General features: G+C 37.7%; 57 protein-coding genes (1 of these 57 running past the window's edge). 22 read left to right on the top strand and 35 right to left on the bottom strand.

All coding sequences use genetic code 11. From position 1 onward, the window contains the following. A protein-coding gene (locus OOZ15_RS15510; protein ID WP_265957349.1) for an ABC-F family ATP-binding cassette domain-containing protein crosses the window boundary here: on the bottom strand, positions 1-423 show its 5' end (the start). The gene continues 1,197 nt to the left of window position 1, outside the view; 423 of the gene's 1,620 nt are visible here — the first part of the coding sequence; the start codon lies at positions 421-423; its stop codon lies off the left edge, out of view. Positions 424-695: 272 nt separating this feature from the next. Between OOZ15_RS15510 and OOZ15_RS15505 the strand changes: the two genes are divergently transcribed. After that, complete coding sequence (locus OOZ15_RS15505; RefSeq protein WP_265957348.1) at positions 696-2,108, top strand: hypothetical protein; 1,413 nt, start codon at positions 696-698, stop codon at positions 2,106-2,108. Positions 2,109-2,169: 61 nt separating this feature from the next. Here the strand turns inward: OOZ15_RS15505 and fsa are convergent, their stop codons facing one another. Next, positions 2,170-2,826, bottom strand: a complete 657-nt coding sequence (gene fsa / locus OOZ15_RS15500) for a fructose-6-phosphate aldolase (RefSeq protein ID WP_265957347.1) — start codon at positions 2,824-2,826, stop codon at positions 2,170-2,172. A gap of 523 nt (positions 2,827-3,349) precedes the next feature. Between fsa and OOZ15_RS15495 the strand changes: the two genes are divergently transcribed. Then, a complete protein-coding gene (locus OOZ15_RS15495; protein WP_265957346.1) occupies positions 3,350-5,611 on the top strand; it encodes a penicillin-binding protein 1A in 2,262 nt (753 codons plus the stop codon). A gap of 160 nt (positions 5,612-5,771) precedes the next feature. After that, positions 5,772-7,058: a mechanosensitive ion channel family protein gene (locus OOZ15_RS15490; protein ID WP_265957345.1), complete on the top strand. Its 1,287-nt coding sequence runs from the start codon at positions 5,772-5,774 to the stop codon at positions 7,056-7,058. 84 nt (positions 7,059-7,142) lie between these two features. Here the strand turns inward: OOZ15_RS15490 and prmC are convergent, their stop codons facing one another. Together prmC and OOZ15_RS15480 are read right to left on the bottom strand one after the other, a co-directional pair. Continuing rightward, the gene (gene prmC / locus OOZ15_RS15485; protein WP_265957344.1) at positions 7,143-8,009 is read right to left on the bottom strand and encodes a peptide chain release factor N(5)-glutamine methyltransferase; all 867 of its coding nucleotides are present in this window, start codon (positions 8,007-8,009) and stop codon (positions 7,143-7,145) included. A 1-nt stretch (position 8,010) separates the two neighbouring features. Further along, positions 8,011-8,496, bottom strand: a complete 486-nt coding sequence (locus tag OOZ15_RS15480; RefSeq protein WP_265957343.1) for a GNAT family N-acetyltransferase — start codon at positions 8,494-8,496, stop codon at positions 8,011-8,013. Positions 8,497-8,524: 28 nt separating this feature from the next. On the opposite strand from OOZ15_RS15480, the gene ribD reads away from it, so the two are divergent. The 3 genes from ribD (at position 8,525) to OOZ15_RS15465 (ending at position 10,874) form a co-directional block, all read left to right on the top strand. Next, positions 8,525-9,583, top strand: coding sequence for a bifunctional diaminohydroxyphosphoribosylaminopyrimidine deaminase/5-amino-6-(5-phosphoribosylamino)uracil reductase RibD (gene ribD / locus OOZ15_RS15475; RefSeq protein ID WP_265957342.1), 1,059 nt, complete (start codon positions 8,525-8,527; stop codon positions 9,581-9,583). Continuing rightward, positions 9,576-10,190: an HAD family hydrolase gene (locus OOZ15_RS15470; protein ID WP_265957341.1), complete on the top strand. Its 615-nt coding sequence runs from the start codon at positions 9,576-9,578 to the stop codon at positions 10,188-10,190. Before ribD ends, OOZ15_RS15470 begins: the two co-directional genes overlap by 8 nt. Before the next feature lie 78 nt (positions 10,191-10,268). Further along, a complete protein-coding gene (locus OOZ15_RS15465; protein ID WP_265957340.1) occupies positions 10,269-10,874 on the top strand; it encodes an IMPACT family protein in 606 nt (201 codons plus the stop codon). 100 nt (positions 10,875-10,974) lie between these two features. On the opposite strand, the gene OOZ15_RS15460 is transcribed toward OOZ15_RS15465, so the two are convergent. After that, the gene (locus tag OOZ15_RS15460) at positions 10,975-11,370 is read right to left on the bottom strand and encodes an acyl-CoA thioesterase (protein WP_265957339.1); all 396 of its coding nucleotides are present in this window, start codon (positions 11,368-11,370) and stop codon (positions 10,975-10,977) included. Between the two features lie 201 nt (positions 11,371-11,571). On the opposite strand from OOZ15_RS15460, the gene dnaA reads away from it, so the two are divergent. Genes dnaA through OOZ15_RS15445 form a run of 3 tightly spaced genes read left to right on the top strand, consistent with a single transcriptional unit; the run spans position 11,572 to position 14,220 of the window. Further along, positions 11,572-12,999 (top strand): chromosomal replication initiator protein DnaA, encoded by a 1,428-nt coding sequence (gene dnaA, locus OOZ15_RS15455; RefSeq protein ID WP_265957338.1) that lies wholly within the window; start codon positions 11,572-11,574, stop codon positions 12,997-12,999. Next, entirely contained in the window at positions 12,999-13,460 is a 462-nt protein-coding gene (locus OOZ15_RS15450) for a low molecular weight protein-tyrosine-phosphatase (protein WP_265957337.1), read from the top strand. The genes dnaA and OOZ15_RS15450 overlap by 1 nt, the downstream gene beginning before the upstream one ends. 31 nt (positions 13,461-13,491) lie before the next feature. Continuing rightward, positions 13,492-14,220 (top strand): SAM-dependent methyltransferase, encoded by a 729-nt coding sequence (locus OOZ15_RS15445; protein WP_265957336.1) that lies wholly within the window; start codon positions 13,492-13,494, stop codon positions 14,218-14,220. 10 nt (positions 14,221-14,230) lie between these two features. Here OOZ15_RS15445 and OOZ15_RS15440 read toward each other — a convergent pair whose 3' ends face one another. The 5 genes from OOZ15_RS15440 to dapF all read right to left on the bottom strand — a co-directional run bounded on the left by OOZ15_RS15440 (position 14,231) and on the right by dapF (position 18,380). After that, positions 14,231-14,857, bottom strand: coding sequence for an MBL fold metallo-hydrolase (locus tag OOZ15_RS15440; protein ID WP_265957335.1), 627 nt, complete (start codon positions 14,855-14,857; stop codon positions 14,231-14,233). Positions 14,858-15,271: 414 nt separating this feature from the next. Next, positions 15,272-15,913, bottom strand: coding sequence for a peptidoglycan-binding protein LysM (locus OOZ15_RS15435; protein ID WP_265957334.1), 642 nt, complete (start codon positions 15,911-15,913; stop codon positions 15,272-15,274). Positions 15,914-16,036: 123 nt separating this feature from the next. Continuing rightward, positions 16,037-17,080 carry an endolytic transglycosylase MltG gene (mltG, locus tag OOZ15_RS15430; RefSeq protein WP_265957333.1) on the bottom strand — a complete coding sequence of 348 codons (1,044 nt, stop codon included), beginning with the start codon at positions 17,078-17,080 and terminating at the stop codon, positions 16,037-16,039. After that, positions 17,080-17,604 (bottom strand): GNAT family N-acetyltransferase, encoded by a 525-nt coding sequence (locus OOZ15_RS15425; RefSeq protein ID WP_265957332.1) that lies wholly within the window; start codon positions 17,602-17,604, stop codon positions 17,080-17,082. The genes mltG and OOZ15_RS15425 overlap by 1 nt, the downstream gene beginning before the upstream one ends. Beyond that, complete coding sequence (gene dapF, locus OOZ15_RS15420; RefSeq protein ID WP_265957331.1) at positions 17,604-18,380, bottom strand: diaminopimelate epimerase; 777 nt, start codon at positions 18,378-18,380, stop codon at positions 17,604-17,606. The genes OOZ15_RS15425 and dapF overlap by 1 nt, the downstream gene beginning before the upstream one ends. A gap of 356 nt (positions 18,381-18,736) precedes the next feature. On the opposite strand from dapF, the gene OOZ15_RS15415 reads away from it, so the two are divergent. The 5 genes from OOZ15_RS15415 (at position 18,737) to OOZ15_RS15395 (ending at position 24,789) form a co-directional block, all read left to right on the top strand. Then, positions 18,737-20,143 (top strand): S1C family serine protease, encoded by a 1,407-nt coding sequence (locus tag OOZ15_RS15415; RefSeq protein WP_265957330.1) that lies wholly within the window; start codon positions 18,737-18,739, stop codon positions 20,141-20,143. 170 nt (positions 20,144-20,313) lie between these two features. Next, the gene (locus tag OOZ15_RS15410) at positions 20,314-20,928 is read left to right on the top strand and encodes a tRNA (guanine-N1)-methyltransferase (protein ID WP_265957329.1); all 615 of its coding nucleotides are present in this window, start codon (positions 20,314-20,316) and stop codon (positions 20,926-20,928) included. A gap of 268 nt (positions 20,929-21,196) precedes the next feature. Continuing rightward, positions 21,197-21,874, top strand: a complete 678-nt coding sequence (gene trmD, locus OOZ15_RS15405; RefSeq protein WP_265957328.1) for a tRNA (guanosine(37)-N1)-methyltransferase TrmD — start codon at positions 21,197-21,199, stop codon at positions 21,872-21,874. Positions 21,875-22,065: 191 nt separating this feature from the next. After that, positions 22,066-23,805: a DEAD/DEAH box helicase gene (locus OOZ15_RS15400; protein ID WP_265957327.1), complete on the top strand. Its 1,740-nt coding sequence runs from the start codon at positions 22,066-22,068 to the stop codon at positions 23,803-23,805. Positions 23,806-24,030: 225 nt separating this feature from the next. Beyond that, positions 24,031-24,789, top strand: coding sequence for a carboxypeptidase-like regulatory domain-containing protein (locus tag OOZ15_RS15395; RefSeq protein WP_265957326.1), 759 nt, complete (start codon positions 24,031-24,033; stop codon positions 24,787-24,789). 28 nt (positions 24,790-24,817) lie between these two features. Here the strand turns inward: OOZ15_RS15395 and OOZ15_RS15390 are convergent, their stop codons facing one another. The 3 genes from OOZ15_RS15390 to OOZ15_RS15380 form a co-directional block, all read right to left on the bottom strand. Continuing rightward, entirely contained in the window at positions 24,818-25,573 is a 756-nt protein-coding gene (locus tag OOZ15_RS15390; RefSeq protein WP_265957325.1) for a hypothetical protein, read from the bottom strand. A 4-nt stretch (positions 25,574-25,577) separates the two neighbouring features. Continuing rightward, positions 25,578-25,988 (bottom strand): hypothetical protein, encoded by a 411-nt coding sequence (locus tag OOZ15_RS15385; protein WP_265957324.1) that lies wholly within the window; start codon positions 25,986-25,988, stop codon positions 25,578-25,580. Positions 25,989-26,319: 331 nt separating this feature from the next. Further along, positions 26,320-26,850 (bottom strand): NADPH-dependent FMN reductase, encoded by a 531-nt coding sequence (locus OOZ15_RS15380; protein ID WP_265957323.1) that lies wholly within the window; start codon positions 26,848-26,850, stop codon positions 26,320-26,322. Positions 26,851-27,087: 237 nt separating this feature from the next. Here OOZ15_RS15380 and OOZ15_RS15375 point away from each other — a divergent pair, with 237 nt between their 5' ends. Further along, positions 27,088-28,026 (top strand): serine hydrolase, encoded by a 939-nt coding sequence (locus OOZ15_RS15375; protein WP_265957322.1) that lies wholly within the window; start codon positions 27,088-27,090, stop codon positions 28,024-28,026. On the opposite strand, the gene OOZ15_RS15370 is transcribed toward OOZ15_RS15375, so the two are convergent. The 6 genes from OOZ15_RS15370 to lon form a co-directional block, all read right to left on the bottom strand. After that, positions 28,020-28,622, bottom strand: coding sequence for a hypothetical protein (locus OOZ15_RS15370; RefSeq protein WP_265957321.1), 603 nt, complete (start codon positions 28,620-28,622; stop codon positions 28,020-28,022). The genes OOZ15_RS15375 and OOZ15_RS15370 overlap by 7 nt on opposite strands. A 124-nt stretch (positions 28,623-28,746) precedes the next feature. Then, on the bottom strand, positions 28,747-29,241 hold the full coding sequence (locus OOZ15_RS15365) for an RNA polymerase sigma factor (RefSeq protein WP_265957320.1): 495 nt from the start codon (positions 29,239-29,241) through the stop codon (positions 28,747-28,749). A 270-nt stretch (positions 29,242-29,511) separates the two neighbouring features. After that, the gene (locus OOZ15_RS15360) at positions 29,512-30,009 is read right to left on the bottom strand and encodes a GNAT family N-acetyltransferase (protein WP_265957319.1); all 498 of its coding nucleotides are present in this window, start codon (positions 30,007-30,009) and stop codon (positions 29,512-29,514) included. Positions 30,010-30,775: 766 nt separating this feature from the next. Next, positions 30,776-31,429 carry a TrmH family RNA methyltransferase gene (locus tag OOZ15_RS15355; RefSeq protein WP_265957318.1) on the bottom strand — a complete coding sequence of 218 codons (654 nt, stop codon included), beginning with the start codon at positions 31,427-31,429 and terminating at the stop codon, positions 30,776-30,778. 526 nt (positions 31,430-31,955) lie between these two features. Then, positions 31,956-32,654 (bottom strand): (d)CMP kinase, encoded by a 699-nt coding sequence (cmk, locus tag OOZ15_RS15350; RefSeq protein ID WP_265957317.1) that lies wholly within the window; start codon positions 32,652-32,654, stop codon positions 31,956-31,958. Positions 32,655-32,780: 126 nt separating this feature from the next. Then, on the bottom strand, positions 32,781-35,231 hold the full coding sequence (gene lon, locus OOZ15_RS15345; RefSeq protein ID WP_265957316.1) for an endopeptidase La: 2,451 nt from the start codon (positions 35,229-35,231) through the stop codon (positions 32,781-32,783). A gap of 275 nt (positions 35,232-35,506) precedes the next feature. Between lon and OOZ15_RS15340 the strand changes: the two genes are divergently transcribed. Beyond that, positions 35,507-35,983: a DinB family protein gene (locus tag OOZ15_RS15340; RefSeq protein WP_265957315.1), complete on the top strand. Its 477-nt coding sequence runs from the start codon at positions 35,507-35,509 to the stop codon at positions 35,981-35,983. Positions 35,984-36,239: 256 nt separating this feature from the next. Next, entirely contained in the window at positions 36,240-38,135 is a 1,896-nt protein-coding gene (locus OOZ15_RS15335) for a beta-N-acetylhexosaminidase (protein WP_265957314.1), read from the top strand. A gap of 217 nt (positions 38,136-38,352) precedes the next feature. On the opposite strand, the gene OOZ15_RS15330 is transcribed toward OOZ15_RS15335, so the two are convergent. The 8 genes from OOZ15_RS15330 to OOZ15_RS15295 all read right to left on the bottom strand — a co-directional run bounded on the left by OOZ15_RS15330 (position 38,353) and on the right by OOZ15_RS15295 (position 43,633). Then, a complete protein-coding gene (locus OOZ15_RS15330; protein ID WP_265957313.1) occupies positions 38,353-39,648 on the bottom strand; it encodes a tetratricopeptide repeat protein in 1,296 nt (431 codons plus the stop codon). Between the two features lie 299 nt (positions 39,649-39,947). Next, the gene (locus tag OOZ15_RS15325; protein WP_265957312.1) at positions 39,948-40,295 is read right to left on the bottom strand and encodes a TfoX/Sxy family protein; all 348 of its coding nucleotides are present in this window, start codon (positions 40,293-40,295) and stop codon (positions 39,948-39,950) included. A gap of 12 nt (positions 40,296-40,307) precedes the next feature. After that, the gene (locus tag OOZ15_RS15320; RefSeq protein WP_265957311.1) at positions 40,308-40,676 is read right to left on the bottom strand and encodes a VOC family protein; all 369 of its coding nucleotides are present in this window, start codon (positions 40,674-40,676) and stop codon (positions 40,308-40,310) included. A 144-nt stretch (positions 40,677-40,820) separates the two neighbouring features. Beyond that, positions 40,821-41,492, bottom strand: coding sequence for a DUF2461 domain-containing protein (locus OOZ15_RS15315; protein WP_265957310.1), 672 nt, complete (start codon positions 41,490-41,492; stop codon positions 40,821-40,823). A gap of 49 nt (positions 41,493-41,541) precedes the next feature. After that, positions 41,542-41,907 carry a nuclear transport factor 2 family protein gene (locus OOZ15_RS15310; protein ID WP_265957309.1) on the bottom strand — a complete coding sequence of 122 codons (366 nt, stop codon included), beginning with the start codon at positions 41,905-41,907 and terminating at the stop codon, positions 41,542-41,544. Between the two features lie 79 nt (positions 41,908-41,986). Next, positions 41,987-42,355 carry a DUF1905 domain-containing protein gene (locus OOZ15_RS15305; protein ID WP_265957308.1) on the bottom strand — a complete coding sequence of 123 codons (369 nt, stop codon included), beginning with the start codon at positions 42,353-42,355 and terminating at the stop codon, positions 41,987-41,989. Continuing rightward, positions 42,321-43,163 (bottom strand): RNA polymerase sigma factor, encoded by an 843-nt coding sequence (locus OOZ15_RS15300; RefSeq protein WP_265957307.1) that lies wholly within the window; start codon positions 43,161-43,163, stop codon positions 42,321-42,323. Before OOZ15_RS15300 ends, OOZ15_RS15305 begins: the two co-directional genes overlap by 35 nt. A gap of 32 nt (positions 43,164-43,195) precedes the next feature. Further along, positions 43,196-43,633: a winged helix-turn-helix transcriptional regulator gene (locus tag OOZ15_RS15295; protein ID WP_265957306.1), complete on the bottom strand. Its 438-nt coding sequence runs from the start codon at positions 43,631-43,633 to the stop codon at positions 43,196-43,198. A 53-nt stretch (positions 43,634-43,686) separates the two neighbouring features. Here OOZ15_RS15295 and OOZ15_RS15290 point away from each other — a divergent pair, with 53 nt between their 5' ends. Next, positions 43,687-43,962, top strand: a complete 276-nt coding sequence (locus tag OOZ15_RS15290; protein ID WP_265957305.1) for a hypothetical protein — start codon at positions 43,687-43,689, stop codon at positions 43,960-43,962. 258 nt (positions 43,963-44,220) lie between these two features. Here the strand turns inward: OOZ15_RS15290 and OOZ15_RS15285 are convergent, their stop codons facing one another. From OOZ15_RS15285 to OOZ15_RS15275, 3 genes are all read right to left on the bottom strand, one after another. Continuing rightward, positions 44,221-44,889, bottom strand: coding sequence for a class I SAM-dependent methyltransferase (locus OOZ15_RS15285; protein WP_265957304.1), 669 nt, complete (start codon positions 44,887-44,889; stop codon positions 44,221-44,223). A 369-nt stretch (positions 44,890-45,258) separates the two neighbouring features. Next, positions 45,259-45,903, bottom strand: a complete 645-nt coding sequence (locus OOZ15_RS15280) for a response regulator transcription factor (protein ID WP_265957303.1) — start codon at positions 45,901-45,903, stop codon at positions 45,259-45,261. After that, positions 45,900-46,688, bottom strand: a complete 789-nt coding sequence (locus OOZ15_RS15275) for a sensor histidine kinase (protein ID WP_265957302.1) — start codon at positions 46,686-46,688, stop codon at positions 45,900-45,902. The genes OOZ15_RS15280 and OOZ15_RS15275 overlap by 4 nt, the downstream gene beginning before the upstream one ends. Positions 46,689-47,019: 331 nt before the next feature. On the opposite strand from OOZ15_RS15275, the gene rplS reads away from it, so the two are divergent. The 4 genes from rplS (at position 47,020) to OOZ15_RS15255 (ending at position 51,462) form a co-directional block, all read left to right on the top strand. Further along, positions 47,020-47,370 (top strand): 50S ribosomal protein L19, encoded by a 351-nt coding sequence (rplS, locus tag OOZ15_RS15270; RefSeq protein ID WP_265957301.1) that lies wholly within the window; start codon positions 47,020-47,022, stop codon positions 47,368-47,370. A gap of 690 nt (positions 47,371-48,060) precedes the next feature. Beyond that, entirely contained in the window at positions 48,061-50,289 is a 2,229-nt protein-coding gene (locus tag OOZ15_RS15265) for an NADP-dependent isocitrate dehydrogenase (RefSeq protein ID WP_265957300.1), read from the top strand. A 140-nt stretch (positions 50,290-50,429) separates the two neighbouring features. Beyond that, positions 50,430-51,251: an N-acetylmuramic acid 6-phosphate etherase gene (gene murQ, locus OOZ15_RS15260; protein ID WP_265957299.1), complete on the top strand. Its 822-nt coding sequence runs from the start codon at positions 50,430-50,432 to the stop codon at positions 51,249-51,251. Then, positions 51,235-51,462 carry a DUF6095 family protein gene (locus OOZ15_RS15255; protein ID WP_265957298.1) on the top strand — a complete coding sequence of 76 codons (228 nt, stop codon included), beginning with the start codon at positions 51,235-51,237 and terminating at the stop codon, positions 51,460-51,462. Before murQ ends, OOZ15_RS15255 begins: the two co-directional genes overlap by 17 nt. Positions 51,463-51,550: 88 nt before the next feature. On the opposite strand, the gene OOZ15_RS15250 is transcribed toward OOZ15_RS15255, so the two are convergent. From OOZ15_RS15250 to OOZ15_RS15230, 5 genes are all read right to left on the bottom strand, one after another. Further along, positions 51,551-52,147 (bottom strand): 3-keto-disaccharide hydrolase, encoded by a 597-nt coding sequence (locus OOZ15_RS15250; protein ID WP_265957297.1) that lies wholly within the window; start codon positions 52,145-52,147, stop codon positions 51,551-51,553. Next, a complete protein-coding gene (locus tag OOZ15_RS15245; RefSeq protein WP_265957296.1) occupies positions 52,144-52,884 on the bottom strand; it encodes a 3-keto-disaccharide hydrolase in 741 nt (246 codons plus the stop codon). Before OOZ15_RS15245 ends, OOZ15_RS15250 begins: the two co-directional genes overlap by 4 nt. Positions 52,885-52,912: 28 nt before the next feature. Beyond that, complete coding sequence (locus tag OOZ15_RS15240; RefSeq protein ID WP_265957295.1) at positions 52,913-54,259, bottom strand: Gfo/Idh/MocA family protein; 1,347 nt, start codon at positions 54,257-54,259, stop codon at positions 52,913-52,915. Positions 54,260-54,371: 112 nt separating this feature from the next. After that, positions 54,372-56,075 (bottom strand): LamG domain-containing protein, encoded by a 1,704-nt coding sequence (locus tag OOZ15_RS15235; RefSeq protein ID WP_265957294.1) that lies wholly within the window; start codon positions 56,073-56,075, stop codon positions 54,372-54,374. 104 nt (positions 56,076-56,179) lie between these two features. Beyond that, entirely contained in the window at positions 56,180-57,493 is a 1,314-nt protein-coding gene (locus OOZ15_RS15230; protein ID WP_265957293.1) for a serine hydrolase domain-containing protein, read from the bottom strand. Positions 57,494-57,671 lie beyond the last annotated feature (178 nt).

The raw sequence follows: 57,671 nt of genomic DNA, 5'->3' as shown, positions 1-57,671 counted from the left end.
TCCGAGATTCGACAACAAAGCTGCTGCATCGCTATCGGCGTTCCATCCGTTCATTTCCTCAAACTGAACCTGTAACTCCCCTATTCTATCCGCATTTTCATCAGAATAATCAGCGTAGAGCTCATCCATTTCCTTTTTGATGGCAAACAAGGGTTTGTTTCCTCTTAAAACGGTTTCCAAAACCGGATATTCATCATAAGCATAGTGATCCTGTTCCAAAACCGACATACGCTTTCCGGGTTCCAAATGCACATGTCCGCTGGTAGGATCTTGCTTTCCGGATAATATTTTTAAAAATGTTGATTTTCCGGCTCCATTTGCGCCTATAATTCCATAACAATTCCCTTGAGTAAAGGTAACATTGACTTCGTCAAACAAAACTCTTTTCCCAAATTGTACGGATAAATTAGAAACTGATAGCATTCGCTTCGTTTTTTACATATTCAGCCGCAAAAGTAACAAAATAACTACACAATTAAGGTACATATGCAAACGTTAAAAGGACTTATTTAACTTCATCTTAACATTAATCTATAACACGCTTTTATAGATTTGTTAAAACTGATATATTTACGCATCTTTACTCACTAAGTGAGCTATGTAATGTCTGACGTATGTTACGTCAAAATGTTTTTAGGCATACAGCCTAATGTCTTGTGGGAACACTTCAAGACAGTTTAATTTAACGTATTTTAATGAAATACTTTTGTTTAGCGTTAATTACAGCCCTCGCCCATAGTTGTGCAAAATCGCCCGACAAGGCATATTTTGGCGGTGAAATTGTAAACCCAAACACAGAGCGTGTATATCTATATTATGACAACGAGCTTATTGACTCCACAAAGCTCGATGCTAACAATCGATTTATATTTGAGCTAGACCAGGTAAAAGAAGGCTTATATCATTTTGAGCACAATGAATATCAATACTTGATCCTGGAAAAAGGCGATAGTTTGTTGATGCGCCTCAACACCTTGGATTTTGATGAATCATTGGTATATTCAGGAAGAGGTTCAGAAAAGAATAATTTCCTGATCGATATGTACCTTATCTATGAAGACGAGGAAAAAGCAGTGAATAGATACAGTGAACTTCCTCCTGAAGTATTTCTACATAAGATCGATTCGCTAAAACGTATGAAAACCGAACTACTTAATGATGTGGATGAACACAACATACTCTCTCCATTAGCCAAACACATAGTACAAGGTGCCATTAACTATCGTTATTTTACAGATATGGAGGAATATCCGTTTATTCACAAATGGAGAAACGGACTGGAAGATTTACCTGAGCTCCCCGGCAATTTTTACGATTACAGAAAACAAATAGACTACAACGACACCCTGCTCATATATTATCGTCCGTATCACAATTATCTGGACACCCATTTCAATAATATGTCCTATTATTATTGCAAAGAAGAAGGTGATACCATCCGAAACATTCAAAGGTCGTTACACTACAACACTCATAAACTAAAACTTATAGACAGTATTGTAGACTATCGGGAATTACAAGACAATCTAACCCGACATGTGGCATATTCCTATTTATTCGGAGGGCATCCTTCTAAAGAGAATCACGATTTCATACAATCGTTTCGCAAGCTTGCTCCTGAAAATCAGCATCAAACAGAAATCGATTCTTTTTATCAAAAGGTGCAAACAATGCAAAAAGGATTAACTATTCCAACCCTGCATATGATTGATGTAGAAGGAAAAGAAGTTGTTTTTGACACCGCTTTTTACGACAAAAACACTGTTTTCTATTTTTGGAATGCATTTCAGAGGAATCATCATGTGAATGTTCTAGGCAGAATTGCTAAATTAAAAGAAGAATTTCCTGAATATCGATACATAGGTATCAACATCAATAATAGTTATGACCTGTGGACAAAAACTTTGACCAGAATCAAGAATGACGATCTTCCCAACCAATATCAGGCCAATAATCCTAAAACCTTGCTGGGTGATCTGGTCATTAGAAACACCAATAAAGTTATTGTCGTTGGTATAAACGGGAAGATCATTGAAGGCTTTGGCCACATCTACTTTAACAGACGATTAAAAAATGCCTTAAGTGAGAATGAGGGGCTTGAAAAGTAAAAAACCTGCTTTATATCATATAAAACAGGTTTTTACAATATTCTATCTTAAGAAAAACTTCTTAGTTATTTCCTTTTTTGTAATCTGCAAGGAATTTTTCAAGTCCGATATCTGTCAATGGGTGTTTCAATAAACCAGTAATGGCAGAAAGTGGTCCTGTCATAACATCGGCACCAAGTTTAGCACAATCTATCACGTGCATAGTATGACGGATGGAAGCCGCTAAGATCTCAGTTTCATATCCGTAATTGTCATAAATCTGACGGATATCAGCGATAAGCGATAAACCATCTGTAGAAATATCATCCAATCTTCCGATAAAAGGCGATACATATGTCGCTCCGGCTTTTGCTGCCAACAGGGCCTGTCCCGGTGAAAAAACCAAAGTACAATTTGTTTTTATGCCTTTGTCTGAAAGATATTTGATCGCTTTTACGCCGTCTTTTATCATAGGTACTTTAACAATAATTTGCTCGTGTAAAGCAGCCAGCTCCTCTCCTTCTTTGATGATCCCTTCAAAATCTGTGGCGATCACCTCTGCTGAAACATCACCATCTACAATATTGCAAATATCCACATAATGTTTAATGATATTGTCCCTTCCTGTAATTCCTTCTTTTGCCATTAATGAGGGATTAGTAGTCACCCCATCCAATACCCCTAATGCTTCTGCTTCGGCAATTTGATCTAAGTTTGCTGTGTCTATAAAAAACTTCATAACTCTTCTCTTCTAATTTATGTTATTTATAATGTTCATTTTATCCCGTAAAGATACTGCTCTATTTTGTCTTTTCAATCAAAAACACAAATACGCATTACAAAGTTATAATTTAATATGGTTTGCCCGTATTATTTATATAATCTTTATGTTATGAGAATTGTGGTAAATAAACCTAATGTCTAATATCAGCTCCGAAATTGGGAGACTTGAGAGAGCAGGGTTGATTATTACTACTATATGGCGAGTTGTGTGAACCTGTGGTTAAAACACCCTACATTTGTTTCTTATCTGAAACTTAGTGATTATCAAAACCCTCCGACCTCAACCAATTCTTGCTCAATTGATTTCGCCCACCTCCCTTCGTCTGAAGGAGGAGCTTGTTTTTGGTTAGAATATAAAATAAACTATCATTAACATTTATACTAAAACCAAAGACATATTTCCATTCGTATATCTACATCACCAACTTTAATAGAGCTTTAACCTTCATTGAGCCAAAAAAATTGTTTGTTTGTAGTCTATGATATTAGCATTTTTAAAAAAATACAGAAACCACCTTATTATAGGTATAGCCTCACTGGCATCCCTCTTTGTTATTTTTATTCTGAGTGTTTATCTAGGGGCTTGGGGACATCTTCCAAGTAAAAAAGAATTGTCCGATCTGGAATTGGATCAAGCCACAGAGATCCTGGCAAACGATGGACGCTTGTTGGGAAAAATCTATATCAATGACCGGCAGCCTATTCCGTTTGACAGTATCCCGGAACATGTGGTTCATGCTTTGGTATCCACAGAAGATGCCCGTTTTTATGATCATAACGGAGTGGACAACAGAAGTTTGGTTCGGGTGTTCTTTAAAAGTATTTTATTGCAAGACGAATCTTCCGGGGGTGGTAGCACCATTACCCAACAATTGGCAAAAAACCTATTTCCGCGTAAAGATTTGGGAGCTTTAGGAATCGCAGTTCATAAACTGAAGGAATCCATCATAGCCAAACGCTTGGAAAAGGTATATTCCAAAGACGAAATCCTGTTGCATTACCTCAATACGGTTCCTTTTAGTGATAATACCTTCGGAATTGAAAGTGCCGCCAAACATTTTTTCAACAAATCGACCACACAGCTCACCACAGCAGAAGCTGCTACGCTTATCGGTTCGCTAAAAGCCACTTACAGTTACAATCCGAAATTATTTTCTGAACGCAGTCAGCAACGGCGTAATGTAGTGCTTTCTCAAATGGAAAAACACGATTATATTTCTGAACCTGTTTATGATTCCCTTCAGCAAGACTCCATAAAACTCGATATTCAGCAATACAGCAATAATGACGGAATAGCACCTTATTTCAGGGAGCACGTCCGTTTGTACTTAAAGGAATGGCTGAAAACTTACAATCAAAAAGAAGATACGACCATTAATATTTATACCGACGGACTGAAGATCTATACCACCATCGATTATGATATGCAAGAAATGGCGGAAACGTCAGTTAAGGAACACCTTCAGAAACTACAACAACAATTTGAAAAAAGTCATGGTAAAAATGCGCCGTGGTTAACTAATGAATCGCTGATCAATATCGAACTCAAAAAAACAAAAGCCTATCAAAGTTTACTGTCAGACGGACTAAATGAAAAACAGATATTGGATTCCCTTCAGCAAAAAAAAGAAATGACCGTTTTTAATTGGGAAGAGAAAACCGAGGAACAATGGAGCACCATAGACAGCCTAAAACACTATCTAAAGTTTCTGAACTGTGGTTTTGTGGCCATCAATCCCAAAAACGGGGCGTTAAAAACCTGGATTGGAGGCATCAACTACGAGTATTTTAAATTCGACCACGTTATCCAAAGTAAACGGCAGGTTGGTTCAACCTTTAAACCTTTTGTGTATACGGCTGCCTTGGAAAACGGTATCGATCCTTGTACCTATTTTTCTGATGATGCTGTAGAATATGAAAATTTAAAAGGATGGACGCCAAAAAATGCTTCAAAAGAAGATAGTACAACCTATATGAATTATTCTATGGAATATGCTTTGAGTAACTCTATAAACACCATTGCAGTAAAGGTTTTGGAAAAAACAGGGATTCAAAATACAATCGAACAAGCTAAAAAAATGGGCATCACCTCTACCCTGCCCAAAGTGCCGTCTATAGCCTTAGGAACTGCGGAAATCAGTCTTATGGAAATGGCCAAAGCTTATACTTCTTATGTCAACAATAGTGTTCCGGCAAGACCGTATTTCATCAAAAAGATTGAAGACAATAACGGAAATATACTTTCAGAACATAAAAACCCTGATATACAGGAAGAAAAAGCATTTTCTGACACCACAAGGGAACTGATGCTGGAAATGATGAAATCGACCATCAATAAAGGAACCGCCACCCGACTGCGTTCAGCATACGGATTAAAAAACGATATCGCGGGAAAAACAGGAACCACACAAAACAATAAAGATGCTTGGTTTGTAGGGATTACACCGGAATTGGTGAGTGTTACCTGGGTGGGCTTGGACAATCATAAGATCGGTTTTAAAACAACCGCAATGGGGCAAGGAGCCAATGCCGCATTACCTATTTTTGGGCGATGGATGCAAAAGATGAATGCCAAGCGTGAATTTGGACGGATCACACAAGCAAAATTTGAAACTCCATCAGAAGAAATACTGAAAAGTCTCGATTGTGCCCCCGAGAAAAGGGATGGCTTTTTTAAACGTCTTTTCAACAACCCGAATAAAAAGAAAAGAAAAAGATTTAAAACAAAAGCTTCTTTGTGATTTTCGTGTGATTTTAAACATAAAAATCAACTACCTTTGGGCAGTCCCACGAGGTAATCAAATGAATAAGTCTTAGTTTATTTCGATGTAGTTCATCGTGAAATAAAACCCACTTAATGGGAATTAATGTACTTTTGTGGGTGCTGAATTCAAAATACCTATGGAAAAAAACCAAGAACTATTATCTCGCATAAGTCGTTTTATACACGACTGGATGATTGATCATGACTATACATTAGGCACAGCTCAAAAAGTAAATTTGATTATCAACCTTCTTGTCGTTGCCATTGTTGTTTTCTTGATCGATCTCCTCATACGCACGGTTGTGGTAAAGCTCTTTTATACCTTTACCAAAAAAAGTAAAACCTCTTTTGACGATTTTTTGGTGAAGAGTAATTTCCCGAAATACGTTGCCCATATCATTCCTCTTATTATTATCAAGCAACTTATTCCCTATATTTTTACTGATTTCCCGGATCTCAATAATTTCTTTTTAAAAGTAACTGATGTTTATTTGGTTTGTTTGATCATCTTTATCTTCAGAAGTGTTATCAAAAGTGTTAAAAAATACCTGCGAACAACCGATCGTTTTTATGACAAGCCTTTGGACAGCTACGCACAGGTTATTATCATTTTCGTATGGTTTATTGGGATTATTTTTATTTTTTCAGAACTGACGGGGCTATCCATCCTTAAATTCATCACTACTCTTGGGGCCGCTTCGGCTATCCTATTGCTTGTTTTTAAAGATACTATTCTAGGTTTTGTTGCTAGTATCCAAACCTCTGCCAATGATATGGTGCGCATTGGGGATTGGATCTCCATGGAAAAGTATGGCGCTGACGGGGATGTTGTTGAGATCAACCTAGCCACCGTGAAAGTGCGCAATTTTGATAATACTATCACGACCATCCCTACCTATGCCCTTATTTCCGATTCGTTTAAAAACTGGAGAGGAATGCAGGAAAGTAGCGGTAGAAGAATCAAACGAGCGATTTATATAAAATCGTCAAGTGTGAAATTCCTGACTGCAGACGACCTTAAGAAATATTCCAACATCCAAGCCGTACAACAATATATAGAACACAGGCAAACGGATATTGATAAGTTCAACCAAGAGCACAGATTCGATAAAAAACGTAACGTTGTTAATGGGAGAAATCAGACCAACTTAGGCCTTTTCAGAAAATATTGTGACCTCTATTTAGAAAATCATTCTGCCATCAATAAAGACATGATGATAATGACCAGACACCTCGCTCCTACTGCTGAAGGGATTCCGTTGGAAATTTATGTTTTTTCCAAAGACAAGCGTTGGGTGAATTACGAACGCATCATGGCCGATATTTTTGAACACATCATTGCTGCTGTTCCCCATTTTGATTTGGAAATATTCGAAGTCCCCACCGGATCGGATATCGTTAAAGCTTTGCGTGACAATAAGTAGTAGTTAATTAGGTGATTTTGTTGAAATGGGGTCTCGATAGGTTGTTTTCACAACATTCCACATGGAAATCAAACTGACATGATTTTAAGCTTTTCTTGCCCTCAACATCCTATCGTTTTTAAACAAATCTTTCTTTAATTTTGTATCCTGAAATTGATATTCCGCTATCAAGTCCAACATTTCTTTTCCAAGATACTGATTGATCTCGAAGTACAATATCCCATCTTTTTTTAAATCTCCCGATGCTAATTGTGCTATCTTTTTATAAAATATCAACGGATTGTCATCGTATACAAAAAGTGCCGTGGTAGGTTCGTATCCCAATACATTGTCTTTTATTTCCTGCTTCTCCAGATTCCGCACATAGGGCGGATTGGAAACGACAATATCAAACGAATCGATCTCAGGAAATATTTCTGACAAAGATGAAACCGAAAGAATATCCACTTCACGGAAGTTGACATTCACTTTGTTGAACTTTGCATTTTCCTTTGCTATTGCTATAGCCGCATCTGAAACATCCACGGCGTAAACCTCGGCATCGGGCCTATTTTTAGCCAATGAAACAGCGATACACCCGCTCCCCGTCCCAATATCCAATATTTTAAGTGAGGTGTTCTTTGCAGTATCCTTTATGATCCAGTCTACCAACTCTTCGGTTTCCGGTCGCGGAATCAAGGTGTGTTCATTGATCAAAAATCCCAATCCGTAGAAATAGGCCTTTCCTAAAATATGCTGAATGGGCTTTTGTGTTTTTAATTCGGCTAAAGCGTTTTGAAATTTAGCTGATGCATCCGCTTCAACCTCGATTTGTAAGTTCTGAGTAATCTGATAGGATTGCAGTCCCATATAGGATTCACATAGCAACTTAAAGAAAGTGCTTATCTCTGTGGCTTCATAAATACCACTCAGTGTTTGCGTAAATTCACTTTTCAATTGGTTTAAGGTCATCCTACATCTCTTTTAACATCCAAACTGGACAAGAATAATGGCCCGTATTCCCCATAGGCTTATCGATATAATGAAATCCGGCCTTTTTATACAGTTTCTGTGCATCGGTCATATAGGGCATGGTTTCAATATAACATTTTTTAAAGCCAAAACTCCGGGCGGCATCCAGGCATTTTTCCATCATTTTCATTCCAAATCCCTTACCGCGTATCGTATTCAAAAAATACATTTTTTGAAGTTCGCAAATGCTTTCATCTTCGTTTTGCAAATGTGCAATTCCGCCGCCGCCGACAACTTCTCCATTCACTTCCAAAACAAAATAAACAGCCCGTTCTTTGTCATAGGTTTTGAAAAGATTGTCCAAAGCATTGTCTTCATAAGCAGTTCCGGTTTTTGGGGCGCCCATTTCCACAATGACCTCCCTGACGATTTCTGCCATTCGCTGATTGTCCTTTGGTTGAATTTCTCTTATTTGCATAAGGTTCATACAGTGATTTATTGCTATTTTCGTGTCTGTGAATATACATGATTTCTATATAAAAAGATGTATCCAGATTGCTAAAAATGGTCTGGGAAACACCTACCCCAACCCTATGGTAGGCTGTGTGATTGTTGCTGACAATAAGGTTATAGGCGAAGGTTTTACCAGCCCTGCCGGACAAAATCATGCCGAAGTCAATGCGGTTCAATCGGTTAAAGACAAAGCGCTACTCAAAAAAGCCACTTTATATGTCACTTTGGAACCTTGTTCGCACTTCGGAAAAACACCTCCCTGCGCCGATCTTATCGTGAAAAATAAAATTCCGAATGTGGTGGTAGGTGTTTTGGACAGCAATGAAAAAGTTGCCGGACGTGGTATAAGAAAACTGACAGAAGCCGGATGCAAAGTCACCGTGGGCATACTGGAAGATGCTTGTAAAGAAAGTAACAAACGTTTTTTTACTTTTCATGAAAAACGTCGTCCGTATATAATCTTGAAATGGGCACAAACTGCCAACGGTTTTATTGCTCCGTCGAAAGACAACTCTCCTGAAGATCGAAAGCCTATTTGGATTACCAATAAGTTTTCTAGGCAATTGGTGCATAAATGGCGTAGCGAAGAACAAGCCATTTTGGTGGGCACAAATACTGTAATCACCGACAACCCCAAATTAAATACCCGGGACTGGCAGGGCAACTCTCCTATCCGGGTGGTTCTCGACAGGCAATTGCGTATTCCAAAAGATTCTTTTGTGTGGGAAGGTTCGCAGAAAACAATCTTCCTTGTCGGTCAAAAAACCAAAACGGAAGATGATTCTTCTGAAAATATTGTTTTTGAAAACATCGACTTCAATAAAAATGTTGCGCAGCAGATTTGTGATGTTTTATTCAAACACGAAATCCAAAGTCTGATCGTTGAAGGCGGAAGCAAGACCCTGCAAACTTTTATCGACGAAAACCTTTGGGATGAAGCCCGGGTTTTTGAGGGAAAAACAAATTTTGAAAACGGAACCCAAGCACCGGTTTTAAAACATCCAAGCCAATCCGAAGAAAACATAACCGGCGATCTTCTTAAAACCTATAAAAATGATTGAAAACATAATCTTTGATTTTGGCGATGTCTTTATCAATTTGGATAAAGAAGCTTCCATGCGGATGGTTTTAGATAGGTATCCCGATTTCAAAATGACCGATAAAATCGACGCCTTGAATATGGAATATGAGCAAGGACAGATCTCAACCGAAGCTTTTGTTGAAGCATACAAAAAATTCCTTCCGAAGGAAAGCGACGAAGAATTGAAAACCATCTGGAACGCCATCATCCAGGACTTCCCGGAATACCGATTGGAGTTTATCGAAAAACTGTCGAAAGAGGGAAAATACAAGCTTTTTCTACTAAGCAACACCAACGAACTCCATATCGAACAAGTGATTAAAAATATTTCTGAAGAGCGGTTCGAACGTTTTAAAAAATGCTTCGACAAATTTTACCTCTCCCATGAGATCAAATTAAGAAAACCCAACAGCAGTATTTTTGAATTTGTGTTGGATGACAATAACATTACTGCCCGGGAAACCATATTTATAGACGATACTCTTGAACACATTCAAACAGCAAAAAACATGGGGTTCCATACTTGGAATTTAATCCCCGGAAAAGATGATGTAATTCATTTATTCAATAAAAATATACTTTTATAACAATTGTTTATGTTAATAACTATTTTGTTTGTTTATTAACAATTACTAAATTTTGTAAGCCAAAAATTAATCTAAAGTTTGACAGACACTTATAAAACCATAGCAGAAAAAGCACCCGAAGTACTCTTTAAAGACAAAAGCAGTAAGTTTTACGGCTACGCTTTTCCTGTTGTAGATGAAGAAGACATCAAAGAACAGATTGAAGCATTAAAAATCCAGCACAACAGTGCACGTCATCATTGTTATGCATGGCAGATAGGCACCGGAAAGATACAATACCGGGCCAATGACGACGGAGAACCCTCCAATACTGCTGGAATGCCTATTTACGGACAAATACAATCTTTTGACATCACCAATGTCCTTATCGTTGTGGTTCGCTATTTTGGTGGAATAAAATTAGGAGTCGGTGGCTTGATCAACGCCTATCGAACAGCAGCACGGATGAGTCTGGAAGCGGCAAATATTGTAGAAAAAACCATTGACACCAGGTTTTTAATCACTTTTGAATATAAAAACATGAACAATGTAATGCGGGTTATCAAAGAGAAAAAACTTGCTATCGAGAGCCAAAAAATGGAACTCAGCTGCGAAATTATGGCCAGTATCAGAAAAAGTAAAGCTGAGCAAGTCAAACAAGCTTTTAAACCATTTTATGAAGTAAAAGTAGAAGAGCTTTCCTGAATCCCATAAAGTAATGTTGTTCCTTGAAATGAGTAAAGGTAATCTGTTTAATACCTCGTGGACCCGATAGCTATCGGGATGCCTTAAAATAGTTGATTTTTTACAATTTCTCCAAAATATAATCGGGACATTTCATAGGTCGACCCGTTTTTGAGTTGATAAATGCCAAAACCGTGTTTGCTTCAACTAAGATATTATCCCTTTCATCGAAAATAGTATAATCGAACTCAATTTTAACTGAAGGGGTCTTTTTTAGACGTACCTCAATTGTTAATAAGTCGTCGTATCTCGCAGGCTGCTTATAGTTAATAAATAATGACACCACTGGAAGCATCACTCCATTTTCTTCCATCCATTTATAGGAGATGTCAAGCTCCCTAAGCCACTCAACCCTAGCAACTTCAAGATATTGTGCATAATTACCGTGGTAGACCACGCCCATTTTGTCGGTTTCACCATAGCGAACTCTTATGTTAATTTTATTTGTTTTTTTCATTTAAAAATGTATTTTACATATGTTAAGAAAGTATGAAGAGAAAGTTAACAATCATGAGAAAAAAAAAGGATAAATTCAACCCAGTTTCATTTTTTTTTTCAGTTTTTTGTTCACATATTTGTTCAACCTTTTACGATAGTAAATTTCTATAAATTCTATTCACTATCAAACCTGACTAACTATAAAAATAATATTTAAAGAATGAACGTAACTGCGGAATCAGTATGGGATAACTGTCTTCTATTCATAAAAGACAATATACAGCCCCAAGCTTACAAAACATGGTTTGAACCTATCAAATCTGTAAAACTAACTGATAATGCATTAAGTATTCAGGTTCCTAGTAAATTTTTTTATGAATGGCTCGAAGAGCATTACGTAAAACTTCTCAAAGTTGCTTTAACAAAAGAATTAGGGGAAAATGCCAAATTGGTCTATGTCATCCGAATGGAAAACACTTATGGCAATAAAAAACCGTTTACTGAAAGTATCCCGAGTTCCAACAGGGCAAATATGCAACCACAGGAATTAGACGTTCCGGTAAAGCACAAAAATCCGGAGCTTAAAAATCCGTTTGTGATCCCCGGGATCAGGAACATCAAAATAGAATCACAATTAAATCCCAATTATAGTTTTGACAATTTCCTGGAAGGTGACTCCAATCGCTTGGCTCGTTCGGCTGGTATGGCCGTAGCCAACAAACCAGGAGGAACTTCTTTCAACCCCCTACTCGTTTTTGGCGGTGTTGGTTTGGGAAAGACACACTTGGCACATGCTATTGGAGTGGAGATCAAAGATAAATATCCGGAAAAAACCGTTTTATATATTTCTGCTGAAAAATTCACACAGCAATTTATAGAGTCGGTAAAAAAGAATACCCGAAACGATTTCATCCATTTCTATCAACTCATCGATGTATTGATTATTGATGATGTGCAATTTTTCTCCGGAAAATCAGGAACACAGGATGTGTTTTTCCACATCTTTAACCACCTGCACCAAAATGGAAAGCAAGTGATTCTTACATCAGACAAAGCTCCCGTAGACATGCAGGATATCGAGCAACGCCTCTTATCCCGTTTCAAATGGGGATTGTCGGCAGAATTGCAGAATCCTGATTTCGAAACCCGAATCTCCATTTTAAAGAATCGCCTCTATCGCGATGGGGTAGAAATGCCCGAGGAGATTGTTGAATGTGTTGCCAGGAACATCAAAACCAATGTTCGCGAACTGGAAGGCGCCATCATTTCTTTGATTGCACAATCTTCTTTCAACAAAAAAGAAGTGACTATCGAATTGGCCAATCAGATCGTTGATAAATTTGTAAAGAACACCAAGCGGGAAGTTTCTATCGACTATATCCAAAAGGTTATTTCAGACTATTTTCAAATGGATGTGGAAACCCTACAGTCGAAAACCAGAAAAAGACATATTGTTCAAGCAAGACAATTGGCCATGTTCTTTGCCAAAAAATACACCAAAGCTTCTTTGGCAAGTATCGGTTCTCAAATAGGAAAACGAGATCACGCAACTGTGCTTCACGCCTGTAAAACTGTTGATAACCTGGCCGAAACTGATAAACAATTCAGAAAATACATCGAAGACCTTAATAAAAAATTTGTACAATAATGCCGGTTCGTGTCCTTATGGTCTGCCTCGGAAATATTTGCAGATCCCCTTTGGCAGAAGGAATTTTACAATCCAAGGTCGATCCTGAAAAAACAATGGTGGATTCCGCCGGAACATCCAATTATCACATTGGGGAAAGTCCTGATCCAAGATCTGTTGAAATAGCATCCAAATTCGGTATTGACATCACAAATCAACGTGGACGCCAGTTTACTGTTATCGATTTTGATGATTTTGACCTTATCTTTGCCATGGATAAGAGCAATTACAAGAACATCCTTCGGCTGGCGAGAAATGAAGAGGACAAAAAGAAAGTGGATTTAATCCTGAACAAGATCAGTTCGAGGGAAAATCTCGATGTTCCCGATCCGTATTACGGCGGGACTATGGGCTTTGAAAATGTTTTTCGCATGCTTGATGAAGCTACTGATGTGATCGCAGAGGAATATAAGCTTTTATAGTGTTTTTATCTTGAATTTATAACCGGATATCATGGCTGAACAACATAAAAAAAAGGGCAAACTCTACCTCATTCCCACAACACTTGGCGATGTGGAACCTCTTGAAGTGATACCACTTTCTATAAAACGCGTTATTGAAAATGTGAATTATTACATTGTTGAAAATGAAAAGACCGCGCGGCAATCTATCAAAAGGATACATCCAAAAAAGTCACAGCCCAATCTCCATATCGAATTGCTAAACAAATTCACCAAACCTGAAGAAATTCCGCAATTCCTCACCCCATGCCTGAACGGTTATGACGTTGGGATTATTTCTGAAGCAGGCTGCCCCGGTGTGGCCGACCCTGGAGCCGATGTTGTAGCCTTGGCTCATGAAAAAGGCATTCAGGTAGTTCCTTTGGTTGGACCTTCTTCTATTTTGTTGGCATTGATGGCCAGCGGGATGAACGGACAAAGTTTTGCGTTTCACGGTTACCTGCCCATTGATAAAACGGAAAAGAAAAGAGCCATAAAAAAACTGGAAAAACACTCTAAAGAGTTCAACCAGTCTCAAATTTTTATAGAAACCCCCTACCGGAACGACAAATTGATGTCTGACTTCACCACTACCCTACACCCTGCGACCTTGCTCTGTGTTGCCAGTGATATTACTCTTCCTACGGAATACATTAAAACCCAGCCCATAGCACAATGGAAAAAAAGCAATCTCAGTCTCCATAAAAGACCGACGATTTTTATTTTTCATGCAAAGGGATAATAAAACCTTATTATTTACCTTTTAAGTAATCCCTCAAAGCTTTTTTTCCGTCTGTTTCTATAATCGAATAGTGAAACGGATAGACATTTTCAAAATCGTATTGCAACAGTTTTTTGCAGCTTTTTATTCGATCAGACAAATTCTCATAATCTTCAGGGGTTTCTCGGGTAAAATCTTTAACCTTCCCGTTTGTATCTCCGTGAAAGGTGTCGCCGGTAAACAAAGATTTTGTGTTTTTTTCAAGAACACAAACTGCTCCGGCACTATGTCCCGGGCTATGGATCACCTCGATATTTTGTGCAAAAACAGGCATTTCAGTAAAGAACACATCAGGTTTCATTCTTAGCCAAGGGTGGTTTTCATCAGCTTTGTGGGCATATACTTTCAGTCCGATTTTTTCTTGCCATTCAGTTCCATCCTTTATTCCACAAGAACCGTGGGATATAATTGCTATAGGCGGTTTATTAAATGAAAGAATAAATTTTTCAATGTTTTTTGAATAGGTAGAAATATCAAAAAGTAATACCTTATCTTCTAATTCAATTAAGTATGTATGCACAGGCTCTCCATAGAAGTATTGGTTATTGATTTCATAAATATCTTCTTGCAATTTTGTATAAACAGGTTCGTTTTTCATATTGCAGGAGGTTAAAAACAGCATCATTCCTAAAAGATATGTCATCATTTTCATGTCCCTAAAATTTTTTGCAATGTAAAATGCACAATCCCGCAAGTTCCGGGATGTTGCACACATGAAACCGCTGCGCTCCTGCCTATGTTGGCAGGCAGGCCCACATAATTTTTTTAATCAAGCTTTTTTACGTATTCATGATTAATAAAATTCATGTCCGTTTCATCAGCTTATACTAAATAACGGGTATTCATCCCCTTTAATATACTGCTTTTTCTTCAAAAAGCAACTATCATATAAACTACCACTTTGCATAACAGCTTAATACTACAACAAAAGACCAGAGGTCTTTGGTGGAATATAAAAAGCCCCAAACAAAGTTTGAGGCTTTTCTCTTTTATATGATCTTAATTTTTCTTTTTAAATCTTAGCAGCTTTATCAGCTTTAACATGTGACACATCATATTTGGCAAACTTTCGCATATAATACCGTATGGAAGCACCATTGGCATCTTCAAAACCACTTGTACCGTGAGTACGTAAATAACGCTTTACATTGCCGGGTCCGGCCAAGTGAGCAGCGGCCAAAATACCCGATTCGGTTACTTTTACACCGTTAAAGATCTCACCTACATACCACTCAATATCTTTTCTCAACACCCATTTGTTTCTTTCAAGATTGGCTATAAAAGCACGTTCCTGTAATTCCGGGTTGTTTAGAAAATCGGTTTTGGAGTGTATTCCTATCGTCTTTAAGGTTGAGGCTCCAAATTGATATTTCCCCATATAACCCAAAGAGTTTATCGTAAAGTAATCCCCTCTGGATTCTTTAAAAGCCAGAGCCTCTTTAAATCCGTTGAACGACTTCCCTAAAAAGGGAGGTTGAGCAACATCAGAAGCGTCTTCTTCCATAGAAACCGAATATGCCATAGGGGCTGAAACCCTATTAATATAATGAACATTTTTATGGGCTTTTATTACAGAAGTAAAGCCCAAACCTATGCCTAAAACTAAAATCAAAACAGCTACTAAAACATTAAATTTTAATACTTGTTTTTTCATGCTTTTATGTTTCTTCAAGCCTTACACCAAATCGAAATTCAGTAGCTTAAAAATTGAGCGTGCAAATATACAACTTTTTTAATTCAAACTAAATCAAATAGTTAAAATATTATTAAAGTCCGGTTAACGCATCACTTTTTGTGAATTCAACCATCTTACGTAGGCTTGTTTGTTGGCATTGTGTTGGGAAAGGGTCTTTGCAAATTTGTGATATCCAAAATTCTCGATATCGGCTACAAAATACAAAAAATTATGCTTTTCATGATTTAACACGGCATCAATTGCAGAAATATCAGGCATGGCAATCGGTCCCGGCGGGAGTCCGACATATTTATAGGTGTTGTATGGAGAGTCCAGCTCCAGGTCCTTATAAAGAACCCGCTTTATTACCTTGTCAAAGTCGTTTGCTTCTTTTTTCAAGGCATAGATCACCGTTGGATCAGCCTGTAAAGCCATTTTTTTCTTCAATCTGTTTATATAGACTCCGGCCACCCGCGGACGTTCGTCTACTTTCACGGTTTCCTCATGAACGATAGACGCTAGGGTAACCACCTCCAAAGGTTTAAGCCCTATGGCCTTGGCTTTATTCAAACGGGTTTCTGTCCAAAACCGTTTGTATTCTTTCAGCATACGATCCCTGAACCCTTCTGCAGAGGTATTCCAGAAAAACTCATAACTATTGGGAACATACATAGCCAGAGCGGTTTCTTGATCGAATTTTGCACTGTCTAAAAAAGTTTGGTCTGTGAAACTTTCTAACAAATCAAGGCTATCGGCTTCAATTTGTGTCGCAATACGTCCTGCTAAATTCGCTATGGTCTCTTGGTTGTTGAAGGAAATATCGACAGGAATGTTCTTACTTCGCAGCGAGTTGATGATCTCGTTGTTGTTCATCTCTTTTTTTATGCTGTATTTCCCCGCTTTGATATTATTGATATACCCTTTTCTTTCTGCTACTTTTGTAAAAGTCTCCACATTTTTGAGCAAGGGAGTCAACTGTTCCTTCACATCATTAAAATTGTCATCTGATTTGACATAAACATAAGCTTGGTCGTTTTCAAAGGCGGTATTGGGCATAAAAACCGTATTATATACAAAATACACAAAAACAAATCCTGCGATGGCACCCAAAAGTGCTATTGCCACTAAAATTCTTCTTATATACATTATTTATTGATCTTTTGATAAAGGATTTCGTTACGGAATTCCCCTGAAGTATAATTCCAATCTCTTTTTATGCCAACCCTTTCAAAACCCAGGTTGGAAAAAAGATGGATACTGGGTTTATTATTTTCTGAAATATTGGCATACAGCTGATGGAGGTCCAAATGTTTGAACGCATACGAAATAAGCAAGGACAGCGCTTCTCTGCCAACGCCTCTATTCCGGTTTGCTTCTTCCAAGATGATGATCCCCACGCCTGCTCTTTTATTTTTAGGATTATAGTCGAATATATCGATAAAACCTAATAAACGGTCGTTGTAGTTGGATATTGCCAAGCGCAATTGTTTTGCTTCATAAATATCCTTATGACTGTTGGCCAGGTATTCTTTTAAGATATATTTGGAGTATGGCGCCAGTGTTTCACTCACTTCCCAAACTTTCTCATCATTTTCCAAAGTATATAAGAAGTCGAGGTCTTCCGACTCCAGCGCTCTTAAAAAAATAGTATTTCCCGACAGTGTTATCATTATATCTCTATTATTCCCGAAAATACCTGTGTAGCCGGGCCTACTAAATGGATGTTCTTATACCCTACGCCGTTTTTTTCAAACGAAACTTTTAAAAGTCCTCCGGGTGTTTTCAAGTTAATTTGATTGCTGTCGGTTTGCTGGGTGTGATGCATCGCCAAAGCAACGGCGGTCACCCCTGTACCACAAGAGAAGGTTTCGTCTTCAACACCACGCTCATAGGTACGCACTGAAAAAGTGTCAGCTTCCTCTTTTTCAACAAAATTGATGTTACTTCCTTCGTTTCCGTATTTTCCATAACGCAATTTGGCTCCGTGATTTTTTACATCCAAAGCTGAAAGCCCGTTGACCAATTGCACATGGTGTGGCGATCCGGTATCCAGGAAAACATGATTGGCAAAAGCATTGATGCTTTCAACGTTCTGCATAGCCAGACTTATGATTCCTTCGGAAATACTGGCATGATGCAATCCATCGACAGCCATAAAAGTACATTCATCCTCCACAACATTTAAGAAATTGGCAAAAGCGACGATACATCTTCCGCCATTTCCACACATCGTACTTTCGTTTCCATCGGCATTGTAATAAACCATTTTAAAATCGGCCTCGTCACCATTTTCCAATAAGATAAGTCCGTCTGCACCTATCCCAAACCTTCGATCACATAAGTTATTGACCAGTTTGATATTGTTTTTCGGGAAAAATTGTTGCCGGTTATCGATCATAACAAAATCGTTTCCGGTCCCTTGATATTTATAAAAATTGAGTTTCATTGTTTTAGCGTTACTCATGTTTTGAAACAGATGTTTATCAAATTTTTGTTAATGAACTTGTATAATTTTTTTAAACTGGCTAAAAAATTATTCTTTTGAGCCTGTTTAATTTACCAGCTGACGCAAGGGTATTTTCGCTTCAATCAAAAAAGTTTATACAAGTTCAAGAAAAAACACTGTTCCATTATTCTATTGCAAATATACAATAATGTAGCTGTTTATTTCATTGTTAAAGTGCGTTAAAGTTGAAAACCACATATAATTATCAAGTATTTTTATACGTTAGATGAATTATGTATCTTATATAGTTCAGAAAATGACATTCAATAAATTAAAAATTTTAAAGATTTAAAGAGATGAAAAGATTTTTGAGTTTATTACTGGTTTCCGTACTTGGTGGGGCTCTTACTTTGGGCATCTACAAAATAGCTTTTGAAAAGGAAGTCACTTTTGTTGAAAACACAAGCGATCAACCAAAATTTGTAACCGCTTCCTACAATCCGGCAACTTTAGAAGCTACAGAAAATGTAGATTTTACAGAGGCTGCAGACAAAACCATTCACGCAGTGGTGCACGTAAAGAATTTGGCTCTCAGCAGGGGACCTTCCAGCATTATGGAGTATTTCTACGGATCAGGGGGAAAACCCAGGGCGCAGATAGGAACAGGCTCCGGGGTGATCATTTCTCCGGACGGGTATATTGTGACCAACAATCACGTGATCAACAACGCTACCGAATTACAGGTAACACTCAACAACAATAAAACCTATAAGGCAGAACTCATTGGAGCCGATTCTGAAACCGATATTGCCCTAATCAAAATTGATACAGAAGAAGATCTGCCCTATTTAATATTTGGCGATTCCGATTATACCAAGATCGGGGAATGGGTATTGGCCGTTGGAAACCCTTTCAACCTTACTTCTACGGTTACTGCAGGAATTATCAGTGCTAAAGCAAGGGATTTGAACGAAGCTGACGGTAAATTTCAATCGTTTATCCAAACCGATGCTGCTGTAAATCCGGGTAACAGCGGTGGTGCATTGGTAAATACTAATGGTGAACTGGTTGGCATCAATACTGCCATCACCTCACAAACCGGAGCTTTTATCGGTTATTCTTTTGCCGTACCTAGCAATATTGCCAAAAAGGTGGTTGAGGATATTATGGAATATGGCGATGTACAGATGGGTATCTTAGGCATCAGGGGGCAAGACCTGGGTGTTACCAACACTCTTGAAACCAAGTATAGCGAAACACAGGGGATTTTGGTTGCCGAAGTATTCCAAAAATCGGGAGCAGATAAGGCCGGTATTCGTTCCGGGGATATTATCAAACAAATAGATAATGTGAAAATCAACAAATTTTCAGACTTAACCGGATATTTAAGAAGCAAAAGACCGAATGACGAAGTAGACTTAACTATTATCAGAAATAACAGAACAAAGAAAATGCCTGTTGTTTTGCTCAACAACTCCTCATACAACTACAATATTACCGAAATCGGTATTTCTGTTCAGGAGCAAACAAAATCTGATATGAGAAAGTACAACAATAAAGACGGGGTGATTATTGCTGATGCCAGTGATTACAATAGAAGACTAGGTTTGGTCGGCAAGCTATTGATAGGCATTAACGACGAAAAAATCAAAAGTATAAGCGATGTGAAAGAAGCCGTGAAAAAAGCCAGAACTTATGGCACGATGAGTATTGTGACCATCAACAAAGATGGTGAGCAAGAACGTTTGGTCTTCCACGATTAAAAAAGAATTATTGCCTTCAAAAAAGAGCTTCTTCTCCCGAAGCTCTTTTTTTATGAACTCATTTTAATTTTTTTAACAAAAAAAACAATATGTTATTATTGTGCCCGTTAGCACTAAAAACTTAACTTTGCAATCCCAAAACAACATTTAATCGAAAGAAGACAAAGAAGATGATGAGAAAGACACTTATTACCGCAACCACATTATTCCTATTTTCAGTCTTTGCAATAACTGCTCAAGAGAAAAAAGAAGAGGAATTATCTTTAACAAAAGGAAGTTTAGACAATCAGTTTGAATATATCTTTCAAAAAGCAAACAACTATCAGGACTACAAGGTCGTGAAAAAAAATTGGCTTTATCTGTTAAAGAAGAATACTTTGGACTCTGTTGCCAGATTGGAAAATGAACTAGCAAGCTCTCAAGAGTTAACGACCACACAAAAGAAAAACATAGACAACCTCAATCAAGAGTTGGCCAAAACCAACGAACAACTTGCCGGTGTTACCGAAGAAAAAGACAGCATTTCATTTTTTGGCGCCTTGGTCAGCAAGCCGATCTACAAAGTGATCATGTGGGGTATTATTGTCTTGTTGGGTATAATTCTGGGATTGTTCATATATAAGTTCAAAAACGCGAACGTGGTTACACAGCAAGCCAAGAAATCCTTAGCGGATCTTGAACAGGAATATGAAGAACACCGCAGAAAAGCACTGGAAAGAGAACAAAAAGCCAGAAGACAACTGCAAGACGAGATCAATAAGCAAAAAATGACCAAATCAAAATAATCTTTTTAAACGAAAAGTAAAAGAGGCTGTCTAAAAAGTAATAAAACAAACAGTATATATGTCAGGTTGAGCGCAGTCGAAGCCTATTGGTTTTCAGCAACTATCATAGTTCTCGATAGCTACGTTTCAATGAAAATATATTTTCATCTCAATAATGCTCGAACTGACAGGAATAATCTTTTTGGAAAGCCTCTTTTTTGTTTAATCCCTTTATTTGTGGCTCAAACCGCTTATTTTTGTAAGCTGAAAACTTTTTTTGATAAACTCCATGCGAATAGATATTATAACCGTATTACCCCAACTCATTGAAAGTCCGTTTAGCGCCTCTATATTAAAAAGGGCTGTTGATAAAGGCCTTGTTGAAGTCCATTTTCACAACCTTAGGGACTATACCACCAATAACTACAAAACGGTGGATGATTATCAGTTTGGAGGTGGTGCCGGGATGGTTATGATGATCGAACCCATAGACAAATGCATCAGTAAACTTCAAGCTGAACGCAACTACGACGAAATCATATATATGACTCCGGATGGTGAGACCTTGAATCAGAAAATAGCCAATGAACTTTCGCTAAAAGGGAATATCATAATCCTATGTGGACATTACAAAGGAGTGGACCAGCGCGTTCGCGATCTTTTTATTACCAAAGAGATTTCCATTGGTGACTATGTCTTGTCCGGTGGAGAATTGGGAGCAGCTGTGCTTTGTGATGCCATTATTCGATTGATCCCGGGAGTGTTGAATGACGAAACCTCTGCCCTTACCGACTCTTTTCAAGATAATCTGCTCGCTCCACCGGTATACACCAGGCCGTCGGATTATAAAGGACACAAAGTTCCCGAAATCTTGTTAAGCGGTAATTTTCCAAAAATAGAAAAGTGGAGAGAAGAACAGGCCTACGCCAGAACCAAAGAAAGAAGACCGGACCTACTCAAAGATTGATGTTTTTTAAACGATCATTTTTTGCTGTGGAACACCGTTTTCCTTCAGATTGTATAAAAACGGATTGACAAGACCATTCCTTTTTACTAAAAACCTCATTATCAACAATAAGGCTAAAAAATAAAAATGGTTCTATATGGTGTAGTCTCGATTAATAAAACTACCTTTGCACCCTTATTTTAAATAGATATATGAATAAATTTGAACAATTAGGACTGAACGAACAGCTGCTCAAAGCCATTAACGACATGGGCTTTGAAACACCTTCTGAGGTACAGGAGAAAGCTATTCCGGTCCTACTGGCCAACGAGACCGATATGGTGGCTCTGGCACAAACGGGTACGGGAAAAACAGCTGCTTTCGGCTTTCCTATGATTCAGAAAATTGATGTAAACAGCAGAACTACACAAGGCCTTATTCTATCGCCTACACGTGAGTTGTGCTTACAGATTGCTAATGAATTAAAATTATACTCCAAACATATCCCATCACTGAATGTGGCGGCAATTTATGGTGGAGCCAGCATTAGCGAGCAGGCCAGACAAGTAAAAAGAGGGGCACAAATTGTTGTGGCTACCCCCGGAAGAATGAAAGACATGATAAGCCGCCGTATGGTGGACATCTCTAAAATTGAGTACTGTGTGCTTGATGAGGCTGATGAAATGTTGAACATGGGATTCTATGAGGATATCAGCGAAATCTTATCTCATACACCCAAAGAAAAAAACACTTGGCTCTTTTCGGCTACCATGCCTAAAGAAGTAGCGAGAATTGCTAAAAAATTCATGAAGGAACCACAGGAAATTACTGTGGGTACCAAAAATTCTGCTGCAGAAAACGTACAACACGAATATTATGTGGTAGGTGGAAGAGATCGCTATTTAGCATTAAAACGTCTTGCTGATACCAATCCGGATATTTTTTCGGTGGTATTCTGTAGAACAAAACGCGACACACAAAAGGTGGCAGAGCGTTTGATCGAAGATGGATACAACGCTGGGGCATTGCACGGAGATTTGAGTCAAAATCAACGTGACATTGTCATGAAGGCTTTTAGAGCCAAACAAATACAAATGTTGGTGGCTACCGATGTTGCCGCTCGTGGTATTGATGTGGATGACATTACACACGTAATCAACTACCAATTACCGGATGAGATCGAAACCTATACACACCGAAGTGGTCGTACAGGAAGAGCCGGAAAATCCGGGATATCCATGGTGATCATCACCAAAAGTGAGTTGCGTAAAATTCACTCCATTGAACGCATTATCCAACAGAAGTTTGAAACTAAAAAGATTCCGACTGCTGATGAGATCTGCGAAATTCAGCTCTATCATTTGGCGAGCAAAATCAAGAACACCGAAGTTAATCAGGAAGTGGAAAACTACCTGCCGGCTGTAAACGATGTTCTGGAAGGAATTGACCGTGAAGAATTGATCAAGAAAATGGTATCGGTTGAATTTGGACGATTTGTCGAATACTACAAAAAAGCAGGAGATATCAACGTATCTGCCAATGGTAGTCCACAGGATTTTTCTTCAGAAGGAAAAGTACGCTACTTTATCAATGTAGGTTCGCGTGATGGTTATGACTGGATGGTCCTTAAAGATTTCTTACGTGAACAACTGCAACTGGGCAAAGATGATATCTTTAAAGTTGATGTAAAAGAGAGTTTCTCTTTTTTCAACACCAATGCAGAACACAGCGAAGCGGTGCTTCAAATGTTCTCTGAGTTTAAAATGGATGGCCGATTCATCAACGTGGAAATTTCTAAAAATACCCGAGGTGGTGGTGGTTCCCGCAGAAAAGGCGGCGGAGGAAACAAAAGAGGCAAAAATAAAGGCTTCGGAGAAAAACGTTTTGGGAAAAAAGGCGGAAAGGGTAATTTTTCCGGTGGAGGAAAGCGAAGATCCCGAAAAAAGTTTTAATAAATTACTTTAGAGGAGTTCCGTAGCTACCAATAGCTATTGAAACTTACTTAATGAGTTAATTATAAATTAAAAATGCGCTTCATGGCGCATTTTTTGCTTTTGTTTATTACTTTTAGCCACTATTGTAATCAATAAATAAGCTACCGGTCTATGTGTGATACCTACTCATAAACAAATCACATTCTTTAGGCATCAGCTTTCTTTTTTAGTATGTTTGAAGTAATGAAAAAAATATTTTTAATACTGACCCTTTTTACGGTTTGCTTTGCCTTCTCTCAGGAGAACGAAGACCTTAGGGGCATGGTTATAAACTCAAAAGACAAGCTTCCCTTGGATAATGTTCATGTATTGAACCTGAACCAGGTGATTGGCACCATTACCAACGAAGAGGGAGAGTTCACTATTCCTGCGCGTGCCAACGACACCTTGTATTTTTCGTATCTCGGTTTTAAATCCATTAAAATTCGCGTCACCAACGATATGTTGAAATTTCAAAACCCTACAATCGAGTTGACCGAATTGGCTTATGCCTTAGAAGAAGTGGTTGTTCGCCCGTTCCAACTTACGGGATATCTGGAGATCGACGCCAAGAACATCCCTATCAACGAATCGGCGCGGTATAGCATTTCCGGTTTAAATATTGGTTATGAAGCCGGTAATAGGAATCCGGGTGCATTTTCAAAGGTTTTGGGCTCTATTTTCAATCCGGCAGATTTTCTCCACAATCTCTTTGGCAAAAAACCAAAACAGATGCGGAAACTGCGAAAAATGCAGGAAGATGACAAAATACGCAACCTTCTGGCATCAAAATTCGACCGGGAGACCCTAACAGCACTTTTACAAGTTGAAAAAGTTGATATTGACGAGATATTGCGGAATTGTAATTATTCAGACGGTTTTATAGAAACGGCCAATGACCTGCAAATCCTCGACGCCATCAGTAACTGTTATGAAGAATACAAAGTATTGAACCGGGATTAATGTCTCCCAACACTACTTGATTCATTATTTATTCTTTTATCATTTTATAGAGTACTTTTCCGTTTTTTACAGCTACAATCATACCCTCATATTCTTCACTGTATATTGCTTCGAGTTCGTATATGGTCAAGGTATCGGCAGAAAATTCAAATCCATACGGGTTACTATCCCCACTATGGGATTCTAACCTAAGCTGATCTCCATCCAAATCAATAGTATGAGGTTCAGATAAAAGCACATTATAGCCCGATACAGTATCTATCCCTATAACCTTACCTTCTTTTGTTAACTCAACTTGTTTGCCTTTCCAATTGTATGTACCGGCAAAAAGGAATTGCTCAGCAATATTTTCACGATGGGTTTCGTCATTGTTGAATTTTATAAATTCCCCCTCTTCAGTTTTCAATATGTCATTTTCAAGACTGAGGGTTAGTTCTCTTTCATCACCATAGGCATGAATACTGAATTTTCCATCTTTCCTTTTTACAGTGTCCACTTCGGCTTCGTCAAAATACCAAATAACCCATGCCACTTGGTTTGTCTCTTCCGGCAGCGTTAGCACAGGTATACCAACAACATCTTGGGAAGCAATAGGAGATTTGGTTTCAAGGAGTTTGTCAAGGTACTTTTTGTTGACCCAATTCCCACCAAAGCCGGTCGGTTCTCCCCCAGAAACTCTTGTGGTGTCTGATAAATCTTGTTTAGCGGTTGTTTTATTTTTTTTGGTGGGTTGATTGCAACTTGTAAGGACAAGTATCGACAGTACTACTGTTAGCTTTTTCATTTTTTTAGTTGATTTTATCTTCAGTTTTTGGATGTTTGAACAAAATTATTCCGAAGGATATTCCGAACACGGCATAAAACACTACCACAACCCACATCACAACACTAACAACAGGTGTAACTTCAGGATTGGAAATCATCCCTTTTATCAAAGCCAACCCTCCTACCAAGAAATGGGAAAAATTGGCAACAGCAATCGGACGGTTGTATATCCCTCCTATTCTACTTTTCCTGACCATCCAGTTGAGCATTCCAAAACCAAAATAAAGTGCGCCCAGGATTTGTATCAGAAATAAGCTCATGTCACTCACAGCCATATCCAGATAGTTTATTGTCTTTTCAGGAATAAAAATCAGGGCTACTCCCACAGTCCACATCATATCCCCGCTAGCAGTCATTATAAATTTAGTATCCATATAGTTCGCGTTTAGTTTTAATCCGTTGTGGGATTTAAAAACACCGTCAGTTTGTCCCAAAAATTATCGGGATTCCGAAAGAAAAAAGTATCGAGAACAGATTTTTTAAAATCCGTAACGCCTTTTTATGCTCTAATTTATTTGCTTATTGTCGGTTCTGTTTTTACACAACAAAACCTAATTTGTGGGGAGATACTTCTGGTTAGTTGCAAAACCTTATAAAATGTTACAGAAAACATATAAGTTTTTCACAATATTGTTTGTACTGAATTGATTTTAAGCTAGTTTTAAACATAAGATTAGGGTTTATATTTTTGTTTACTGATACTATTTATCCTTTTAAACTGACAAACGCCTGAACAAACTTTTCCAATTCATTCTTCGTTTTATCATCCAAGATCTCCCCGTCACTGTTTATCTTTCCTCTTATTCCCGGAATCAATAGCGTTGTTTCTTCAGTGAAATGAGTTTGAACCGTCTCCATGATCAATTTCAACTCTTCGTGTGCTTTTTGCCCACTTGCTGAAGCTGTTATCAGTCCTATCGGCTTGTCGGAAAACACTGTGGTTGATACGCACCACTCTATCACATTTTTGAGTCCGCTTGGAATGCTAAAAACATATTCCGGGGTACAGATGATAATTCCGTCTGCGTTTTCAATCTGACTGCGGAATTCAATCACCTCATCAGGGACATTGTCATCGGTCAGTTCCGTTCTAAAATGCGGTAGTTTGCTTAAATCATCTATTAATTTTAAATCAAATTCTGATTTTCCAAGTTCGGCTATGACCTTCAGAATAAAAAGATTGGAAGAATTCTTACTTGCACTTCCATTGATTCCGATTATGTTTCTTTTGTCCATTCAATAGGTATATTCAGTGATATAAACTTAAGGAAAATCCTAGTGGGGGGAAGTGTTACCTCTAATTAGTTACAAGAATTCTTAAAATGTTACAGATAATTTATAAGGATTATTCTCCATGTTCTCGTATTTAACTGATTATGTGCAGCTTTCAGCATAAAAATTAGCTCTTTGATGCGTCTTTTTTTGAGAAGTTTCGCTTAATTTTAGAACTCACTTAAACAAAAGAGAAAAATTATGCGGTTTTTAATTGTACTGTTTACTTGTTCATTTTTATTCACGAATGCCCAAGAACAAAACACCAAGGTGGCAGATTATTATCAAATCGATGAAGAACTAAACGATCAACTTCAAACTATAGTTTCCGATTTGGGAATAGACGGGGAGTATTATTGCGGTGAAGAAGATGGTTGGGAACGCATCTCCTTTGCAGTGATCTATGAAAAAGACGATCAAGCCTATTTGAGTGGTGTAAACTACGACAACTTTATCTATCCGGCCTCCATGTATAAAATGTATGTAGCTGCCGAGGTATTGAGTCAGATTTCTGATGGAGATTATGATCTGAATACCACACAAATCGTGCGTTCGCCAAACGATGTGGATACAAAAAAGGAAATCCCTTCCGATCCCCGACCGTTACTACGGGACAAAGACACCGTAACCACTCAATATTTGCTGGATCTAATGATTACCCGCAGTGATAATTCGGCTGCCAATTGCCTAATCGATCTGGCTGACCGGAAACAGATCAATGAAATGATGCACCAACACAACTGGCAAGGAAGTGAAGTCACCCGCAAGTTTTTAAGTCAGAAACTCGAAGACAAGGACTATTTAAGTGTTCGTGGCACGGAAACCAGTGCGCTACATGCGGCTGACTTCTTATACCTGATCAATAAGGATAAATTGATAAATCCGTGGGTAAGCCGACAAATGAAAACATTTTTAGGTCGTCAATTGGACGATTCCAAACTGGTACAAGGCCTGCCCGATTCGGCTATGTTTTATCACAAAACAGGCTGGTGGAGTCACTGGACGATCGATGTCGGGATTGTAACAGACGGAAAACAGGAATACATCATCGCACTTTTAATGCCCATTGAAGAAGAAAAAGCACTGCCCATTTTTAAAGAAATCGGACAGCGCGTGCATCAGTTGATGGTTGATTATTGATTGATTTCAGAAAGCATTTCTTCAGTCGCATTCAATACTTTGTTGTAAGACTTCATTACCCAATAGGCGAAGACTAAAAAGAACAAAATCGAAAACGGAAAAATAAGTGTCCAAAAATAGGGTGTTTCACTAATGTTTTTACCCTGTATTGCTGAAAGCACAGGAACAGAAATCAGTAGAAGGAACAATCCTAGTGATACGTTCAGTTTTTGAAGTTTCTGAAACCTGATTTTTTGTTTTCCAAAATGATTGATTGCCTCCAAATAGGTTTTAGACGAGATCTCTACATTTTTCATTATACGTACCGATTTCAAGGAAATAACAGGCAAAATAAAAAGCAATAGAATAGCAATGATCGTAAAAATCTGCATGAGTGTTTCCTCTATTTTTGCAAAATTCACGATCAAGTATGCCGCTCCTATATAGCAAATAATGGTTCCGGCGTATTCTGAATAACTAATTTTGTTCAATTTTGAATGATACTTTTGTTGTGTCATTTTCTCTATAATTTGATCGGTTTGTAATTCTTGTTTTTCTACCCTCTTACTAAGCTCATTCCAGGTGTTTTTCATTTCTTCCAATTCCATAATTTTCATTATCAAGTTAAATAGTTTTTGTGAACTTTGGCCACGAATACACCAATTACATTTTCCTCCCCTCCTTTGGAGGGGTTGGGGGAGGAAAATATTTGTGTATTCGTGGCTAGACACTCATATTGATTTAGTTTTTCGAAGAACTCATTTCTGATTTTAATTTCTTTTTGATCCTCGAAATCTTTGTTCCAACGTTAGTAGTAGTTATCCCCACTATGGAAGCGATTTCTTCATAACTCTTTCCTTCCAGATACAGAAGGATAATCCCCCTTTCCAGTAGGTTGAGTCTTTGGATATGTTCATAAAGTAATTTTATCCGCTCCTCTTCTACTTTATCCTTGGTCTCATCAAATCGGTCTGTTTTGAAATCGATGGGGACGGTTTGAATTCTTTTTTTGGTTTGTTTTAAATGATAAATGGCCGTATTAAGCGCCACCCGGTACATCCACGTACTCAGTTTTGACTGCTCTTTGAACGAATCAAAGGATTTCCAAAGCTGATAGACAATTTCCTGATACAAATCTTTTCTGTCCTGTTCACCATCAGTATAAAGTGTCGTGACCTTAAAAATCAGACCTTTATTTTCTTTAATTACTTTGGTAAACCGGGCTTTTAAATCCATTAAAAAATTAACTTCAACGTATTAGTGTATGAAGTTCTTAAAAAATCACAATAAGAATGGAGTTTTTTTGAATGAAGGTGTTGTTTAAATGAAAAAGGTAACTATGGAAGGTAACATTTTATAATTTATGGGATTGTGCAACGGCTTTGGCTAAGAAATGTGGGGTTTTGGAAGGCATATTTCTCAGCCGTATACCGAGTTTTATTGTGTTTTTAAGGTCATTTTACTCTATCTGCCCGCATGTTTTCTTAGCCGATGCTGTAGCGAGTTTTAATCTAGAAATAGTTGAAGAAATTTCAAGTCGAGCCATTTATCAAATTTAAATCCGACTTCTTTAAAAGTTCCAATTTCTTGGAACCCAAATTTTTTATGGAAGTCAATACTCTTTTCGTTTAACCCGTCAACTCCGGCTATCATCATGTGAAACCCGCCTTCTTTTGCAAGTTCAATAAGTCTTGATATAAGTTTTTTTCCAACCCCATTCGCTCGAGAGTCCTTACTTACATAAATTGAATGCTCAATGCTGAATTGATAGGCGGCCCAAGGTCTAAAGATTCCATAAGTCCCAAAACCAACCACTGTGGTATTGTTTTCAGCCACGATTACTGGCATTCCATCCGCCTTTTTTTGTTCGAACCATTTAAGTTGTTGGTCATAAGTCCTCTTTTTATAATCGTACAGTACCGTTGAATTGAGTATTTCGTAATTCACAATTTCCAGAATTTTATCTATGTCCTTTATCTCAGCTTGTCGAATTTCTATTTCCATTTCTTTTAAATTGGCTACAACTTATATAATACCGCATACCCCTCCTAAAATCAGTTGGATATACACAAGATCACATATATTCCTTTCAAATATAACCATTTTCTTTAGAGGAAATAAAGAAGCTTTTAGGTCAAAAGATGCCCCATTTAGGTCAAAAGGTGTCCCGTTTAGGTGTAATCATGTTCCTTTTAGCGAAAAAAGTGAAACTTTTAGGTCTTATCGTGAAGTTTTTACGAAGAAAAACCAAAGTTTTAACCAAAATGCCCAAAACTTTGGGTATTCCGCTCAAAATTTTAGGTGTCGAGGCCAAACAGGATATGATTTTGATGAAACATTTCATGAAATAACCTAAACGAATGATGTTTGGCGTTAAAACTTTCAATAGAGACCCCAAACGATTGGTTTTTATACCCAAAGTTTTAGGTATCGACCCTAAAGTTTTAGGTTCGGAACCAATTCTGTCCTAAATAAATTTTTATCTGTTCATTTTTTCCATTGATGAAAAAACGAACCAAAAAAATCTAGGCTGACGATAAAAACATAAGAAAATACTACGGAATCCCCAGCCACACCTGCCTGCCGGCAGGCAGGGATAAAAATAACTCACCGCTGCTTCCTTGATTTTCAATATTTTTATCGTAGGCCGGAACCAAACCACAAACGTTAAAATTTCATCTAAACCTTAGCAAATTCAGTATGTTAAAAAAATTCAATAAAAACGTTTTGGACGCTATTTGTTCGGAACCTAAATGGTTCGGCATTCGGCCTAAAACTCTCCTTCAAACCTTTTAAGCACATCCTCAACACTTCGAATGGACTTTTTTGTCCAATCAATTCGCTTTTTCAGGATTTCTTCTTCACTCAGCTGCCAATCGATATCAGAACGGCGTAATCTCGTGCTCAGGTTTTGCAGAATGATAGCTGCGGAGACCGATATATTCAAACTTTCAGCGAAGCCGGACATGGGAATTTTTAAATAGTCATCGGCATTTTCCATGATATAAGGGGTGAGTCCGTCTCTTTCCGTACCAAAAAACAAAGCAGATTTTTGTTCGATATCAAAATCTTCAAGCGTACAGGCATGAGTATGAGGTGTAGTGGCTATAATTTGATAGCCTTTTGCTTTCAAGGTTTCCACACAAGAAGGCGCATTTTTATAACGATGGGTATCTACCCATTTCTGTGACCCCATGGAAATCTTTTTATCCAGATCTTTCTCAAAACGTTCCTCTATAACATGTAGCTGCTGAATCCCAAAGGCATCACAACTTCGTATCACAGCACTGGTATTGTGCATCTGGTACACATCTTCCATCGCCACCGTAAAATGATTGGTCCGCTGCGCTAAAATCTCCAAAAACCTTTGTTTGCGCTCTTCGGTGATAAATCTTTCCAAATAATCGAGAAGCTTCAAACTCATTTTTTTTACAGTTATGGTGTTACGAAGTTATCTTGTTATGTTGTTACGAAGTTATGTTGTTATGGAGAATATTGAAAAAGAAATTTGATTTGAAGTGCTTAAAACCGACTTCTCGTTTTAGACGAAGATGGGAATGAATCCGCTTTGGCGGAGAAAGGGGTGTTGTGAAATCCCAAGCTTTTGGTATAAACACCAAAACATCTGTTTTCTTCCAATGGTCAGGGATATCAAAACCCTCCGTCTTCAGTTCTGCTATCGCAATCTGCTTCAATCCACCCGCCCGCCAGCTGGCCTGTCGCTGGAGGCTGTCTAAAAAGTCTGAGCGAACTTGATTTGTCAGTCTGACATTTGAATCTACGGCTTTTTACAACAGCTTCTTTAACGCTCCGTCCTATCACAAGGGAGGAACCACTTTATCACTTTAATTATTATTTAGTAAATGATATCGAAATAGAAATACCAAGGTCAACCTATATCAGTACATGTTTCCGTCTTCGGACTTCGATCTCCCGTCTTATTTCATACTTCACTCCCCATTAATAATCCGCATCGCGAAGTTGTAGATACGTTCAAACTGTTCTTTCAAGCCCATATCACTATTGTCAAATTCGATAGCATCATCGGTTTTTGTCAGCGGAGAGGCTTCACGGTGTGAATCGATATAATCCCTGTTTTGAACATTTTCCAGCACGGCTTTGTACTTCACATCTTCTCCACGGTCGATCAATTCTTTATAACGCCGGTGTGCTCTGGTTTCGGGTGAAGCCGTCATAAAAAGTTTTAATTCAGCATCCGGAAAAACCACGGTTCCGATATCCCGACCGTCCATAACCACGCCTTTGTCCTTCCCCATTTTCTTTTGTTGTTCTACCAACTTCTGGCGTACTTCAGAAATGGTCGCTACCCTACTTACTACATTCGATATCCGTAAAGTGCGGATCTCTTTTTCCACATTTTCACCGTCCAGATACATCTCTGCAACCCCGGTTTCCTCATTCAATCTGAAATCCAACTTGATATACGGCAACATCTTGATAAGTGCTTCGATCTTCTCTTCTTCCTTATCAGCCGATATAAATCCGTTTTCCAGTGCATACAAAGCCACCGCCCGATACATAGCCCCGGTATCTACATAAATGTATCCCAGTTTTTTTGCCAATTGCTTGGCTATGGTACTTTTCCCGGTGGAGGAATAGCCGTCTATGGCAATGGTTATTTTTTTCATGTATTGGTTTTTATTATGTTGGTCTAATATACCAAAACTATTATCTCAATACTACCCTTCGGCAAGCTCAGGGTGACATCCTGCTTACTGAATACTGCCAATTGCTCAACTGGAATATCTCCTAAACTAAAGCTTTTTAGCGTTTTTCACCTTTTGGTTGGTCACAGCTATATCAATCACCTCACTCATCTCTTTTACATAATGAAAAGTAAGGCCTTTTATATATTCATCCTTAATTTCTTCGATATCTTTTCTGTTTTCCTCACACAAAACGATCTCTTTGATACGGGCGCGCTTGGCAGCCAATATCTTTTCCTTGATTCCACCTACCGGAAGTACTTTCCCTCTTAAGGTGATCTCTCCCGTCATCGCAAGGCTTTTCTTTACTTTTTTCTGTGCAAACAGTGAAACCAAAGAGGTTAACATTGTGATTCCGGCACTCGGACCGTCTTTTGGTGTTGCTCCTTCAGGAACGTGGATATGCACATTGTATTTATCGAACACATCCGGGTTGATTCCCAATGATCCAGCATTCGATTTGATGTACTCCATCGCAATCGTAGCCGATTCTTTCATTACTTTCCCCAGATTTCCTGTGATAGACAAGCTTCCTTTTCCTTTGGAAAGGATCGATTCTATAAACAAGATATCCCCACCAACACTCGTCCATGCCAAACCGGTAACCACACCCGCAACATCGTTGTTTTCATATTTATCGCGTTCCAATCGTGCCGGTCCTAAGACTTTTTCTATGTCTTCCCCGGTCACTTTGATGTTATATTCCTCTTCCATCGCAATGGATTTGGCACCAAAACGTACCATTTTGGCGATCTGTTTTTCCAGCCCACGTACACCGGACTCCCTAGTATAACCTTCAACAATCTTTTCCAGTTCTTTTTTACTGATTTTAAGGTTGTCTTTGGTCATTCCGTGTTCTTTCAATTGTTTCGGGAGCAAGTGCCTTTTGCCTATCTCTACCTTCTCCTCTATCGTATAACCGGTCACGTTGATGATTTCCATACGGTCACGCAAAGCAGGCTGAATAGGCGCCAAATTATTAGCTGTGGCGATAAACATCACTTTGGAAAGGTCGTAACCCATCTCCAGGAAATTATCGTAAAATTCGCTGTTCTGCTCCGGATCCAAGACTTCCAGCATCGCTGAAGAAGGGTCTCCACTATGGCTAACGGACAGCTTATCGATCTCGTCCAAAATAAACACCGGATTGGATGTTCCCGCTTTTTTTAAGGACTGGATGATCCTTCCCGGCATAGCACCGATATATGTTTTTCGGTGTCCGCGTATCTCGGCTTCATCGCGCAAACCTCCGAGGGAAATACGCACGTATTCCCTACCCAAAGCTTCTGCAACCGACTTACCCAAGGAAGTTTTACCAACCCCCGGAGGTCCGTACAGGCAAAGGATAGGCGATTTCATATCGTTGCGCAGTTTCAATACCGCCAAATACTCGATAATTCGTTTCTTCACATCCTCCAGACCATAATGATCCCTGTCTAATATCTTTTGCGCCCTTTTCAGGTCGAATTTATCTTTGGAAAATTTATTCCACGGCAAATCCAAAAACAAGTCCAGGTAATTACGTTGAATCGAATATTCAGCTACCTGTGGATTCATACGTTGCAATTTTGACAATTCCTTATCAAAATGCGCCTTAATCTTTTTATCCCACTTTTTCTTTTTCGCCTTTTGACGCATCTGCTCGACTTCCTCTTCATAGGATCCGCCACCCAATTCTTCCTGAATGGTTTTCATTTGCTGATGAAGGAAATACTCACGCTGCTGCTGATCGAGGTCTGAGCGTACTTTCGACTGAATATCATTTTTCAAGGCAAGCTTTTGAAACTCTAGGTTCATAAACTTCAATGTCGCCATAGCCCGATCTTTAAGGTTTCGGTTTTCAAGCAACTTTTGCTTGTCGTTGACCTCCAAATTCATATTTGATGAAATAAAATTGATCAAAAATGAACTGCTCTCTATATTTTTTATGGCAAAAGAAGCTTCTGTTGGAATATTCGGACTCTCCTTGATGATCTGTAAAGCCAGTTCTTTGATGGAATCTATGATAGTATCAAACTCCTCACTGTCATTTTCCGGTTTGAGCTCCGGTAAACCTTCAATCGTTGCTGTAAAATAAGGATCTTCGGAAGTGATCTCGTTGATCTTAAAACGCTTTTTCCCCTGAATGATCACTGTAGTGTTTCCGTCAGGCATTTTCAACACCCTAAGGATTTTTGCTACTGTTCCTGTCGTATTCAAATCTGAAACCGAAGGATCTTCAACAGTTTCATCCTTTTGAGAAACAACACCAATGACCTTACTTCCGTTGGAAGCGTCTTTTATCAATTTGATGGACTTATCCCTTCCTGCAGTGATCGGAATAACCACCCCGGGAAACAAGACTGTGTTTCGAAGCGGCAAAATAGGAAGTGTTTCCGGTAAGGCTTCATTATTGATTTCTTCTTCATCTTCCGGAGTCATCAACGGAATCAACTCTGCATCGTCATCGATATTCTGCAATGACAAACTGTCAATATTTAAAAATTTATTATTACCCATAGTTCTATATAAGCCATTCTGTCATTTAGAATGGATTCGTTTATTTTTTTACTGTTCGTTTTTAAAAAGCTTAACGTCTGATAGTTTGGCAAAAACACCGCCAAATAAGCTTTTTGGTCACCTTTTATAGACAATAGCCGTGCCATAATCCCTCTTTCAGGCACTTTTCATATAACGATCTGCACAGATGTTAAATTCACCAAGCCGTATAGAGGCGTTAAAATTAATTTCTAACTTTAACTCAGCGCTACTATTAACACTAAAAACATCATAAAATGGATCTTCAGATCGAAAAACTCATCAGCAAACTTAAAAACAGTTTTGAAGAAACACCTTGGTATGGGGATTCCGTATTAAAAATAATAAGTGGTATTGACAGCAGATGGGTCAATACGGTTCCTGCCAATTCCAAAAACACCATTGCCAAGATCGTTCAACATATGATCAATTGGCGGCTACTCGCCCTTGAAAAACTGAAAGGAAATCTGACTTATGAAATCAAAATAGACAGTGCAGACGACTGGCCGGAGGTGTTTATCAACAACGAATCAGAATGGAATGCGCTTTTGGATAAGCTCAAAAAGAGTCAGCGCGATATTATCGCCTTCCTAAGTACAAAAAATGATGCTTTTCTCACACAACAAACCCCGGGACGAAGCTACAATCATGAATATTTAGTGGAGGGTATTATTCAGCACGATATATACCATACCGGACAAATAGTGATGATTGCTAAATATGCGAAATCGTGAAGTCTGGTTTAAAATTTAAAAAATAAGCAGCAAAACAGCTCCTCTCTTCAGACGAAGGGAGGTGGATTCAGTTTAGCGATAGCAAAACTGAAGACAGAGGGTTCTGAAATCCAAAGCCATAGGTGAAAAACAAATGTTTGATAATCAAACCATCGGTTTGGGATTTCAAAACTCCCCTTTCTCCGCCGCTGGCGGATTCATTACCCCCTATTCCATAATAAATACTATCTTTCCGTTTTAAATTGAATAATTAACCATGAAGAAATTACTCTTTTCCATATTTTTAGCGTTTTCATTTGCCGCATCTGCACAAGATATTGACAAATACTTGATCAATCCACCGCAAGAGTTACAAGTGAGTGATACTTGCACTGCGTTTTCCGGCAATCATGCCGCTTATCTTTCCGGACTGATATCGCTTTTGGAAAAAGAGAAATTTTCAGGGGAATTCAAACTCTACTCCACTGCCACTACACCGGAGGCTCTTCTTGTTTTTAAGATTGACTCCACTAAGCTTAAACCGCAGGGATATCAACTGAAAATTAGCAAGGGAAATATTGAAGTTATCGGACAAAACCACGCGGGGTTATTCTATGCTAAGCAAACTTTATTGCAGCTCATGGAGTATTCCGTCACAGAAGACAAACCCTTGCCATGTCTCACCATAAACGATTGGCCTAATATCGAACGTCGTGGTTTTATGATGGACGTTAGCCGGGACAAAGTGCCCAGTATGGCTACTTTGTTCCAACTGATCGACAAATTGTCTTCGTGGAAGATTAACGAATTGCAATTGTATGTAGAACACACTTTTGCTTATAAAGACCACAACAACGTGTGGAAAGATGCGAGTCCGTTTACTGCAGAGGAAATTCAGCAATTGGATGCTTATTGTAAAGAACGGTTTATTGATCTTGTTCCGAATCAAAATTCCTTCGGACATATGGAAAATTGGTTGAAACATGATGAATATCTCCATTTAGCTGAATGTCCCGACGATTGCAATACCATTTGGGGCATGAGAAAAAGGACCAGCCTCGACCCTACCAATCCCGAATCATTTGCATTGATGAAAAGTCTTTATGAAGAGTTTTTGCCTAATTTTTCCAGCAAATACTTCAACATAGGCTGCGACGAAACCGTAGAGCTTGGATTAGGGCGGTCGAAATCAGTAAGTGATAAAATCGGAAAAGGACAGGTTTATCTCAACTATTTGAAAAAACTGAATGAGGAAGTGAACAAACAAGGTCGTTTAGCTCAGTTTTGGGGGGACATTATTTTAAACCACCCTAAATTGATAAAAGACTTGCCTAAAAATATGACCGCTATGGTCTGGGGCTATAGTGCCGACTATCCGTTTGATAAAAACCTTCCGAAATTCAAAGATGCGGGGGTCGATTTTTACGTATGTCCCGGAACATCCACCTGGCGCTCGGAGATCGGTAGGAATCACAATGCTTTTGAAAACCTGAAAAACGCTGCCATTGAAGGGCAAAAGAATGGAGCCAAAGGTTTTTTAAATACCAATTGGGGGGATTACGGCCATTTTCAGCCGCTCTCGGTTACTTATCCTACATTGCTCGTGGGAGCTTCCTATGCTTGGAATTACAGTCCCGAAACCTTGGATAAAATTGAATTTCAACTCAATCATTTTGTGTTTGATGATCCTAGCGGAAATACTGCAAAAGCCATTTTAAAACTTGGGGATGCTTATTTGAAAACTGAAATCCCCAACGGTAACGCCAATGCTTTTCATTTGATGCTGAGACGTTATAAATGGACGATGAAAGGACACTACCAAACGAAAGAGCTAAGCATTCCAAAATTAGAAGCCGCAGAAAAAGAGATTGAAGATGCCCTGGCTATTTTTGAAGAAGCACAACCCACATCTACAGATGGCGACATCATAAAAAAAGAAATCGTGCAAGCCGCCCGACTTGCATTGCATGGCATTCATCTCGGAATTGCACGCTTAAAAGCAGCCGGTTATGCCACCAAGAATATCCCGAAGCAGGAAAAAGACAAGCTCATCGAGGAATTAGAAGGACTTATCCAAAAACATAAAGAACTGTGGCTCCTTAGAAACCGCGAAGGCGGATTGAGTGACTCTGCTTCTAAATTAGAGGATTTGTTGGAGTATTATAGGGGGTAGTCGGGAGTTACGAAGTACGAAAGAAATACGAAGTACGAGTTACGAAATGTGATTTTTTGGGTTTTTGATTGATGGTTTTAAACTGTCGATAGCGCAGAAATCTTTTCTGGGTAAAGTAACATAACCTATCTCATTGCGAGAAGTCAGGATCACGAAGCCTCTGGGCGTAGCACTCATTTATTATTCACTCACTCTTTGGAGAGCGGGATTTTTACTGTCAATTTTTTCCTTTCCCTATTTTCTCTTTAGTTTGATTAATTTTGACCAAATATTCATTTGATTCTTCTATCCCCAATTCCAACGACATTTCGTAAGCCTTTTCCAATATGGAAAGTGCTTTGTCAAAGTCACTATTTGAATCATATACTTCTATAAGTTTATTCAAGGCTAAAATCGATTTAGGACTATATTTAACCCAGCGTTCTATCACTTGAATAGCTTCTGTAGTTTTTCCTTGATTTAAAAGGTATGAGCTAATTTTACTTAAACTATTTCCACTATTCCAGCGCTCTGTTTTTGGAAGTATTTCAAAACCATATACCGTTGAGAGTTCTTTAAAATAGTTGTCAATGTTTTCCATCGCATTCCCAGGTTCTTTGATAAGTTCACGGTAATTTGCAAACCATTTTTCTTTAGGAAAAATAATTCCCAATGCTTCTTCCAAAGCAGGTAAAGCAACATCATAATGTCCTTCATCTAGGAATATTTTGGAAATAAATTGAAAATCATCCGAGCGATAGGGCGACAAACGCTTTTCTAACTCTTCCAAATTAGTTTTTATCATTGGTGAATTGCCGTTGCCATCTGAATCAGCAGATGTAACATATAGCCATCCTGTTTTTTTCTGGTTATTTTCAAAATCTTTAACTATTACATCAATCAGACTTTCTCCTTCACTATATCCCATACCTAGGATGTCACCAGAGGCTATAGCAATATGCGCATCAAACAAATAAGGTTCTTTAGCAAAAGCGTGTAAAGTATAAATGGATGTAGCCGAAAGTCCCATTACAATTTTAAAGTCATTTGCTCTAAAGTTATTTTTTAAATAAGGGAAAAGCTCTTCTTTCAAGTGTTTAGTAAATGGGTCTGGATTTCCTCCAAATGGGAGTTGTTTCCAATCTTTTGGCCAGAAATCGCTACCATTAGTATAAAGTTTTGGAACCTTTGGTCCATCTATTAAACTCACAACAATGGTTTCAGGCATTCTCTCAACCGAACTTAAATGTTTAGTGACTCCTGAAGTCATTAGAAAAAACTCATCTTCAAGGAGTAGAAGCACTGGGTAAGTGTGCTGGATTGACTTTTCGTGAAAGCTCTCAGGAAGAAATATATTTATCGTTCTATCTTCATTCAGAATTTTTGAATGAATTACCTCTTGTTGGGCAAAAGTTAAAGGAGTTGATTCAGCTTTATTGCTATCCTGTTGCGCTTGAACAGGGTTATTAATGAAAAATAATATTAGAATACAAAAGATAAGATTCAATTTCATAGTTTCTGCAATGAGTGCCAACGGTAGTCTGTCTCAAAACTACCGATTAATGCTTAAAAATAGATTGATTTATGATGTAAAGCAAATTAACTTCGGATAAATGGTTTATTTGGCAGTAGTATAAAGTGTTAATGCTCCCGGTCTTTTCCTTTTTGATATTCTATACCTTGAAGATAAAGCCTTGTGATGGAAAAAAATAATTAAAAACTATGTGGGTTTTGAGACAGTCTGACGGTCAAGTATAAGTGTAGTTCGGGTTTCGGACGATTCATTGTTTTCATAATTTGTCGTTTATTGATGTATTTTTTGTTTGACAAAGATCATTTCTTCTTACTACTCTTTGCGAAAGGATTAAAATCTAATGCTAATTGTACCCAATAATCCAAATCAAACCCTTGCGGATCTATAAAAGCAAAACCCTTCATGGGACGTCCGGTAATATCCATTGGTCTGCATCCTTTCTTTTTTAATGCATGGAGCATGACATCTTCACCTATTCGTACCATCAAACGATCTTTTCCTGTTTTCTTGTCAATATCAAGTCCTATACACATTTTGTCATCCACAAAAAAACAATAGCCGCCCATGAATTTTCTGCCTTCAAATTTGATTGTCTTTTCTTTGAGTATTCTTTCAATCCGTTCTTTTTGATGTTCTGAATAGGCCATTTCTGTTTTGCTTTATAAATCAATTTGGATTCCCTCAGAATTTTTATCTGACCATACCGCTAATTCATTACCGTCTATATCGGCAAAATGAAATCTTCTTCCACCCGGAAAATCAAATATTTCTTTTACAATTTTCCCCTTCGCAAATTTTACTTTTCCTAACGTTTCTTCGAGTTTTTCGGAATATATTATGGGTAATATACTTCCTTTGACAGGCACACCAACGGTAAAACCACCTTCAATGTATTTGCCTTCAAAGGCTGTATATTCAGGTCCAAAATCGGTAAATTTCCAATTGAAAGCATTTTTATAAAATCTCTTGATTTGCTCCAAATCGTTGGAGAGAAACTCAATGTACTGTATTTGTTCGTGTGTTTTCATGCTTTAAATTTGTTTTGCAACCATTAACTACCTACTAATATAAAAAAACAATGGCCACCCATGAATTTTCTGTCTTCAAATTTGATTGTCTTTTCTTTGAGTATTCTTTCAATCCGTTCTTTTTGATGTTCTGAATAGGCCATTTTATACTGTTTTAAGTGCTTTTTTAAAAAATTCACTGAGTGGTTTTGCAGCAAAATAATACTCCATAATGTCAGGCAATAAATTCTCACTTAACACTAATTCAGGTGTTCTTTCTGCCACAAAAAACCATTGCTTGTTGAGAATGAGTTTTTCCAATTTGGAAATTTCCTTAAACTCAACAGGAATACGCTTTATTGTTTCACCTTTTATATCCCCATATTTCTCATAAAAAAAATTATTTGAATAACAATCTTCAAATTCTGACAGGTTATTTTTTATGTGGTTTCTGATAGCACTCGTTTGTTCTTTGGATGGGCGGTAACATCCACCCATGATACCCACCATATCGGGAGCAAAGCGAAGAAACAGTCCGGGGAAGCTTTTGTCCTTACTGCCATAAGGTGATATAAATGCATTGAGGTGCAAATTATAAGGCGATTTGTCTTTTGAAAAACGTATGTCCCTGTTTATTCTGCCAATGCATTGTTTCGCCTGGATATTACCCAGACTTTCGTGTTTTGATATTTCTAGAATCAGTTGTGTAACAAAATTTTCAAATGGAATTTTCACGAAGGTTTCGTAGTCTTTTTTATGGGCATGAAACCACTCCTTATTATTATTAGTTGCAAGCTGAACAAAAAAATCACTAAAGTTTTTATCGAAATATTTCATGCTTTATAAAAAAGGGGGCAAATATTGATTACTGCCCCTGCTGTTTAATTTAGTTCCCAAACTCCTTTCTATATTCTTCTGCATCGTAATACACTCGTACCGATTGGATTTTTCCGTCTTCAACGGTATATACTTCTGCCATTTCCAACTCAATTTCATTGCCTTTGGGTGTAGCTAGTTTAAAAGTTCCTTCCAAACTAGCATAGGTTGCATTTCCAAAAGAATTTAGGGGTTCGTAACCTCTTACCATCGGAAAAAATCCCTTGTTGAGTTCGATAAAATCTGACTTGCCTTTTACATCGGCAACCGGTCCTTTAAAAGTAACATTTTCTGATACCATTTCCACCCAATCGTTGGTGCCACTTCCCATAGACATTTGGAAAGCTTGTACCGTTTCTAATGCTGTTTTACTCATCTTTTTATATTTTTAAATTGTTAAACATACTCTTTAGACAATTGAGCAGATGAAAACGGACGGGATTTTTGGATTTTTTCTAAATCCTTATGGTAATGGCAATTATTTGGTCAATTTCAATCTGTTCTTTTCTCCTGATTTTAGCTTTCAGAGGCAAAATATAAGCTTGGTGTTTGGTATCGTACCAAATAGCTGTTTCCCAAAGTGTATTACCAATTTGGGCTTGACATTTCAATCTACCCCAACCCTCTTCAAATTTTTGGAATAACTCTCTTATTTCGATTGAAATATTTTTAGGTACAGATACAAAATACCATGCAGCAGGAGAATCATGTTTCCACACTTTGGCTTTGAAGGAGTAGGATACTTTTCCAATTTCAATATGTAATGTGTTTTGGGCTTCCATGTTTTGGCTATAACTCACATCCGTGAACAATTTTTTCTTCATTTTCTCCTAGCACTTTTTTCTGTTTTCCTTCTTCCACCCACTTTTCGATGTTTTCTAGCATATAAGTATTTAAAATTGAGTTGGGAGCATTTAAAGGGTCGATAGTTGAAGTTAGTTCAAAACGTAGGTTTAGCAAGTGTTCTTTATCAGGATTATCTCCTTCTTTTACCATTTTAAGTTGAATAGCCTCCACTTGTGCATTATGTTCGGGATTGAGATTTCCTTTTAAAACAGTGCATTGATGACATACGCCTTTTTTGTTCACAAACGAACAACGGTTGTCGAAAATACGAACCATGTTTTTTCTGCCATTTGCTATGGCGTGTTTTACCTTCCCTTTGGAAAGGGTGGTGATTTCCATAATTTCATTGATCTTAAAGTGATATACTTCTTTCAACCACAGACAAATTTGTTGACGGAGTTCCAAGGTCTTGAAGATGCAATTACTACAATAGGCGATATGTTCTTTTATCTCATAGGTTTTATCGGGTGTATTGGAAAAAACATTCCGCATTTTGTCCCAAAGGCCTTCATCATTGGCATGGAGTTCAGCTCCGTAATCTTGTGCATTTTCTACCCAGCGTTTTTGTTTTTTCAAGTGATTTTTGGAAAGGTTTAAAGCAATAGTAAAAACCCAAGTCTTAAAAGATGATTTTCCTTTGAAAGTGTTGATGTTTTGATGAACCCTGATATAAGTTTCCTGTACTATGTCCTCCACATCTTCTTTATTGGTCAATAAGCGGTATAAGAAAGATTGAAGTTCTGGTTTGAACTTTAAGAAATCTTGGATGTGTTTTTTTAGTAGCATTGTCTGTTTTATGGTGTTGTGTTTAGTACTTATCAGCAAAAATTTTGGCTGTCAAAACTTCTGACTGAAGCAGTTATTTCTTCCAATAAAGCTTCTTTGTCATTCCATATTCTGTCAACAATACTAGTTCTGTCATCAGGAATAAGGAGTGTATCATCATTCCTAAAACCCCAAGCTATCATTTCTAATAAAATAGGGATTAATCCTATTCCCTTTTCAGTAAGCTGATATACTTTTTTTGTTTTGCGATGTTGATATTTTTCACTAATTAAAAATTCATTTAATTCTAGTTTTTTAAGCCGGTCTGATAATACATTAGTCGCTATGCCTTCTCCAGACTCTAAAAACTCATTATAGAAATGATAACCCTTAAAAACAATATCCCTAATAATCAACAATGACCATTTATCTCCAAATAAATCTAAGGATAGGCTAATAGGGCATTCTGAACGTTTTTCAGTTTTTTTCATCAAACACTTGTTTATTGCAAGTAACAAATTTAATAATTAAAATTTAACTGAAAATGGAAAAATCAAACAACTCAATTCAAGTAGTAGAAGGCTTTTTTAAAGCTATTAATAAGGGTTGTTTTGAAGAAGTAAAGACTTTTATGGCAAACAATCATCAATATTATGGTCTGATGTTTTCAACAGAAAACCCGGAAGATTATTTTGAAAAGTTAAAAGCTTTTGAAATGAAGTCTTTGGTTGAGACACAAGATATGTTAGTAGCGAAAACGGGAGTAACACACAGGTCTCTATTAAAAGTTATTTCACCTGTACAAACCGAAATACCTTGACTATGAAGTATTTGTTGTAGCTGATAATAAAATCACCCATCAGTATTTTTATTTCGACACCGCTTTATTTCCTAAACCGTAAACTTAAGATTGTATTAAGCCCAACATATTTGTATGTTTCGTTTCATGAAAATCTACGGAGATTTTCTGCCGTAAGCCGAAACCTGCCTGCCGGCAGGGATAGCACAAATGAGAGGATATAGCATCCTTTGTAAGCGGTAGTTTTATTTCTATTTAATCGTAATTCAAAATATTTTATCATTTTTTTCTTGTCATCCATCCCATATAGATTGAGGTTTGAAAAAAACGCAGTGGTGCTTCAAATCCGGCTTCTATCAATAATTGGCTCAATCTTTCTTCGGAAACAGCATTCAGTTCATTTTCAATTCGATGTAACCGGTTATTAATATCATCTTTGTCTAAATTCTTCGGTAAAAATAGCCTTAGTACTTCCAGATTTTCTTTGATTTGTGTTTTGTTGCCTGTAATATCGAGTAGGATTAATGGTGCACCAAATTCCAGTCTTTCAGCAATATTTTTCAGTAAATTTAATTTCGTCCCGTCATCTTCCATAAAATGCAGCACCAATAAAAGTGTTGCAGCGCCAAATTTGTCAGACCTATCTAAATCGTTTACTATTCCTTCAATGAGGTTTACATTCTTAAAATCTTTGAGGTTTTGAACCGCTTGTGATATCATTTCGGGAGAAGGGTCAATTCCGGTTATTTTCCATTGTTCCGTTGTATGAACAAAGCGTTCAATCTCATTTCCCGTACCACAGCCAACAACCAATAGGTTTTTGTTTTCTGTTTGTTTTAAAAGGTTAGGCAAATTGTTCATAAAATAATGGTAATTGGGTATCCATGTTTCTACAAATTGGTTGTACCCTGAAGCTCTTTGGTTTTCAAATAATTCTATCTTGTTCATTGTCTCTAATTTCAAAATATTTGTCTTATCGTTCAAATTCCCGCCAACGGCAGTCCGTCTAAAAACCCCTTTTTAAGTGAGTTTTCTAAGCTAAAATAGGTAAATATTTTGGATGTAAGTCTTTGTGTTTTTTGTTTTTTAAAAAGATGAAAGATGGAGATTTTGCCACAAAACTGCTCGTAAAAAGGTCTAGAACAGTATATAAATGGAAAAAATAAAGGACAAGCCTTTTCCAATAGGCCCGTAAACCCATTTTGCCCAACCAGATTGAAGATCCTGCGCAGGTTGTAGGCCGTAAACATTAGACATTTATTTCTTTTTCAAATATAAACTTTTGGATTTTGGTGCTTGAAATTTGAACTTTCACCCTTACATCTCAATAAACTTGTGTTTAATTCCGTAGAGTACAAGTCCGGTACGACTTCTTACTTCCAGTTTGTCGAAAAGGCTTTCGCGGTAACCGTCGATTGTTTTTGGTGAGAGGTTCATTACCATAGCAATTTCTTTATAGGTCATTTCGGTACAGGCTAATTTCAGGAATTGGATTTCCCGGTCTTTTAACTCAACCGCATCATCGTCCTTATCCTTTTTATCGATATTGTCCAGTAACTTATTGGTAATGCGGTCTGAATAGTAAAAACCTTTTTGCAAGACATCGTTCAGTGCGGTTTCAAAGACTTCCGGATCAATGTCTTTCAGTAGATACCCTTTGGCACCCAAGCGAAGCATTTTGATAATGGTTTCCTCGCTATCATCCATGGAAAGGGCTATTGCCTTCTGCTCCGGGTAGTTCTCCTTGAGCCATTCCATGGTTTCGACGCCATTCATAATGGGCATATTAATATCCAATAAAATAATATCGGGAAGTCCGTTCTCCTGAATGGTTTCTGTAAACACCTTTCCGTTGTTGGCATGGAAGACCACTCGGTAATCATCAAAAGAATCGACCAAAGAGGTAAGGGATTTTGCAAATAACAAATGATCGTCGACGATGGCTATAGTATGCTTTTTCATTTTTCAGAAGGCTTGGTTGGATAGGTCAAAGTTACTGAAACTCCTTCATTTTTTCCAGTTTTAATCGAAATTTCTGCACCTATGAGTTCAGCGCGTTTTTTTATGTTTATGAGTCCGCTTCCTTCACTCTGTTTTTCTATGTCAAAACCAACCCCATTATCGGTTGCGTTTACATACAGTTCTGTGGGTAAGTATTTTACAAGAATGGTTAATAGCGAAGCTTTGGAATACTTCACTACATTGGAAAAGCACTCCTGGAATATCCTAAAAATAATGATCTCGTCTTTTTTATCGATAACATAAGGCTCCCCCTCTACATTGTATTCAATTCTAAGGAAATTAAGGCGTTTAAAACGTTTCACTTCATTTTCCAAAGACTCCTGAAGTCCGATTTTTGAGACAAAATCGGTATTAAGACTATGTGATAGCTGTCGTAATTCCTTAAGTCCTTGTCCTAAAACATTGGAAGCCTCTTCAAAGCCTTTTTTTCTATCCTCGGGAATATCGTTTTGCAACATATTGAGTTGCATTTTTGCGACAGACAGTAATTGGCCTATATTGTCATGCAACTCCCAGCTGATATTTTTAAAGGTTTGTTCCTGTATTTCTGTTTGTGCCTGAGCTAATTCTTGCTCAAATTTTTGGCGCTCTTGAGCCTTTTCAATCAGTAGTTCTGTTTTTCTTCGTTGGTATGCTAAAAAAAAGCTAACCACAAAAATGATAAGAATAACAATTAAAACACTGACATAAATTATAAGGCTTATGATCTCTTTCTCGTTCTCCATGAAATGTCCAAATTCCTTGAATGTCCTAATAAATGTATTACAAAGGTACTTCCCCTGTAATTATATTTAGGCTGGCATGGTTTAGTATTTACAAATTTAATCGAACCACAACAAGTTGAAAGGGTGATTTTCCCCTTTTTTAACCTCCAACAACACCTGATTATTTCCAAGCACTAGTCTTCAACTACCACATCTTCAATGTTTTCAGATAAAAAAACATCTAAAATATTGTTTATTAGCTTTTATTGGTTAATTTTGCATCCGATTTCGGATTAACCTCTGACGATAATCGTGAATGTTGGTTTGAATTAACTTTTATAAATATAGCACAATGGAAGCTTTAGTAAAATTTGTTCAAGACGAATTTGTAGAAAAAAAAGATTTTCCTGAATTTTCAGCAGGGGATACAATTACGGTATACTACGAGATTAAAGAAGGTGAAAAAACACGTACTCAGTTCTTTAGAGGTGTTGTCCTTCAAAGAAGAGGTACTGGTGCATCAGAAACCTTTACGATCAGAAAAATGTCCGGTACTGTTGGGGTAGAAAGAATTTTCCCGGTTAACATGCCTGCATTGCAAAAAATCGAAATCAACAAAAAAGGTAAAGTTCGCAAATCGCGTATCTTCTATTTTAGAGGACTTACCGGTAAAAAAGCAAGAATTAAAGAGGTTAATTCATAACCTGTTTTTTACAAAAAGTAAAAGCCCTGCAATAGCGGGGCTTTTTTTATTAACAATTGTTGATAACTCATGTTTGTAACATGTTGATTAATAATTCGTTAAAAAATTGCAACTTAAGTGTTATTATATGTATATTAGCATCACGTTTAAGAAACATATGTTCTATGACATAAGGATGTTTTTAATTGAGTCTTTAAGAAAAAGGTATTATGCAAATAATACCGGACGCTAAAAGAAAGTTTGAACTGAGCAGGTAAAAGTGCTAAGTCAGTGCCGAAGAACTGGAACCTTGTGTTTTAAGTTTGAGTAGGAAGTTGAAAACAATCTTTTTGAAGCATCGGGGTTAGGTCTTGATAACATTATTGAGAAAACTTGTAGATGTTTCAATGGAAATAGTGAACTATACCAGTAGTTGGATTTGAAAGAATCATAATGAAAGTAAAGCAAAACTATTTCTAAGAAAGCCATATCAAAACATACATTGTAGTGATATGGCTTTTGTTTTTTGTTATATTGAACTCATTTAAATTTTCCCAAATTGGTTGCAAAATAATCTTTTAACCTCATTTTTCGTTTCAATCAAAAAAGTCAAAACGAATTCATTTTGTGATTCGTTGTGGTTCTGCTACTCAAAAACTGTTTTAAATTGTATATTTGCCCAGTTTAATTTAAAATTAGTTCTTCAAATAAATGTCACAAAAACCAAAAATTCTTTACACCAAAACAGACGAAGCACCAGCATTAGCCACTTATTCATGGCTTCCTATCGTTAAAGCATATACAGCTACATCAAATATAGATATTGAAACCAAAGACATATCCCTTGCGGGTAGAATACTGGCCGTATTCCCGGATATGCTCACAGAAGAGCAAAAAACATCCAATACTCTTAAAGAGTTGGGTAATATTGCTAAAACTCCCGAGGCAAACATCATTAAATTGCCTAATATCAGTGCCTCTATCCCACAGTTGGAAGACGCTATAAAAGAGTTACAAGCAAAAGGGTTTAATATCCCGAATTATCCGGACGAACCAAAAACCGATGCTGAAAAAGAAATCAAAGCTCGTTATGACAGCATCAAAGGAAGTGCTGTAAACCCGATACTTCGTGAAGGGAATTCAGACAGAAGAGCACCAAAAGCAGTAAAAAATTACGCCAAGAAGCACCCACACACTATGGGGGCTTGGACTTCAAGCTCCAAAACGCATGTAGCTACAATGGATCACGGTGATTTTTATTCAAACGAAAAATCATTGACCGTTCCTACTGCACAAGACATCAAAATCCAGTTCGTTGACAACAACGGAAACACTGATGTTCTAAAAGAAAGATTAAGCTTGCTCGATGGAGAAGTGATCGACGCTACGGTAATGAGCAAAAAAGCCCTGGTCAACTTCCTCGAAGAACAAGTGAAAGACGCCAAAGAAAAAGATGTGTTGTTTTCCATACATATGAAAGCAACCATGATGAAAGTGTCCGATCCGATTATATTCGGACATGTGGTAAAAGTATTTTTCAAAGAATTGTTTGAAAAACACGGCGATCTGCTTGAAAAAATTGATGTTGAAGAAAACAATGGACTTGGTGACCTTATAGAAAAAGTAGAAGAAGGATTAAACACAGAAGAGAAAAAAGAGGTTTTGGCTACACTTGAATCTGTTATGGAAAAGCAACCGGATCTTGCCATGGTAAATTCTGATAAAGGAATTACCAACCTGCATGTGCCGAGTGATATCATCATCGACGCTTCCATGCCGGCGATGATCCGTAATTCAGGCCAAATGTGGAACAAAGAAGGTAAAAGTCAAGATACCAAAGCCGTAATCCCGGATAGCAGCTATGCAAAATTATATCAAGCAACCATCGATTTTTGCAAGGAAAACGGTGCTTTTGATCCTACTACAATGGGAACTGTTCCTAATGTTGGACTTATGGCTCAAAAAGCTGAAGAATACGGTTCGCACGATAAAACTTTCGAAATTGCCGGAAATGGTGTTGTTCAAGTAGTAGATGCCAGCGGTGATGTAATTATCGAACACTCGGTTGAAGAAGGCGATATTTGGAGAATGTGCCAGGTAAAAGACCTTCCTATTCAAGACTGGGTTAAATTGGCTGTTAGCAGAGCTAGAGCGACAGACACACCAGCAGTATTCTGGTTGGATGAAAATCGTGCTCATGATGCGGAATTGATCAAAAAAGTAAATACTTATTTAAAAGATCACGATACAAGCGGATTGGACATCCGAATTTTATCCCCTGAAAAAGCGACTCACTTTACACTTGCCAGAATCAAAGAAGGAAAAGACACCATCTCTGTATCCGGAAACGTATTGAGGGATTATTTAACTGACCTCTTCCCTATCTTGGAAGTAGGTACCAGTGCAAAAATGCTTTCCATCGTTCCGTTAATGAATGGCGGCGGACTTTTTGAAACCGGTGCAGGTGGATCGGCTCCAAAACACGTTCAGCAATTCCTTGAAGAAGGACATTTACGTTGGGATTCATTAGGCGAGTTTCTGGCACTAGCTGTTTCTTTAGAGCACTTCGGAAATAAATACAACAATAAAAAAGCACTTGTTTTGGCAGATGCTCTAGATAAAGCTACTGAGAAATTCCTCGAGAATGACAAATCGCCTTCCCGAAAAGTAAATGAGCTGGATACACGTGGAAGTCATTTCTACTTGGCACTTTATTGGGCGCAAGCACTCGCTGAACAAAATGAAGATGCCGAATTGAAAGCAACTTTCGAGCCTGTGGCCAAAACACTTACGGAAAATGAGACAACTATTGTCGAAGAATTGATCAATGTACAAGGAAAACCAGTAGATATTGGTGGTTATTACTTGCCAGTTCTTGAAAAAGTGCAAAAAGCCATGAGAGCTAGTGAGACTTTGAATAGCATACTAGCTAAAATCTAATGAGTTATATTTTTATACCAAAACAAGACCTTCTCCACAAACGAAGGTCTTGTTTTTTTATGCTACCATCAGTATTTATATCATTAAATCTCCTTTCGGATATCTCCACATTTTTGCGTAATAATCTGTATTTTTGAAAAATGAATTTTATAAAGACCACAGAACAGACTTCACATTACGACCATCTTGAGAAGATGAGCGTAAAAGAATTGCTTACCAATATCAACAAAGAAGATAAAACCGTTCCTGATGCCGTAGAAAAGCAGATACCACAAATTGAAGTTTTGATCGAGGAGATTGTTCCCAAATTTGAAGATGGTGGGAGATTATTCTATATGGGAGCCGGAACCAGTGGTCGTCTCGGTATTGTCGACGCTTCAGAATGTCCGCCCACTTTTGGTGTTCCATATGATATGGTTATAGGCCTTATGGCCGGTGGTGATGTGGCCATCAGAAAAGCGGTTGAATTTGCTGAAGACAGTGAAGAACAAGGATGGAAAGACCTTCAGAAGCATAAAATATCAGAAAAAGATGTAGTTATCGGTATTGCAGCCTCCGGGACTACTCCATATGTGATCGGTGCATTGAAGGCTTGTAACGAGAACAATATTATCACAGGATGTATTACATGTAATAAAAATAGTCCTATGTCCGAAGTGGCTCAATACCCTATAGAAGTTATTGTAGGACCTGAATTTGTCACCGGAAGTTCCAGAATGAAAGCCGGAACCGCTCAAAAGCTAGTACTAAACATGATCTCTACATCGGTGATGATCCGTTTAGGACGAGTGAAAGGAAATAAAATGGTCGATATGCAATTGAGCAATCACAAATTGGTCAACCGTGCTATCCGTATGATCATGGAGGAAATCCCTGTTGATGAAAACACTGCTAAAGCATTGTTGAACGAATATCTAAGTGTAAGAAAAGCCGTTAAAGCATATCATGGGAAACGCCAATAAAGAACTTTTTTTTAAAAGCCTGAAATACTTCGCTTATACCGTGGTCTTGATGTTTTTGGCTCCGGCTGTAATTTATCAAGCCTTTAAGAATCAAACACATCCGTGGTATTGGCCGGTATTGATCGTCGGCTTACTCCTAGCCGTAGCAGCTATTGTAATGGGATTCTACAGCATAAAAGTCATTATGAAGTCTTTTTTTGGGGATGAATAAGAATCCCCTTCCTATATAAAAAAGAGCCGGTGAAAAAAAACTTTCGTTCTTCTACTGGCTCTCCCTCAAATGTATTTTTAAACTGCTCTTACAATTCTTTCACTTTTATATCCTTCCAATATACTTTTATACCGCCCCCATCGTGGATTTGTAAAGCAATTTTCCCTGTAGCCTCTCCAATTTTCTGATCGGTAAAACTGATCATCTCGTGACCATTAAGCCATGTGGTTACATGATTCCCAACAACACGTATCTTCATTTTGTTCCAATCTCCATAGTTCAGGTATTTATCTTTCTCCTTATCCGGTTTTATCAACCATCCCCTTCCATAAGATTCATAAACACCTCCTGTGTCATGATCCGGAGGAGCAACTTCGGCTTGCCAACCACTTATTTTAGTGCCTTCTATACTCGATCTAAAGAAAACACCACTGTTTCCATCGGCTTCCTGCTTAAATTTTGCCGTTAATTCAAAATCCTTATAGTTCTTTTCAGTAGCCAAGTATCCATATTGCTTATCGGGACCACTTTCAGAAACCAACAGACCTTCATCATTCACATACCATTTTTCGGTTCCGTAGATTTCCCAACCATCCAGATTAGACCCGTTAAACAATGAAGTGCTTGTACTACATGCCATGAATAATAATGCGAATACTACACCAGTTATAACTCTTGATTTCATAGTTCTTTGATTTTTACATTCTTAAACCAAATAAAACTTCCGTGGTCCTGTAAGCCTATATAACCGGTTTTTGCTTTTCCGTAATGAGGATAATCCTTCCATTTTCCGGTTTCTTTTCTTTTTTGCCAATCATCAGACCAAGGAACAAACTCTACTGTTTTCTTTCCGTTGAGCCAATACGTAACTTTTTTATTGGTAAAGACAATACGGGTGGTATTCCACTCTCCGGCTTTTTTCAGCACTCCTTCATAATCGGGATCATACATTCCGTAATCGGCACCAATAGATTGCCATGCTTCCAATTTTTGTGGAAAACCGACCTGATCGATCATTTGATATTCCGGAGCGTTAAAATAGGGGGCTTCATATTGTTCTCCTTCCACCACGTGGTAAAAGAGTCCGCTATTTCCTCCTTCTGAAATTTTCCATTCTACAGAAAGTTCAAACTCTCCATATCGTTTATCTCCATAGATAATATCACCTCCTATATCACCCCCTTTACCAAGCGATTTTAACATCCCGTCCTCAATCACCCAGCTTTCTGGCAAGGTTTCGCTGTTATAGCCTCTCCAGCCATCGGTCGAGGTTCCATCAAAAAGATATTCCCATTGATCATTTACCGTTTCTTCTGCAATCACTTCTTTTGCTTCCTCTACAACAACTTTATTTTCTTTTTTGGTGTCCTTGCAAGCAACACTTACCAATGTAGCCATGGCTACGATATATATTTTTTTCATTTTTCTGATTAGTTAGATTAAAAAAGATTTAGATTAATTTCATTTTTATCGGATCCCATTCAATAAATTTATTTTGCTTGTAACTGTCATTACACAACAATGCTGGTGCTGCAGCCCTAAAAGCAAATTCGGGATCTTCTACGACACTTCCGCCGGTTCTAATGGCATTGAAAAAGTTAGCAAAATGATCGTAATGTGCTCCTTTATACCCCTTTTCAGCTTTATAAACGGTTTCTAGAGGCGGAACCATTTTCTTCCGATCGCTTTTTTGAGTTTGTCCTTTCAGTTTTTCAGCCATAAACGGATCGTCATCATAGGTATGAGCATTTCGTTTCAACACTACTTCTTCCCATTTTACGTCCATCGAACCTTTGCTTCCTACTATTTTCAAGTAGGTACTGCCACTGGTTCCATCAACAAAATTACATCGTAAAGACAAATTAAACCCGGGATGCTGTTTACTGTCAGGATAATTGAACATTCCCAACAGCACATCGGGGACTTCGCGTCCGTCTTTCCAAAATCGTAAACCTCCCATAGCCGACACTTTGTTTGGTCCGTAGGAATTGGTTATAAAATGTAAGCTGGAGAACAAATGCACAAAAAGATCTCCCGACATTCCTGTTCCGTAGTCTAAATAATTACGCCATCTAAAAAAGCGCATGGCATCAAAAGGTCTTTTTTTGGTATTTGCAATAAATCTATCCCAATCAACCGTCTGTTCAGAAGCATCCGTCGGAATCGGATATTGCCAAGCCCCTGTAGGCGAATTCCGTGCCCAAAATCCTTCAGCATAATTTAATTCCCCTATGGCTCCGGCAGCCAAAAGTTCTTTAGCTTTTTCATTTCCTAAAGAAGAAAGTCCCTGACTTCCTACCATAAATATTTTTCCGGATTTCTTCCAGGCCTTTACCAGTTCCATTCCTTCATCTACAGCATGTACCATAGGCTTTTCACAATACACATGCTTCCCGGCTTTCAAAGCGTCTATTCCTATTTGTTTATGCCAATGGTCAGGAGTTCCTATAATAACTGCATCAACATCATCTCTTTTGAGTATTTCCTTGTAATCTTTGGTCGCGAAAAGTGAAGAACCCCAATTTTTCTTTGCTTTGTCGAGATTACCAGTATAAAGATCACAAACGGCCGTTATTTCCACATTGGGATGCTTTAAAGCGGTATTCATATCAGCTGTACCCATACCTCCTGCACCTATTAAGGCAATACGAATAGTATCTAAACTATTATTTATTGGTATTCTTTTAAGTAATTCCACAGGTTGGGGTGTTTTAGCAAAAGCTGAAGGTGCTACCGTTGCTGCGGCTCCGGCTACACCAAGTTTTTTAATAAAACTTCGTCTGTTGTTTTTGTTCATAAAATAAGTGTTTAATTGAATTAACACTCCTAATCTATTGATACAGGATGTAGTAAATAGGGTAACAAATGGGGTAATAAATTAAAAAAATTGCTTTTTATAAAAACAAAGTTTATCTATTGAGCATCTTAATATCATAACTCTCCTTATAAAAAGACTCGTATAGTTTTTTATAGCTTTTCATTATTTTTTGGGCCGATGCATGTTTGCCATCCTCTATAAAAAGCTGTATCTTCTTTTTTACAGCAGGTTCATAAAGAGGATCAATAACCAAAATAGCTTCAATAATATTCAACAACACATCACTCCCAAGCTTATTTTTTGTCTCCACATAAGGTGTTAGAACATCTAGTATTGTATTTCCATAATCAGCTTTAAAGCTGTCCAGCCATTCAAAATCCATTTGTGGTAAAAACGGACCTTTTCTTACGAGATGGGTGATTTTGACAAGGTTTGCTCGATCTATTTCACAGCTTTTATTTAAGAATAAGCCCGGAATAAGCGCCTTCAACGCTACGATATCTGTTTTAATATTTTCAGGAATCTCCATTTGCCATTTTTTGTCAGAAAAAACAATATTCATTGGTAATTTTCTCCCAAATACCTTTCGCAGTTCTTTAATTTGCGTGCTTCTATTATTCTTCATGCTGGCTGGAGAAAAGTTAGGCCATAATATCTCTCCCATTTTTTTAGAGCTTATTCCCCCATCTTTTATAGTAAAAAGCAATAACAATATAAACAACTCTTTTCTTTTTGGTGAAAGATGATGACTAACATCTTCCATCTTGGTAAGGCTTTTTAATACAAATCCCCCTAAAAGTTGAATATGATAATTCGTTGAAGTAACATTGTGGTATTTAATTTTCTTTTTCCGTGCAAATGGAGCTCTTTTTATAAGAAGAATTGCCAAAATCCCAAAAACAAACAAACCTATAACAACAAACAGCCATATAGAGGTTTCAGATTGTGTATGTTGTATTGGTATCCCACTTGTGTATACTTCGAGAATTTCATCATCACTCAACGTCCGGTTCCACATCGCAAAATCGCTCATCATCCCCTTATAATATTGTCCCCATAAATTACTTCCTATCAAAATGGAATGATCGGTATTGGCAATGGTAGATGCTTCCTGTTTATCGATAAGTTTTCCATTCTGATAGAAAAACACTTTATCATTAGGCATGTACACAAAAGCTATATGAATCCATTTCCCGGATGTTACCCGCATAGCATCACTGATATGATCTTTGATTCCCGGTGTGGTAAATTGAAGGTTTCCATCAAATATTTTAGCGGAAAAAACCTCTCCTTTCCCTATAATGCTATTGCTCCCATCAACTTTTTCCGGTTTTAACCAAACCGCTATAGTCAATTCTTGAAAATTCGTATTGTCTGAACCAAAATCTATATAACTCGTAGCACCGTTAAAATAGGCAACTGTTCCCTTCTCACTTTTTTTGTATTGAATATCAATCGGTGTGGCTCTTCTTTTTTGCAGAATATTCTCGAGCAATTGCTCCTGAAATGGCAGATGAAATTTAAGCTTATCTTCTATTTGATATTTGTATGCCCTGAATACTTTAGCAGAATCTGCATCATAATCATCAAAATTAAATATATCAGGAGAAAACCGATATCCACGTTTTTGTGGCGATAATTTGATTTCAGATGACAAAAACTCCCCCGTTGTGATTAAATCTGGAACTTCCTTCCAGCCTACGCCTTTTAAAGGCTCACCATCAATTTCCACGCTTACTGTATGCTCCTGCTCCAATACATCATTTGCCTGCGGAAAAACAACTGTGTTCCACATAAGAAAAAATAATATACCAAAACACAAATTAAGCTTCATCGAGTAGCAGAAATGTTATAACAACTAAAATATGAAAAACTTTTCAGGCAATGGTACCTTATCAATTAATCCTTAATATCAGCTGCTTGATAAAACACCTGCTGTAAGGCCTGACGGATATCCAAGCTATACAATTTTCTATGCGACCTGTTAGGATACACCCTGTTTGACAAAAAGATAAACATCAAATTGTTCACAGGATCAGCCCAAACAAAAGTTCCAGTAAAACCTGAATGTCCAAAACTTTCCGAACTCACCTCCGGTGCCGGATATGCTTTTGTAATATCCAACTCCTTATTATTTAGAAGGGGTTTATCAAAACCGAGTCCGCGATAATTATCATTCTCCGGATATTGAACCCGTATAAATTCTTTCATCGTCGCTTCAGAAATATATTGCTTACCTCCATAATTCCCCATATTTTGGTACATAAAGATGAGTTTCGCCAAATCGTTTGCTGTAGCAAAAAGTCCGGCATTACCCGACAGTCCTCCCATCAAACCTGCATTTTCATCATGAACCCATGCCCGCACCAAATCTTTTCTAAAAATAGTATCGATCTCGGTCGGAACTATCAAACTGTCAGGATATTTACCTTTAGGATTAAACATTAAATTATTAGCTCCAAGAGGTCTGTAAATGCTATCCATTACATATTTTTGATAATCGATACCCGTTAAATCTTTGATGATCTCTGGGTACAGAAGAAAACTCAATCCTGAATATTTATACTTTTTTTCTGATGAAACATCTGATCTGTTAATGATTCGCTTCATTTTATTATAAAATCGTTTATTCAGGTATAACCCATCATAAAGTTGAACTGAAAACCTGTTGCTTCTCTTTGATCTGACAAAACGTTTTTTAAACCTCCCCTTCTTCATCACTTCATTAACAAAAACAATATAAGGTTCTAATCCTGCCTGATGTGCTAATATTTCCCTTAGCGTCAAATCCCTTTTATCTTTTTTTCGTTTCCAAGGGTTCCAATAGGTACTGAACTTTTCATCGAGGTTAATTTTTCCTTGATCCACCAGTTGCATCAAAACCGGCAAAGCCCCAGAAATTTTTGTTACTGAAGCCAGATCATACAAATCGCTCTTACCAACTCGCTGCAAACTATCATAAGTATGATATCCAAAAGTTTTATGATAAATAGTGGTATTATTTTTAGCAACCAACAACTGAGCCCCGGGAAAAGCCTGCTCTTCAATCCCCTTTTTCATTATCGAATCTACCTTGTGATCAATATAAGCTGAATTCAGGCCTTCATCCTCCGGCACTCCGGGAGATAATACATCTAAACTACCATTAGTCTGTGCTATAGCCGCATGATGAATAAATAAAAAGAAGAAAAAGAATTTGAAAAGAATTTTCATATTGCATGAGATTAAACTGCAATTTAGCAAATGAATTCCAATCCATCATATATAAAAAGAAATGTGATGATCAGGGCGTGTCCCGCTTCTGGCGGGCCGGGCCTGCCTTTGTCGGCAGACAGGCTCTCGCTTTCAAAAAACAGTCAACTGCCAAAAACCGTGCAAAACAAAAAACCCC

It is taken from the genome of Galbibacter kalidii (genome assembly GCF_026241135.1).
GTDB lineage: Bacteria > Bacteroidota > Bacteroidia > Flavobacteriales > Flavobacteriaceae > Galbibacter.
The sequence above is the reverse complement of the archived record's forward strand: the minus strand, read 5'-3'. Positions and strand labels throughout refer to the sequence as shown.

Coding starts and splice junctions, on each gene's coding strand:
- OOZ15_RS15505 (WP_265957348.1), top strand. CDS start 696: ATGAAATACTTTTGTTTAGCGTTAATTACAGCCCTCGCCCATAGTTGT.
- fsa (WP_265957347.1), bottom strand. CDS start 2,826: ATGAAGTTTTTTATAGACACAGCAAACTTAGATCAAATTGCCGAAGCA.
- OOZ15_RS15495 (WP_265957346.1), top strand. CDS start 3,350: ATGATATTAGCATTTTTAAAAAAATACAGAAACCACCTTATTATAGGT.
- OOZ15_RS15490 (WP_265957345.1), top strand. CDS start 5,772: ATGGAAAAAAACCAAGAACTATTATCTCGCATAAGTCGTTTTATACAC.
- prmC (WP_265957344.1), bottom strand. CDS start 8,009: ATGACCTTAAACCAATTGAAAAGTGAATTTACGCAAACACTGAGTGGT.
- OOZ15_RS15480 (WP_265957343.1), bottom strand. CDS start 8,496: ATGAACCTTATGCAAATAAGAGAAATTCAACCAAAGGACAATCAGCGA.
- OOZ15_RS15470 (WP_265957341.1), top strand. CDS start 9,576: ATGATTGAAAACATAATCTTTGATTTTGGCGATGTCTTTATCAATTTG.
- OOZ15_RS15460 (WP_265957339.1), bottom strand. CDS start 11,370: ATGAAAAAAACAAATAAAATTAACATAAGAGTTCGCTATGGTGAAACC.
- dnaA (WP_265957338.1), top strand. CDS start 11,572: ATGAACGTAACTGCGGAATCAGTATGGGATAACTGTCTTCTATTCATA.
- OOZ15_RS15450 (WP_265957337.1), top strand. CDS start 12,999: ATGCCGGTTCGTGTCCTTATGGTCTGCCTCGGAAATATTTGCAGATCC.
- OOZ15_RS15445 (WP_265957336.1), top strand. CDS start 13,492: ATGGCTGAACAACATAAAAAAAAGGGCAAACTCTACCTCATTCCCACA.
- OOZ15_RS15440 (WP_265957335.1), bottom strand. CDS start 14,857: ATGAAAAACGAACCTGTTTATACAAAATTGCAAGAAGATATTTATGAA.
- OOZ15_RS15435 (WP_265957334.1), bottom strand. CDS start 15,913: ATGAAAAAACAAGTATTAAAATTTAATGTTTTAGTAGCTGTTTTGATT.
- mltG (WP_265957333.1), bottom strand. CDS start 17,080: ATGTATATAAGAAGAATTTTAGTGGCAATAGCACTTTTGGGTGCCATC.
- OOZ15_RS15425 (WP_265957332.1), bottom strand. CDS start 17,604: ATGATAACACTGTCGGGAAATACTATTTTTTTAAGAGCGCTGGAGTCG.
- dapF (WP_265957331.1), bottom strand. CDS start 18,380: ATGAAACTCAATTTTTATAAATATCAAGGGACCGGAAACGATTTTGTT.
- OOZ15_RS15415 (WP_265957330.1), top strand. CDS start 18,737: ATGAAAAGATTTTTGAGTTTATTACTGGTTTCCGTACTTGGTGGGGCT.
- OOZ15_RS15410 (WP_265957329.1), top strand. CDS start 20,314: ATGATGAGAAAGACACTTATTACCGCAACCACATTATTCCTATTTTCA.
- trmD (WP_265957328.1), top strand. CDS start 21,197: ATGCGAATAGATATTATAACCGTATTACCCCAACTCATTGAAAGTCCG.
- OOZ15_RS15400 (WP_265957327.1), top strand. CDS start 22,066: ATGAATAAATTTGAACAATTAGGACTGAACGAACAGCTGCTCAAAGCC.
- OOZ15_RS15395 (WP_265957326.1), top strand. CDS start 24,031: ATGAAAAAAATATTTTTAATACTGACCCTTTTTACGGTTTGCTTTGCC.
- OOZ15_RS15390 (WP_265957325.1), bottom strand. CDS start 25,573: ATGAAAAAGCTAACAGTAGTACTGTCGATACTTGTCCTTACAAGTTGC.
- OOZ15_RS15385 (WP_265957324.1), bottom strand. CDS start 25,988: ATGGATACTAAATTTATAATGACTGCTAGCGGGGATATGATGTGGACT.
- OOZ15_RS15380 (WP_265957323.1), bottom strand. CDS start 26,850: ATGGACAAAAGAAACATAATCGGAATCAATGGAAGTGCAAGTAAGAAT.
- OOZ15_RS15375 (WP_265957322.1), top strand. CDS start 27,088: ATGCGGTTTTTAATTGTACTGTTTACTTGTTCATTTTTATTCACGAAT.
- OOZ15_RS15370 (WP_265957321.1), bottom strand. CDS start 28,622: ATGAAAATTATGGAATTGGAAGAAATGAAAAACACCTGGAATGAGCTT.
- OOZ15_RS15365 (WP_265957320.1), bottom strand. CDS start 29,241: ATGGATTTAAAAGCCCGGTTTACCAAAGTAATTAAAGAAAATAAAGGT.
- OOZ15_RS15360 (WP_265957319.1), bottom strand. CDS start 30,009: ATGGAAATAGAAATTCGACAAGCTGAGATAAAGGACATAGATAAAATT.
- OOZ15_RS15355 (WP_265957318.1), bottom strand. CDS start 31,429: ATGAGTTTGAAGCTTCTCGATTATTTGGAAAGATTTATCACCGAAGAG.
- cmk (WP_265957317.1), bottom strand. CDS start 32,654: ATGAAAAAAATAACCATTGCCATAGACGGCTATTCCTCCACCGGGAAA.
- lon (WP_265957316.1), bottom strand. CDS start 35,231: ATGGGTAATAATAAATTTTTAAATATTGACAGTTTGTCATTGCAGAAT.
- OOZ15_RS15340 (WP_265957315.1), top strand. CDS start 35,507: ATGGATCTTCAGATCGAAAAACTCATCAGCAAACTTAAAAACAGTTTT.
- OOZ15_RS15335 (WP_265957314.1), top strand. CDS start 36,240: ATGAAGAAATTACTCTTTTCCATATTTTTAGCGTTTTCATTTGCCGCA.
- OOZ15_RS15325 (WP_265957312.1), bottom strand. CDS start 40,295: ATGGCCTATTCAGAACATCAAAAAGAACGGATTGAAAGAATACTCAAA.
- OOZ15_RS15320 (WP_265957311.1), bottom strand. CDS start 40,676: ATGAAAACACACGAACAAATACAGTACATTGAGTTTCTCTCCAACGAT.
- OOZ15_RS15315 (WP_265957310.1), bottom strand. CDS start 41,492: ATGAAATATTTCGATAAAAACTTTAGTGATTTTTTTGTTCAGCTTGCA.
- OOZ15_RS15310 (WP_265957309.1), bottom strand. CDS start 41,907: ATGAGTAAAACAGCATTAGAAACGGTACAAGCTTTCCAAATGTCTATG.
- OOZ15_RS15305 (WP_265957308.1), bottom strand. CDS start 42,355: ATGAAGAAAAAATTGTTCACGGATGTGAGTTATAGCCAAAACATGGAA.
- OOZ15_RS15300 (WP_265957307.1), bottom strand. CDS start 43,163: ATGCTACTAAAAAAACACATCCAAGATTTCTTAAAGTTCAAACCAGAA.
- OOZ15_RS15295 (WP_265957306.1), bottom strand. CDS start 43,633: ATGAAAAAAACTGAAAAACGTTCAGAATGCCCTATTAGCCTATCCTTA.
- OOZ15_RS15290 (WP_265957305.1), top strand. CDS start 43,687: ATGGAAAAATCAAACAACTCAATTCAAGTAGTAGAAGGCTTTTTTAAA.
- OOZ15_RS15285 (WP_265957304.1), bottom strand. CDS start 44,889: ATGAACAAGATAGAATTATTTGAAAACCAAAGAGCTTCAGGGTACAAC.
- OOZ15_RS15280 (WP_265957303.1), bottom strand. CDS start 45,903: ATGAAAAAGCATACTATAGCCATCGTCGACGATCATTTGTTATTTGCA.
- OOZ15_RS15275 (WP_265957302.1), bottom strand. CDS start 46,688: ATGGAGAACGAGAAAGAGATCATAAGCCTTATAATTTATGTCAGTGTT.
- rplS (WP_265957301.1), top strand. CDS start 47,020: ATGGAAGCTTTAGTAAAATTTGTTCAAGACGAATTTGTAGAAAAAAAA.
- OOZ15_RS15265 (WP_265957300.1), top strand. CDS start 48,061: ATGTCACAAAAACCAAAAATTCTTTACACCAAAACAGACGAAGCACCA.
- murQ (WP_265957299.1), top strand. CDS start 50,430: ATGAATTTTATAAAGACCACAGAACAGACTTCACATTACGACCATCTT.
- OOZ15_RS15255 (WP_265957298.1), top strand. CDS start 51,235: ATGGGAAACGCCAATAAAGAACTTTTTTTTAAAAGCCTGAAATACTTC.
- OOZ15_RS15250 (WP_265957297.1), bottom strand. CDS start 52,147: ATGAAATCAAGAGTTATAACTGGTGTAGTATTCGCATTATTATTCATG.
- OOZ15_RS15245 (WP_265957296.1), bottom strand. CDS start 52,884: ATGAAAAAAATATATATCGTAGCCATGGCTACATTGGTAAGTGTTGCT.
- OOZ15_RS15240 (WP_265957295.1), bottom strand. CDS start 54,259: ATGAACAAAAACAACAGACGAAGTTTTATTAAAAAACTTGGTGTAGCC.
- OOZ15_RS15235 (WP_265957294.1), bottom strand. CDS start 56,075: ATGTGGAACACAGTTGTTTTTCCGCAGGCAAATGATGTATTGGAGCAG.
- OOZ15_RS15230 (WP_265957293.1), bottom strand. CDS start 57,493: ATGAAAATTCTTTTCAAATTCTTTTTCTTCTTTTTATTTATTCATCAT.